Source organism: uncultured Roseobacter sp. (assembly GCF_947501835.1).
Lineage (GTDB): Bacteria > Pseudomonadota > Alphaproteobacteria > Rhodobacterales > Rhodobacteraceae > Roseobacter.
Genome location: NZ_CANMXR010000006.1, coordinates 285,768 through 342,045 on the forward strand (window position 1 = coordinate 285,768; position 56,278 = coordinate 342,045).

At 60.1% G+C, this 56,278-nt stretch carries 53 protein-coding genes and 1 riboswitch (2 of these 54 only partly in view); of the genes, 29 read left to right on the top strand and 24 right to left on the bottom strand.

From position 1 onward, the window contains the following. Positions 1-1,550 carry the 3' portion of a M3 family metallopeptidase gene (locus tag Q1A20_RS14620; protein WP_299402151.1) on the top strand. 466 nt of this gene lie to the left of the window's left edge, so the window shows 1,550 of its 2,016 coding nt (coding positions 467-2,016); its start codon lies off the left edge, out of view; its stop codon occupies positions 1,548-1,550. Between the two features lies 1 nt (position 1,551). On the opposite strand, the gene Q1A20_RS14625 is transcribed toward Q1A20_RS14620, so the two are convergent. The 6 genes from Q1A20_RS14625 to Q1A20_RS14650 form a co-directional block, all read right to left on the bottom strand. Next, positions 1,552-2,484: a glyoxylate/hydroxypyruvate reductase A gene (locus Q1A20_RS14625; protein ID WP_299402153.1), complete on the bottom strand. Its 933-nt coding sequence runs from the start codon at positions 2,482-2,484 to the stop codon at positions 1,552-1,554. Positions 2,485-2,489: 5 nt separating this feature from the next. Then, the gene (rodA, locus tag Q1A20_RS14630; RefSeq protein ID WP_299917286.1) at positions 2,490-3,629 is read right to left on the bottom strand and encodes a rod shape-determining protein RodA; all 1,140 of its coding nucleotides are present in this window, start codon (positions 3,627-3,629) and stop codon (positions 2,490-2,492) included. Then, a complete protein-coding gene (gene mrdA / locus Q1A20_RS14635) occupies positions 3,626-5,569 on the bottom strand; it encodes a penicillin-binding protein 2 (RefSeq protein ID WP_299402155.1) in 1,944 nt (647 codons plus the stop codon). Before mrdA ends, rodA begins: the two co-directional genes overlap by 4 nt. 31 nt (positions 5,570-5,600) lie before the next feature. Further along, positions 5,601-6,107 carry a rod shape-determining protein MreD gene (locus Q1A20_RS14640; RefSeq protein WP_298969586.1) on the bottom strand — a complete coding sequence of 169 codons (507 nt, stop codon included), beginning with the start codon at positions 6,105-6,107 and terminating at the stop codon, positions 5,601-5,603. 29 nt (positions 6,108-6,136) lie between these two features. Continuing rightward, complete coding sequence (mreC, locus tag Q1A20_RS14645) at positions 6,137-7,039, bottom strand: rod shape-determining protein MreC (RefSeq protein WP_298969487.1); 903 nt, start codon at positions 7,037-7,039, stop codon at positions 6,137-6,139. A 71-nt stretch (positions 7,040-7,110) separates the two neighbouring features. Then, positions 7,111-8,157, bottom strand: coding sequence for a rod shape-determining protein (locus tag Q1A20_RS14650; RefSeq protein WP_298969587.1), 1,047 nt, complete (start codon positions 8,155-8,157; stop codon positions 7,111-7,113). 252 nt (positions 8,158-8,409) lie between these two features. On the opposite strand from Q1A20_RS14650, the gene Q1A20_RS14655 reads away from it, so the two are divergent. Next, positions 8,410-8,910, top strand: coding sequence for a hypothetical protein (locus tag Q1A20_RS14655; RefSeq protein WP_299917288.1), 501 nt, complete (start codon positions 8,410-8,412; stop codon positions 8,908-8,910). A 66-nt stretch (positions 8,911-8,976) separates the two neighbouring features. Here the strand turns inward: Q1A20_RS14655 and Q1A20_RS14660 are convergent, their stop codons facing one another. Beyond that, entirely contained in the window at positions 8,977-10,545 is a 1,569-nt protein-coding gene (locus Q1A20_RS14660) for a 2-isopropylmalate synthase (RefSeq protein ID WP_299917290.1), read from the bottom strand. 276 nt (positions 10,546-10,821) lie between these two features. Between Q1A20_RS14660 and Q1A20_RS14665 the strand changes: the two genes are divergently transcribed. After that, positions 10,822-11,487: an SDR family NAD(P)-dependent oxidoreductase gene (locus tag Q1A20_RS14665; RefSeq protein WP_299917293.1), complete on the top strand. Its 666-nt coding sequence runs from the start codon at positions 10,822-10,824 to the stop codon at positions 11,485-11,487. After that, complete coding sequence (locus tag Q1A20_RS14670) at positions 11,484-13,010, top strand: cryptochrome/photolyase family protein (protein WP_299917295.1); 1,527 nt, start codon at positions 11,484-11,486, stop codon at positions 13,008-13,010. Before Q1A20_RS14665 ends, Q1A20_RS14670 begins: the two co-directional genes overlap by 4 nt. 135 nt (positions 13,011-13,145) lie before the next feature. Here Q1A20_RS14670 and Q1A20_RS14675 read toward each other — a convergent pair whose 3' ends face one another. Beyond that, positions 13,146-13,772: a hypothetical protein gene (locus Q1A20_RS14675; RefSeq protein ID WP_299402165.1), complete on the bottom strand. Its 627-nt coding sequence runs from the start codon at positions 13,770-13,772 to the stop codon at positions 13,146-13,148. 4 nt (positions 13,773-13,776) lie between these two features. After that, complete coding sequence (locus tag Q1A20_RS14680; protein ID WP_299402167.1) at positions 13,777-15,165, bottom strand: 2-isopropylmalate synthase; 1,389 nt, start codon at positions 15,163-15,165, stop codon at positions 13,777-13,779. Positions 15,166-15,346: 181 nt separating this feature from the next. On the opposite strand from Q1A20_RS14680, the gene Q1A20_RS14685 reads away from it, so the two are divergent. Both Q1A20_RS14685 and Q1A20_RS14690 read left to right on the top strand, forming a co-directional pair. Continuing rightward, positions 15,347-17,005, top strand: a complete 1,659-nt coding sequence (locus tag Q1A20_RS14685; protein ID WP_299917297.1) for an NAD+ synthase — start codon at positions 15,347-15,349, stop codon at positions 17,003-17,005. A gap of 91 nt (positions 17,006-17,096) precedes the next feature. Then, entirely contained in the window at positions 17,097-17,906 is an 810-nt protein-coding gene (locus Q1A20_RS14690; RefSeq protein ID WP_299917299.1) for a prolyl oligopeptidase family serine peptidase, read from the top strand. Positions 17,907-17,925: 19 nt separating this feature from the next. Here Q1A20_RS14690 and Q1A20_RS14695 read toward each other — a convergent pair whose 3' ends face one another. Then, a complete protein-coding gene (locus tag Q1A20_RS14695) occupies positions 17,926-18,855 on the bottom strand; it encodes an MBL fold metallo-hydrolase (RefSeq protein WP_299917302.1) in 930 nt (309 codons plus the stop codon). Positions 18,856-18,960: 105 nt separating this feature from the next. Between Q1A20_RS14695 and Q1A20_RS14700 the strand changes: the two genes are divergently transcribed. The 3 genes from Q1A20_RS14700 to Q1A20_RS14710 are packed head-to-tail and all read left to right on the top strand — an operon-like array spanning position 18,961 to position 22,188. Continuing rightward, positions 18,961-19,371 (top strand): DUF1801 domain-containing protein, encoded by a 411-nt coding sequence (locus Q1A20_RS14700; RefSeq protein ID WP_299402173.1) that lies wholly within the window; start codon positions 18,961-18,963, stop codon positions 19,369-19,371. Between the two features lie 60 nt (positions 19,372-19,431). Further along, positions 19,432-20,757: a glutamate--tRNA ligase gene (gene gltX, locus Q1A20_RS14705; RefSeq protein ID WP_299917304.1), complete on the top strand. Its 1,326-nt coding sequence runs from the start codon at positions 19,432-19,434 to the stop codon at positions 20,755-20,757. A gap of 30 nt (positions 20,758-20,787) precedes the next feature. After that, positions 20,788-22,188, top strand: a complete 1,401-nt coding sequence (locus tag Q1A20_RS14710) for an MATE family efflux transporter (RefSeq protein WP_299402176.1) — start codon at positions 20,788-20,790, stop codon at positions 22,186-22,188. Here the strand turns inward: Q1A20_RS14710 and Q1A20_RS14715 are convergent. Then, positions 22,135-22,725, bottom strand: a complete 591-nt coding sequence (locus tag Q1A20_RS14715) for a gamma-glutamylcyclotransferase family protein (RefSeq protein WP_299917307.1) — start codon at positions 22,723-22,725, stop codon at positions 22,135-22,137. The two genes, Q1A20_RS14710 and Q1A20_RS14715, sit on opposite strands and share 54 nt — an antisense overlap. A gap of 97 nt (positions 22,726-22,822) precedes the next feature. After that, a riboswitch (glycine riboswitch) is annotated at positions 22,823-22,911 on the top strand. Between the two features lie 151 nt (positions 22,912-23,062). Between Q1A20_RS14715 and gcvT the strand changes: the two genes are divergently transcribed. The 3 genes from gcvT (at position 23,063) to gcvP (ending at position 27,491) form a co-directional block, all read left to right on the top strand. Then, positions 23,063-24,187 carry a glycine cleavage system aminomethyltransferase GcvT gene (gene gcvT, locus Q1A20_RS14720; RefSeq protein WP_299917310.1) on the top strand — a complete coding sequence of 375 codons (1,125 nt, stop codon included), beginning with the start codon at positions 23,063-23,065 and terminating at the stop codon, positions 24,185-24,187. A gap of 18 nt (positions 24,188-24,205) precedes the next feature. Next, positions 24,206-24,565 (top strand): glycine cleavage system protein GcvH, encoded by a 360-nt coding sequence (gene gcvH / locus Q1A20_RS14725; protein WP_298969502.1) that lies wholly within the window; start codon positions 24,206-24,208, stop codon positions 24,563-24,565. A gap of 82 nt (positions 24,566-24,647) precedes the next feature. After that, positions 24,648-27,491, top strand: a complete 2,844-nt coding sequence (gene gcvP / locus Q1A20_RS14730) for an aminomethyl-transferring glycine dehydrogenase (protein ID WP_299917312.1) — start codon at positions 24,648-24,650, stop codon at positions 27,489-27,491. Between the two features lie 214 nt (positions 27,492-27,705). On the opposite strand, the gene Q1A20_RS14735 is transcribed toward gcvP, so the two are convergent. Beyond that, positions 27,706-30,234, bottom strand: coding sequence for an FtsX-like permease family protein (locus Q1A20_RS14735; protein WP_299917313.1), 2,529 nt, complete (start codon positions 30,232-30,234; stop codon positions 27,706-27,708). After that, positions 30,231-30,920, bottom strand: a complete 690-nt coding sequence (locus Q1A20_RS14740; RefSeq protein WP_298969505.1) for an ABC transporter ATP-binding protein — start codon at positions 30,918-30,920, stop codon at positions 30,231-30,233. The genes Q1A20_RS14735 and Q1A20_RS14740 overlap by 4 nt, the downstream gene beginning before the upstream one ends. A 53-nt stretch (positions 30,921-30,973) precedes the next feature. Here Q1A20_RS14740 and Q1A20_RS14745 point away from each other — a divergent pair, with 53 nt between their 5' ends. Together Q1A20_RS14745 and Q1A20_RS14750 are read left to right on the top strand one after the other, a co-directional pair. Further along, the gene (locus Q1A20_RS14745) at positions 30,974-31,609 is read left to right on the top strand and encodes an arylesterase (RefSeq protein ID WP_299917316.1); all 636 of its coding nucleotides are present in this window, start codon (positions 30,974-30,976) and stop codon (positions 31,607-31,609) included. 6 nt (positions 31,610-31,615) lie between these two features. Beyond that, positions 31,616-32,233, top strand: a complete 618-nt coding sequence (locus tag Q1A20_RS14750) for an SOS response-associated peptidase (RefSeq protein WP_299402188.1) — start codon at positions 31,616-31,618, stop codon at positions 32,231-32,233. Positions 32,234-32,288: 55 nt separating this feature from the next. On the opposite strand, the gene Q1A20_RS14755 is transcribed toward Q1A20_RS14750, so the two are convergent. After that, positions 32,289-32,495 carry a cold-shock protein gene (locus Q1A20_RS14755; RefSeq protein WP_159977586.1) on the bottom strand — a complete coding sequence of 69 codons (207 nt, stop codon included), beginning with the start codon at positions 32,493-32,495 and terminating at the stop codon, positions 32,289-32,291. A gap of 324 nt (positions 32,496-32,819) precedes the next feature. Here Q1A20_RS14755 and Q1A20_RS14760 point away from each other — a divergent pair, with 324 nt between their 5' ends. Beyond that, positions 32,820-34,151, top strand: a complete 1,332-nt coding sequence (locus Q1A20_RS14760; RefSeq protein WP_299917319.1) for an NAD(P)-dependent oxidoreductase — start codon at positions 32,820-32,822, stop codon at positions 34,149-34,151. 25 nt (positions 34,152-34,176) lie between these two features. Beyond that, positions 34,177-35,478 carry an NAD-dependent dihydropyrimidine dehydrogenase subunit PreA gene (preA, locus tag Q1A20_RS14765; RefSeq protein WP_299917322.1) on the top strand — a complete coding sequence of 434 codons (1,302 nt, stop codon included), beginning with the start codon at positions 34,177-34,179 and terminating at the stop codon, positions 35,476-35,478. 2 nt (positions 35,479-35,480) lie between these two features. On the opposite strand, the gene Q1A20_RS14770 is transcribed toward preA, so the two are convergent. Together Q1A20_RS14770 and Q1A20_RS14775 are read right to left on the bottom strand one after the other, a co-directional pair. Further along, positions 35,481-35,945, bottom strand: a complete 465-nt coding sequence (locus Q1A20_RS14770) for a hypothetical protein (protein WP_299503386.1) — start codon at positions 35,943-35,945, stop codon at positions 35,481-35,483. Positions 35,946-36,060: 115 nt separating this feature from the next. Further along, positions 36,061-36,678, bottom strand: a complete 618-nt coding sequence (locus Q1A20_RS14775; protein WP_299917324.1) for a TetR family transcriptional regulator C-terminal domain-containing protein — start codon at positions 36,676-36,678, stop codon at positions 36,061-36,063. Between the two features lie 182 nt (positions 36,679-36,860). Between Q1A20_RS14775 and Q1A20_RS14780 the strand changes: the two genes are divergently transcribed. The 8 genes from Q1A20_RS14780 to Q1A20_RS14815 all read left to right on the top strand — a co-directional run bounded on the left by Q1A20_RS14780 (position 36,861) and on the right by Q1A20_RS14815 (position 44,048). After that, positions 36,861-38,111: a Zn-dependent hydrolase gene (locus Q1A20_RS14780; RefSeq protein WP_299402195.1), complete on the top strand. Its 1,251-nt coding sequence runs from the start codon at positions 36,861-36,863 to the stop codon at positions 38,109-38,111. Continuing rightward, a complete protein-coding gene (locus Q1A20_RS14785) occupies positions 38,108-38,431 on the top strand; it encodes a hypothetical protein (RefSeq protein ID WP_299917327.1) in 324 nt (107 codons plus the stop codon). The genes Q1A20_RS14780 and Q1A20_RS14785 overlap by 4 nt, the downstream gene beginning before the upstream one ends. 61 nt (positions 38,432-38,492) lie before the next feature. After that, positions 38,493-39,953 (top strand): dihydropyrimidinase, encoded by a 1,461-nt coding sequence (gene hydA / locus Q1A20_RS14790; RefSeq protein WP_299402198.1) that lies wholly within the window; start codon positions 38,493-38,495, stop codon positions 39,951-39,953. Positions 39,954-39,959: 6 nt separating this feature from the next. Beyond that, positions 39,960-40,775 (top strand): ABC transporter ATP-binding protein, encoded by an 816-nt coding sequence (locus Q1A20_RS14795; protein ID WP_298969515.1) that lies wholly within the window; start codon positions 39,960-39,962, stop codon positions 40,773-40,775. A gap of 69 nt (positions 40,776-40,844) precedes the next feature. Next, positions 40,845-41,708 carry an ABC transporter permease gene (locus Q1A20_RS14800; protein WP_299402199.1) on the top strand — a complete coding sequence of 288 codons (864 nt, stop codon included), beginning with the start codon at positions 40,845-40,847 and terminating at the stop codon, positions 41,706-41,708. Next, positions 41,705-42,547 carry an ABC transporter permease gene (locus Q1A20_RS14805; RefSeq protein WP_299402200.1) on the top strand — a complete coding sequence of 281 codons (843 nt, stop codon included), beginning with the start codon at positions 41,705-41,707 and terminating at the stop codon, positions 42,545-42,547. The genes Q1A20_RS14800 and Q1A20_RS14805 overlap by 4 nt, the downstream gene beginning before the upstream one ends. Positions 42,548-42,579: 32 nt before the next feature. After that, entirely contained in the window at positions 42,580-43,560 is a 981-nt protein-coding gene (locus Q1A20_RS14810) for an ABC transporter substrate-binding protein (RefSeq protein WP_299917373.1), read from the top strand. Positions 43,561-43,784: 224 nt separating this feature from the next. Next, complete coding sequence (locus tag Q1A20_RS14815; protein ID WP_299917330.1) at positions 43,785-44,048, top strand: hypothetical protein; 264 nt, start codon at positions 43,785-43,787, stop codon at positions 44,046-44,048. 87 nt (positions 44,049-44,135) lie between these two features. Here Q1A20_RS14815 and Q1A20_RS14820 read toward each other — a convergent pair whose 3' ends face one another. The 3 genes from Q1A20_RS14820 to Q1A20_RS14830 form a co-directional block, all read right to left on the bottom strand. Next, positions 44,136-44,342: a cold-shock protein gene (locus Q1A20_RS14820; protein ID WP_007117950.1), complete on the bottom strand. Its 207-nt coding sequence runs from the start codon at positions 44,340-44,342 to the stop codon at positions 44,136-44,138. 630 nt (positions 44,343-44,972) lie between these two features. Then, positions 44,973-45,458 (bottom strand): histidine phosphatase family protein, encoded by a 486-nt coding sequence (locus tag Q1A20_RS14825; RefSeq protein WP_299917333.1) that lies wholly within the window; start codon positions 45,456-45,458, stop codon positions 44,973-44,975. Between the two features lie 499 nt (positions 45,459-45,957). Beyond that, a complete protein-coding gene (locus tag Q1A20_RS14830) occupies positions 45,958-46,197 on the bottom strand; it encodes a DUF465 domain-containing protein (RefSeq protein ID WP_299402206.1) in 240 nt (79 codons plus the stop codon). A 255-nt stretch (positions 46,198-46,452) separates the two neighbouring features. Here Q1A20_RS14830 and Q1A20_RS14835 point away from each other — a divergent pair, with 255 nt between their 5' ends. Together Q1A20_RS14835 and Q1A20_RS14840 are read left to right on the top strand one after the other, a co-directional pair. Next, on the top strand, positions 46,453-46,932 hold the full coding sequence (locus Q1A20_RS14835; protein ID WP_299917335.1) for a DUF2938 domain-containing protein: 480 nt from the start codon (positions 46,453-46,455) through the stop codon (positions 46,930-46,932). Between the two features lie 133 nt (positions 46,933-47,065). After that, positions 47,066-47,383 (top strand): YgjV family protein, encoded by a 318-nt coding sequence (locus tag Q1A20_RS14840; protein ID WP_299917337.1) that lies wholly within the window; start codon positions 47,066-47,068, stop codon positions 47,381-47,383. Positions 47,384-47,390: 7 nt separating this feature from the next. Here the strand turns inward: Q1A20_RS14840 and cutA are convergent, their stop codons facing one another. The 3 genes from cutA to ettA form a co-directional block, all read right to left on the bottom strand. Further along, the gene (gene cutA / locus Q1A20_RS14845; RefSeq protein ID WP_299737851.1) at positions 47,391-47,711 is read right to left on the bottom strand and encodes a divalent-cation tolerance protein CutA; all 321 of its coding nucleotides are present in this window, start codon (positions 47,709-47,711) and stop codon (positions 47,391-47,393) included. Between the two features lie 198 nt (positions 47,712-47,909). Next, the gene (locus Q1A20_RS14850) at positions 47,910-48,800 is read right to left on the bottom strand and encodes a hypothetical protein (RefSeq protein WP_299917339.1); all 891 of its coding nucleotides are present in this window, start codon (positions 48,798-48,800) and stop codon (positions 47,910-47,912) included. An 18-nt stretch (positions 48,801-48,818) separates the two neighbouring features. Continuing rightward, positions 48,819-50,474: an energy-dependent translational throttle protein EttA gene (gene ettA / locus Q1A20_RS14855; RefSeq protein ID WP_299402214.1), complete on the bottom strand. Its 1,656-nt coding sequence runs from the start codon at positions 50,472-50,474 to the stop codon at positions 48,819-48,821. Between the two features lie 335 nt (positions 50,475-50,809). Between ettA and Q1A20_RS14860 the strand changes: the two genes are divergently transcribed. Beyond that, a complete protein-coding gene (locus Q1A20_RS14860) occupies positions 50,810-51,412 on the top strand; it encodes a nicotinate-nucleotide adenylyltransferase (protein WP_298969590.1) in 603 nt (200 codons plus the stop codon). 82 nt (positions 51,413-51,494) lie between these two features. Next, positions 51,495-52,991: a D-alanyl-D-alanine carboxypeptidase/D-alanyl-D-alanine-endopeptidase gene (dacB, locus tag Q1A20_RS14865; RefSeq protein ID WP_299917341.1), complete on the top strand. Its 1,497-nt coding sequence runs from the start codon at positions 51,495-51,497 to the stop codon at positions 52,989-52,991. Positions 52,992-53,034: 43 nt separating this feature from the next. On the opposite strand, the gene Q1A20_RS14870 is transcribed toward dacB, so the two are convergent. Next, a complete protein-coding gene (locus Q1A20_RS14870; protein ID WP_299917342.1) occupies positions 53,035-54,102 on the bottom strand; it encodes a hypothetical protein in 1,068 nt (355 codons plus the stop codon). 86 nt (positions 54,103-54,188) lie between these two features. After that, on the bottom strand, positions 54,189-54,557 hold the full coding sequence (locus Q1A20_RS14875) for a tellurite resistance TerB family protein (protein WP_298969591.1): 369 nt from the start codon (positions 54,555-54,557) through the stop codon (positions 54,189-54,191). A 172-nt stretch (positions 54,558-54,729) separates the two neighbouring features. Between Q1A20_RS14875 and Q1A20_RS14880 the strand changes: the two genes are divergently transcribed. After that, positions 54,730-56,278, top strand: the 5' portion of a protein-coding gene (locus Q1A20_RS14880; protein WP_299917344.1) for a lysine--tRNA ligase. 26 nt of this gene lie beyond the right edge of the window; the window shows 1,549 of its 1,575 coding nt (coding positions 1-1,549); the start codon lies at positions 54,730-54,732; its stop codon lies off the right edge, out of view.

Sequence of the window (56,278 nt, forward strand, 5' to 3'; positions counted from 1 at the left end):
TGAAGGAGATCAAGGCGCGATTGGCCGTTTTGGGCACCGAGTTCACCCAGAACCTGCTTGCGGATGAACGTGATTGGTTCATGCCGCTGGGCGAGGATGATCTGGATGGCCTGCCGGAATTTGTTGTCAGCGCGGCGTGTGCTGCCGGTGACGAAAAGGACGCGGACGGGCCGGTTGTGACCCTGTCGCGTTCCTTGATTGTGCCGTTTCTGCAGTTCTCAAATCGGCGCGATCTGCGTGAGAAAGCGTTCAACGCCTGGACCGCACGGGGGGCCAACGGCGGGAAAACCGACAACCGTGAAATTGCAGCGGAGATTTTGGACCTGCGTGAAGAACGCGCCAAGCTCTTGGGGTATGATAGTTTTGCCGCCTACAAGCTGGAACCGGAGATGGCGAAGACCCCGGAGGCTGTGCGTGACCTTTTGATGGCGGTCTGGGAGCCCGCGCGCACCCAAGCTAATGCGGATGCTGAGATCCTGACCCGCATGATGCAGGAAGATGGCGTGAACGGCCCGTTGGCCCCCTGGGATTGGCGCTATTACTCGGAAAAACGCCGCGTTGCGGAGCATGATCTGGATGAGGCGGCGCTCAAGCCATATTTCCAACTCGACCGCATGATTGACGCCTCCTTTGCCTGCGCGACGCGGCTTTTTGGCCTGGCGTTCCGGCCGCTGGATGTGCCGCTTTACCACCCGGATTGCCGGGCTTGGGAGGTCACACGCGACGGTGAACATGTGGCGGTTTTCATTGGCGATTATTTCGCGCGCGGGTCGAAGCGGTCCGGCGCCTGGTGTTCCGCCATGCGGTCTCAGGCGAAGTTTCCACAAAAACAGGCGCCGGTCGTGATCAACGTCTGCAATTTCGCCAAGGGCGCCCCCGCGTTGTTGTCCTATGACGACGCGCGCACGCTCTTTCACGAATTTGGTCACGCCTTGCACCAGATGCTGTCGAATGTGACCTATGAAAGCATCTCCGGAACGTCCGTCGCACGTGATTTCGTGGAATTGCCAAGCCAGCTTTACGAGCACTGGCTCGAAGTGCCGCAGGTTCTGTCTGAATTTGCCACCCATGCGGACACCGGCGCGCCGATGCCGCAGGAGATGCTGGATAAGGTTCTGGCCGCCGCCACCTACGACATGGGGTTCCAAACCGTCGAATACGTGGCCTCTGCGCTGGTTGATCTGGCGTTTCACGATGGCCCCGCGCCCAAGGACCCAATGGCGAAACAGCGCGAGGTGCTGGAGGCGCTGGGGATGCCCGCCGCCATCACGATGCGTCACGCCACACCGCATTTCGCCCATGTCTTTGCGGGTGACGGGTATTCCAGCGGCTACTACAGCTACATGTGGTCCGAGGTGATGGATGCAGATGCATTCGAAGCCTTTGAGGAGGCGGGTGGCCCGTTTGATCCCGAACGCGCAGCAGCGTTGGAAGAACACATTCTCTCCACCGGTGGCAGCAGGGATGCAGCCGAGCTTTACACCGCATTTCGCGGGCGCCTGCCGGGCGTTGAGGCCTTGTTGAAAGGGCGGGGTCTGGCGACAGCGTAACTCAATAGCCGCTGGTGCGGTCTACCAAATGCAGGAATGGCGCCCCGATTTCACCCCGCCGGATATTTTCCGCGATCACCTGAGAGGCGGTATGAGGCCGCGTATCCGCCGCAACATGCGGCGTCACGGTCACACCGGGATGGGCCCAGAACGGGTGATCTGCGGGCAGCGGTTCCGTGCGGAAAACGTCCAGCGTTGCCTGCGCGATCTGTCCGTCGTTCAACGCATCAATCAGCGCCTGATCGTCAATGAGCGGCCCGCGTCCGGGGTTGATGACAAAGGCCCCTTTGGGCAGGTGCGCGATGGCCGCGGCATCAAGGATGTTTTCCGTGGCGGGCGTGTCAGGCAGCAGCAGGATCAGGATTTCGGCCTTTGATAGCGCCAATTCCAGCCCGTCCTCGCCATGATGCATCGCGACGCCGGGAATGGATTTTTCGCGCCTGCTCCACCCACGCACCTTGAAACCAAGCGTCAGCAATACCTCGGCCACAGCGCTGCCAAGCGCGCCCATGCCCAGAATGCAGACCGTTCTTTGCGCGGCGAGCGGTGGTGTACGCGGTGCCCATGCGTGATCGGGATTGACGATGTAGCGGTCCAGCCCGAGGTGGTAGCGCATCACATGGCCCACAACCCATTCCGTCATGGATTTGGTCATGCCAGGATCAACCATACGTGCCAGCGGGATCTTCAGAGTTGGGTTGTTGACGACGGCTTCGACCCCGGCCCAGAGGTTCAATACGGCCTTGGCCCGCGTGTAGGGTGCGAAATCCTGCAGCGGTGAATTTGGGGCATAGACGATGTAATCAACATCCTCGGGCCGGAAATCGGTGGCCAATTGAACATCCAGATCCAGCGCGGCAAAGGCGTCGGTTAAGGGCGCGCGGTATGTTTCCCACCTGTCGACATGGGCCGCGAACAAGACGTTAATCGGCATCTAGGCTACCTCAACCGGTGAACATGGGCGCTTTGCATCAGGCCAAAGGCCAGCATCAGCACCAGCATCGCAGAGCCGCCATAGCTGACCAGCGGCAGCGGGACGCCCACAACCGGGGCCATGCCCATGACCATGGACATATTGACGGCAAAGAACAAAAAGAAGTTCAGCGCGATGCCGAGGGTGAGCAGCGAGGAGAAACGATCCTTGTTCATCAGAGCAGACCAGACGCAGAAAATGATGATTAGCGCATAGAGCCCCAGCAACCAGACGCCGCCCAGAAAACCGAACTCTTCGGCGAGCGTGGTAAAGATGAAATCGGTGTGTTTTTCAGGCAAGAAATTCAAACGGCTTTGTGTGCCCTGCATGAAACCACGCCCGGTCCAGCCGCCCGAGCCCAACGCGATTTTGGATTGTGTGATGTGATAGCCCGCGCCCAGCGGGTCGGAACTGTGGTCCAGAAAGGTGTCGATGCGGCGGAACTGGTAATCCTTGATCAATTGCCATGGCGTGCCGCGCGACTGAAAGACCGTCGCGATCAGCCCGATGACACTGGCCAGGACAGCCGCGAAATAGGCCCAATGCACGCCGGCCAGGAACATCAAACCACCACCCGCGGCCAACAGCAGGATGGACGTGCCAAGATCCGGCTGTCGCAAGACCAGGAATGTGGGGATGATGATGATCAAAACCGGCAGGATGACCCAAAATGGATGGGATGTCTTTTTGACGGGCAACCAATCATAATAGGCCGCCAGAAACATCACCAGCGTGATTTTCATCAATTCGGACGGTTGCAGGCGCATGAACCCCAGATCGATCCACCGCTGCGCGCCCATACCAACGGTGCCGAAAAGCTCGACCGCCACCAGCAGGGCCACTGTGCCGAGATAGGCGATGCCCGCAAGCGACCGCCAGAACCAGATTGGCACCATGGCGACACCGATCATCAGCACAAACCCCATCACGAAACGCTTCATCTGCGGTTCGGCCCACGGGCTGAAAGATCCGCCCGCAACGGAGTAGAGCATCAGGAAACCAGCGCCCGAAATTGACGCCAGCAAAATCGCCACGGGCCAGTTCAGATAGAGTATCTTGCGCAACCCGGTTGGTGCGGTTTTGACGGCATACTCAAGATAGCTCATGCCTGATCCTGCCCCGAAAAGACGGCCTGCGGCTGGATCTGGCGCAGTTTTTCCTGTTGTGCTTCAATGCGTTCGCGATCTTTGGCGGGATAGGCTTCGAGTGGCGGTGGCCCGCCGGCCAACGCCTGAAGCGTGATGTCACGCGCGATGGGGGCTGCCGCTTTTGACCCGCCGCCGCCGTGTTCCACAACTACCGCGACCGCATATTTAGGGGTCTCCACCGGTGCGAAATTCACGAAAAGCGCGTGGTCGCGGCGTTCCCATGGCAAGTCCTCGTTGCGGATCACACCCGCACGGCGTTCTGCTGCGGTGATGTTGCGCACTTGGCTGGTGCCGGTCTTGCCCGCCATGCGCATTGTGTCGTCAATGATGCGCGACCCGTAGGCTGTGCCCCGCCGGTCATTGACCACCGCATTCATCGCGCGCCGCATCTTGCGCAGGTTGTTTTCGTTCATCCCGAGGCTTTCGCCACCGCGTTCGGGGGTTTCGACGCCGTCAACGGATTTGATCAGCCGCGGTTCGACTGACCGACCCGTGGCCAGTCGCGCGCTCATCACGGCCAATTGCAGCGGCGAGGCCAGCATGAAGCCCTGTCCGATCGAGACATTGACCGTGTCGCCGACGCGCCAGCTTTGTCCATAGGTCGAGGATTTCCACTCCATCGTCGGGGCCAGACCCTGCGCCACCGCAGACATGGGCACATCGTGCTTGATGCCCAGCCCAAACCGTTTCGCCATGGCGGAAATCTTTTCGATCCCGATTTTGACCGCAAGATCATAGTAATAGACGTCGCAGGACCGCTTCAGCGAGGTTTGCAAGTCAACCCACCCGTGGCCTGCGCGTTTCCAACAGTGGAACCTGCGGCCAGATACCGTGAGGTGCCCCGGGCAGTACACGGTTTCATCCGGGCCGATCAGCCCGGCCTCAAGGGCCGCCATCGCCGTCATCATCTTGAAGGTAGATCCGGGCGGGTAGAGGCCTTGCACCGTTTTGCTGGCCAGGGGGCGGTATTTATTACCGGTCAGCGTGTTGTAATCCTTGACGGAAATGCCGCGCACAAAAAGGTTGGGATCAAACGTCGGCGCCGAGGCGCAGGCGACCACATCGCCGTTGTCGCAGTCGATCACCACGGCGCTGGCGCTCTCTTCGCTCAGCCGTGCCTGCACATACCCCTGCAGATTGGCATCGATGGTCAGCTGCAAGTCCGATCCGGGCGTGCCTTCGCGGCGGTCGAGCTCGCGCATGACGCGCCCCGCTGCGTTGACCTCGACGCGTTTCGCACCTGCCTTTCCACGCAGCAAAGGTTCCAGCTTGGTCTCGACCCCCACTTTTCCGATCTGGAAACGCGGAATGCGCAGCACCGGTTCGGGGTCTTCGATCTTCTCCAGGTCATAGTCGGATACCGGGCCAACATACCCTAAGACATGCGCAAAATCAGAGCCTTGCGGGTAAACACGGCTCAACCCGACCTCAGGCGTGACGCCGGGCAGGGCGGGTGCATTGACCGAAACGCGGCTGATGTCGTCCCAGCTGACATCCTCCGCAATGGTGACCGGCAGGAAAGATGGGGAGCGTTTCAGCTCCAGCTTGGTGCGTTCGAGTGTCTCTGCGTCCAAGGGGACAATGGTGGAGAGCTTTTCCAGAACGGCATCGGTATCGCCAGCGTCCTCCCGCACGATAACGATGCGGTAAGAGGGGGCGTTCTGGGCCAGCCGCACGCCGTTGCGGTCGAACACCTCCCCACGCGAGGGCGGGATCAGACGGACGTTGATGCGGTTTTCTTCGGCCAGCAGGCGGAATTGATCGGCCTGATCTACCTGCAAAAAGCGCATGCGCGCCGCCAAGCCACCAATAAACAGCAATTGCGCGCCACCCAAGAGGGCCGCGCGCCGCGAAATGCGACGGTGGCTGTAATCTGTTTCTGCGCGGGTCTTTTTCATTTCCAGCCTCCGGCAGGGGTATCAGGATGGGTCACGCGCGCCCTCCCGATGCATCAAGGTCACCCGGTGTCGTTTTGCGCACCCCCATCAGGCCATGGGTGATTGCGACAACCAGCGGGTAAAACAACATTGTCATCACCGTCTCGAAGACCGTCAAGCCAAAGGGTGGCAATTCCACCAGAGTGATGATCAAACCCGCGCGATAGCCGACCGTTATGCCTGCGATCAGGATGCAAACGCTCAGCCATTCGCTGGCAAACCCGGTGTCGCGCAGCCCGCGGGCGCGCCCTTTCAGGCTTTCGCAGGCCAAAAGGGCCAGAACGGCCCAGAGCCCGGGGGGGCGTTGCAACAACAGGTCCGCCAGCAGAAACATGAGGGCAAGCAAGACGGATGGCACATATTCCGGGCGCCGCAGTGACCAGGCGAAGGCGAAGGCCAGCAGCAGATCCGGCCCCACCCATCTACGGGGGGTGGTCTCCAGCGGCAGCAGGTGGAAAAACAGAATGATACAGACCAGCATGGCAAAGCCCAACCGCATGGTCCACAAACGTGTCAGGGGCAACCCGGTCACTGGCTCACCTCGTCCTGCGCGATTTGAGGTTGTGGCGGGAGTTGTGGCCCGATGATCCGCGCTGTGTCAGAAACGGGGTCGGTGCCGTGATGGCGCAAGACGCGGAGGAATTCGAGGCGTTGATAGTCTGCTGCGAGCCTGACGCGCAATTTCCCGCTGGGGTCTGCTGCCACCTGGCCGATGAGCAACCCAGCCGGAAAGACGCCGCCGTCCCCGGAGCTGATAACCCGGTGCCCCGGGCGCACCACATCGCTGTCTTCCAGAAACTCAATCGGGGGCGCTGCGGAGTTGTCACCCGAGACGATGACACGCTGGCCTGAGGGTTGGATCACCGCCGGAATGCGGCTGGAGGCGTCGGTGAGCAGGATCACCCGGGCGGTGTTCTGACCCACGCCGGAAATGCGGCCCACGACCCCGATCCCGTCCATAGTCGCCCAGCCGTCAACAATGCCATCGCGGGCGCCGACGTTCAGCAGGACGGACTGGCGGAAGGGCGAGCCGCTATCGGCCAGGACCACGCCGGTGATATAGGTCAGGCGCGGGTCGAGCCGGACATTGTTGAGATCCAGCAGCCGAGCGTTTTCCTGTTCCAGCTGCAGCGCTGCCTCTTTCCACGCTTGCATCCGGCGCAGCTCTGACCGCAATTCGCTGTTTTGCTCGGCAAGCCTCTGATAACTCTGGAAATCCTTCAGCAGATTGATGGTGCCGGTCACCGGGGCCATTGCCCAATCGAGGCCTGGCACAAAGCGATCGGTTACCTGCGCCCGAAACCGCTCCACCCGGGGGCTGTCAATGCGCCAGACCAGAAATATACCGAGCAGACACAGCACCAGAACACCCAGCAGCAACCGGCGGACGGGGCCGGTATAGTCGCTGCTGTTAGATCGGTCCTTTGCCATTCTGGCTGTCTCCTGCCCTCGAACAGGCAGGGCAAACCTGCCGCTGATGAGGGTGCTATCCCGTGCCGCGTTCAGCTATCGTAATCAATGGCGTGCCGTAGTTGTTTTTCAAACTCAAGCGCTTTGCCCGTTCCCAGAGCCACACAATTGAGCGACTCGTCCGCAATCGATACCGCAAGACCCGTCTGTTCGCGCAGCGCCAGATCCAGATCGCCTAGCAGTGCGCCGCCGCCCGTGAGCATCACACCGCGGTCCACGATATCAGCGGCCAGATCGGGCGGCGTTGTTTCCAGTGCGGTCATCACCGCTTCGCAGATTTGTTGCACCGGTTCGGCCAGCGCTTCGGCAATTTGCGCCTGCGTGACTTCGATCTCTTTCGGCACACCGTTCAGCAAGTCACGTCCCCGGATTTGCATCGAGGTGCCGCGCCCGTCGTCGGGCATCCGTGCCGTGCCGATGGATGTTTTCACGCGTTCAGCGGTGGTTTCGCCGACCAGAAGGTTCTGCTGACGGCGCAGGTAGCTGATGATGGCTTCGTCCATCCGGTCCCCGCCGACGCGCACGGAGCGCGCGTAGACGATGTCGCCGAGGCTCAGCACCGCCACCTCGGTCGTACCACCGCCGATGTCGACCACCATGTTGCCCGTGGGATCGGTGATCGGCATGCCCGCGCCAATGGCCGCCGCGATGGGTTCGGCGATCAGGCCCGCGCGGCGCGCCCCGGCGCTGAGCACCGATTGCCGGATCGCACGTTTCTCAACCGGGGTGGCGCCGTGCGGCACACAGACGATGATCTTGGGCTTGGAGAAGGTCGAGCGCTTGTGCACTTTGCGGATGAAGTGCTTGATCATCTCTTCGGCGGTGTCGAAATCGGCGATCACACCTTCGCGCATGGGCCGAATGGCTTCGATGCTGCCGGGCGTACGCCCCAACATCAGCTTGGCGTCTTCGCCCACCGCCAGCACCTTTTTCACGCCGTCCTTGACATGATAGGCGACCACAGAAGGTTCCGACAGGATCACCCCGCGGCCTTTTACATAGACCAGCGTATTGGCCGTTCCGAGGTCGATGGCCATGTCCGATGAAAACAGCCCACGAATTTTATCAAACATTGCGATTAACCTTGCCCGAATTTCTCTTGGCCCGCGCTTTTCCAAGGCAGGCTTTCCTGTCTTATAGGCTTAGGCGCTAAAGGGTGAAAGGGGCGTTAACGTTGATCGTGGCGACATGTTGCTTTTTCGAATCTTTTATGATTCCGGTCTGATCGTCACATCTCTCATAAACCTGAAGCGATGCAGTCAATGCGGTTCAGTGACAACCGTCCCGATTGCATCGCAAAACGTGGATTACCTCCAATGATAAGACGAAAAATGACTCTGCTCGCTGTTTTGGCTGGGTTGACTGCTTGCGCGCCTGTTGACGCTCCGCCAAAGGCGCCCGCGTCGACGCCTCCCGGACCTGATGCGCGACCTACCCTGCCAGCCGAATTGCCTGCCGCAAGGGTCACAAACCTGCCGTCCTATACTTATATGTCGCGGAAATTCCGAAATACTGGCGTTCCCAAGAGTGAACGGGATGCGGCGAACCTGGCTCCGGAAGTGGGGGATAAGACATTCAAGCCAGCGGAGATGAAAATCATTCAGATTGATGACTACCGCATCGGCCTTAAACACGTGCGGTCCGACATATACGACTTCATTGTTGTTCAGCATCGCGGTGCAGATACCTTTGGTGCCGGGAACCGCGGCAATCCATGGCACTATGTCGCGCCGCCCTATGTTGAAGCGGCGACTGATTGCGACATATCTGATTCCTATTTCAGGCGCGGCGGCGGTCTGCCCGCTTCAAGAATCTTTGTTCTGGATTGCTAGAGTTTCCTTGAGCCCGTCCGACGGACCGTTAGGGCAATGCCCAGCGGTCCGTCGTCTAAATGAGCCTCAGCTTACGTCTTTATAGCTGATCTCGCGTTTGTCCTTGCCGCCCTTTTCGCGACGGACGAGCAGCCGATTGAGCGCGTGGATATAGGCCAGCGCTGAGGCGACAACGGTATCGGTATTGGCCGACTGGCCGGTCACGATGCGCCCGTCTTCTTCCATGCGTACGGATACTGTCGCCTGCGCGTCAGTTCCTTCAGTGACGGCGTGCACCTGGTAAAGCTGCAGGCGCGCGGTATGCGGCACCAGAGCCTTGATGGCATTGAACGACGCATCGACGGGGCCATCGCCGGTTTGCGTGGTCGAATGCGCGTCGCCGTCGATCTCCATCACCAGATCGGCCTGTTGCGGCCCGTCCGTGCCACAGATTACCTTCAGCGACTTGAGCTTCAACCGGTCGTTTTCCGGATCTGAGGAGGTGCGCATCAGCGCGATCAGGTCATCGTCGTAGATTTCCTTCTTGCGGTCCGCCAACTCCTTAAACCGCACAAACACGTCCTTGAGCTGGTTGTCGCCCAATTCAAATCCGAGGTCTTCAAGCTTTGACCGCAACGCGGCGCGCCCCGAATGTTTGCCCATCACCAGATTGGTCTCAGACAGCCCCACGTCCTCGGGGCGCATGATCTCAAAGGTCTCGGCGTTCTTCAGCATGCCGTCCTGATGGATGCCGGATTCATGGGCAAAGGCGTTCTTGCCGACAATCGCCTTGTTGAACTGCACCGGGAACCCGGAGACGGTCGCCACGCGGCGGGAGATGTTCATGATCTTGGTGCTGTCGATGCCGGTCTGATAGGGCATGATGTCGTTGCGCACCTTCATCGCCATTACGACCTCTTCAAGCGCTGTGTTGCCCGCGCGTTCCCCCAGGCCATTGATCGTGCACTCAATCTGGCGCGCCCCCGCTTCGACGGCGGCGAGGCTGTTGGCCGTGGCCATGCCAAGATCGTTGTGGCAATGCGTGGCGAATGTGATCTCATCCGCGCCCGGCACACGCCGCAGCAACATGGCGATCAGTTCCGCGGATTCGCGCGGCGCCGTATAGCCGACCGTATCAGGGATATTGATTGTCGTGGCGCCGGCCTTGATGGCAATTTCGACCACGCGGCAAAGGTAATCCTCTTCCGTACGTGTCGCATCCATCGGCGACCACTGCACATTGTCGCAGAGATTGCGCGCATGGGTCACCGTTTCATGAATGCGATCCGCCATCTGATCCATATCGAGGTTGGGAATGGCGCGGTGCAGGGGCGAGGTGCCGATGAACGTATGAATACGGGGACGGCGCGCGTGTTTCACCGCTTCCCAACACCGATCGATATCACCGAATTGCGCGCGGGCAAGCCCGCAGATCACCGACGTCTGTGCCATCTTGGCGATCTCGGAGACAGCGGCGAAATCGCCTTCGGAGGCAATGGGGAAACCGGCTTCGATGATGTCGACGCCCATCTCGTCCAGGAGCCCGGCGATTTCGAGCTTTTCGGCATGGGTCATGGTCGCACCCGGGGATTGTTCGCCATCGCGCAACGTGGTGTCAAAAATCAGGACGCGGTCCTGTTTGGATTTATCTGTCATGTCTGGTTCTTTCGATTTTCTGCTGTTTTTCCCTGGCGCGCTGCACATCCCTCTGAGCGGGCGCGCCGAAGGGCACGCTCAGAGGCGGGTTAGCAGCAGCAGAGCGGCGGCAGGGCGCAAAAAGGCGCGCGGGCAGGATGCGATATGTAAAATCGGTGCCATGCGCCCGTTTATACCGCCCCTTGCGTAAATGGGAAGGTGGTTTTTTTGGCATTTGCAATCCGCGGCACTCCGCTCGGACTTGAAGCAGGGCCGCCCTCTTCTAAGTCGCTCAGGATGAATAGAGTTTTGATTATCGGGGCCTCCGGTGGCATTGGCAGTGCGGTGGCAGCTACCTGCCGCCTGCGCGGTGATGAGGTGGTGGCATTATCGCGCTCGGAAGATGGGTTCGACATCACGGATGAGCCGTCGGTTTCCGCGCATCTTGAGGCGGTTCAGGGGGTATTCGACCTTGTGCTGGTTGCGACCGGTGCCCTTGAAATTGGGGGTGCGGCCCCCGAGAAATCCATTAAGTCAGTCACTCCAAAGGCGATGATGGATCAGTTCGCGCTCAATGCGCTGGGGCCTGCATTGGTGCTGCGCCATGCGGCGGCTTTGTTGCCGCGCGACAGGCCTGCCGTGATGGCCGTGCTGTCGGCGCGGGTGGGGTCTATCGGGGACAATCGGATCGGTGGTTGGGTCAGCTACCGCAGCGCCAAGGCGGCGGTGAACCAGATCGTCCATACCACCGCCATTGAGCTGACACGCACGCATAAACACTCGATTTGCGTGGCCCTGCATCCGGGCACGGTCGCCACGCCTTTCACCGAGAAATATCTGGGACGGCACCCTTCCGTGCCTGCTAAGGACGCGGCCGAAAACCTGCTGAAGGTTGTTGGCGGCCTCTCCCCCGATCAGACCGGTGGGTTCTACGATTGGGCTGGCAAAGAGGTGCCGTGGTGAGCCGTCTGGTGCTGGTGTTGGGTGACCAGTTGAGCATAGGGTTGAGCGCGCTACGTCAGGCGGACCGGGGCAGCGACATTGTGGTCATGGCTGAGGTCGCGGAAGAGACCGCATATGTGAAGCATCACCCCAAGAAGATTGCCCTGATTTTCGCTGCGATGCGCAAGTTCGCCGCGCGGCTGCGCGAGGACGGTTGGGACGTCCGCTATGCGCAGTTGGACGACACGCAGAATGCAGGCTCCATCGTTGGCGAATTGCTGCGGCGGGCCGAGGAGACCGGCGCATCGGAAGTGCTGGTCACGGAACCCGGCGAGTGGCGGTTGATCGATAAGCTCAAACACGCACCGATCAAGACCCATATCCTCCCGGATGACCGGTTCATTGCCTCACATCAGGAGTTTGAGGACTGGGCGCAGGGACGCAAGCAGCTGCGGATGGAGTATTTCTATCGCGAGATGCGGCGCAAGACGGGGCTTTTGATGGAGGGAAGTGACCCCGCCTGCAGCAAGTGGAATTTCGATCATGACAACCGCAAACCCGCGCCGGACGATGTCGATTTCAACGGGCCGATGCAGTTCACGCCGGATGAGACGGTGGAGGAGGTGCTGGCGCTGGTCGAGGCGCGGTTTGACGGGCATTTTGGCCAGCTGCGACCCTTCTGGTTTGCGACGACAGAAGGCGAAGCGCGCCGGGCGCTGGCGCATTTTATTGCCAACGCCTTGCCGAAATTCGGTGATTATCAGGATGCGATGCTGGCGGAGAACCGGTTCCTCTATCACGCGGTAATCTCGGCCTATATCAACATCGGTCTGCTGGACCCGCTGGAGGTCTGTGAGAAGGTCGCAGCGGCCTACGATGCAGGCGATGTGCCGATCAATGCCGCCGAAGGGTTCATCCGGCAGATCATCGGGTGGCGTGAATATATGCGCGGCATCTATTTCCTGGAAGGGCCCGACTATCCGGCGCGCAATGAATTGGGGCACGACCGCGATCTGCCGGATCTGTTCTGGGGGGCGGAGACGCAGATGCGATGCCTGTCGAAAGCGGTGGTGCAGACACGCGATGAAGCCTACGCACACCACATCCAGCGCCTGATGGTCACCGGGAATTTTGCCCTGCTGGCCGGTATTGATCCGGGGCAGGTGCATGAATGGTATCTGGCGGTTTATATGGACGCGTTTGAGTGGGTGGAAGCGCCCAATACCGTTGGCATGAGCCAGTTTGCCGATGGTGGGATCATCGCGTCGAAACCCTATGTGAGCAGCGGCGCCTACATCAACCGGATGTCGGACTACTGCAAAGGCTGCGCCTATAGCGTATCGAAGAAAACGGGGGAGGGCGCGTGCCCGTTCAACCTGCTCTACTGGCACTTTCTGGATCGTCACCGGGACCGTTTCAAGAGCAATGCGCGCATGGGTAACATGTACCGCACCTGGGACCGGATGGACGCGGATCGGCGCAAGACTGTGCTCGCGGAGGCGGAAGGTTTTCTGAAACGCCTGGAGGCGGGCGAAACCGTCTGAACGGTGGGCGAGAAGTTCCCGGCGCTCAGGGTGTCACCAGTGTCGATACGCCCGTCTGCGAAACCAGGTGCGTTGCTTGTCAGGTCCAGTGTGGTCGTGGCGGCCCGTGCGGTTGGGCGCATGGCCCCTGTTCGATTATTGCAAGAGCAGCGTAAAATGCAGGTTGAAAAGGGTTGCGCCGAGGATCGTCAGGTTCAGCGCCGCCTTGAGGCGGGGCGAACTGAGGATCCAGGAGGCGGGATTCAGAAAGAGGTAGAGGGCATGGAAGGCTGCGGCAGCCGCAGCGAAAATCGCCAGGACGCCGGCGGCAAAGGCCAGAATGGTTGAGAAAAGCCGCACCGCCGCGACAAAAACCGCGTGGAGGAAGCCACTGTTGTCGACGAAGGCCATTTTGGCAAAGGGCCAGATCAGCCCGAACACCCAAGCCGCGCCCCAGGCCATGACGGCGTAGAGCAGGCAGGCGAAGATACTGAAACCGATTTTAGACGACAGGGCCACGGTTTGAGGCGTCTTGGCGGCATCGGAGGCGCCGTCCGCCATTTCTCTGTCCAATATGTTGAAGAAACTGGACTGGCGCAGGGCGGCGGCGGTTGCGTTGATCCGTTCGAAGCCCGCGATTTCAAAGACGAGACCGATAACGGCAAAGACCTGAACGAAGGTGCCCATTCGGTTCCACCACCAGAGCGGTGTCCCCCAGAGCAGCGCGTTTGGGTCGATCGGTCCGTGCGACCATGCCGCCCAGAGCCCGCTGAGCGTGTCCACCTGACTAGCCGCCGTCGGTCAGCGCACCGTTTTCCCAGTCGCCCGTGGCTTCTTCGCCGGTGGCATAGCGCATGGTGCCGGTGCCCTGGCGTTTGCCCGCCTTGAACGTCCCCTCGTAGACGTCGCCATTGGCATAGGTGGCGATGCCCTGGCCCTCGATCTCGCCGTTTTGCCACGCACCCTCATAGACGAAACCGCTGGGCATGGTGATCTTGCCGATGCCGTGGCGCTGCCCGTTCTCAAAAGACCCGACATAGATCGTGCCATCGGGGTAGGTCGCCGTGCCCTCGCCCTGGCGCTGACCGTCGACCCAGTTGCCGTCGTATTTGTACCCATCCGCGTAGGTCATGATGCCCTGACCATGGTTGCGGGCGTTGCGAAATTCACCCTCATAGACCACGCCATTGGTATAGGTCGCCTTGCCGACCCCATCGATCACGCCGGTTTTCCACGCCCCTTCATAGGTCGAGCCATCCGGGTAGGTGATCAGACCTTCGCCATCGGCCAGCCCATCGGAAAACGCACCGACATAGACCGAGCCATCGGGATAGATCACGCGGCCCTGTCCCTCGATCTCGCCCGCGACCCAGGAGCCAGTGTAGGTGTATCCGTCCTGTGCCGTAAAGGTACCCTGACCTTCGCGCAGGTCATTGGTAAACTCGCCCTCATAGGTGTCACCATTGGCGTATATAACCTTGCCGACGCCTTCGCGCCGGCCACTGGACAGCTGGCCTTCGTAAACATCGCCATTGGCCTGCGTCAGCTTGCCGGTGCCGTCGATCTGCCCGTCCCGCCAAAGCCCTACATAGATCAGCCCGTCCGGCATCGTCAGCGTGCCCTCACCCGCGCGTTTGCCTGCACGGATTGCCCCTTCATAGACCGCGCCATCAGGATAGGTGATGGTCCCGATGCCCTCTTTGACACCATCTACCCAGTCGCCTTTGTATTCATAGCCGCCGGGGCTCTGCATCGTGCCCTTGCCATGATGCTTGGCATTGCGGAACTGACCTTCGTAACGCACACCATTGGCATAAAGCGCGATGCCCGATCCCATGATCGCACCCGACTGCCATTCACCCTCGTAGGTACCACCGTCAGCAAAAGTGATCTTGCCGAACCCGTCCGGTTTGCCCTTGGCAAAAATCCCCTCGTAGACCGATCCGTTGGGAAAGCGCGCGATGCCTTCGCCCTTGATCTCACCATCCATCCACTGGCCGGTGTATTCATATCCATTCGGCAGCTTGTAGGTGCCGGTGCCGTGCTGGACCCCGCCGCGGAACGTACCTTCGTACACACCACCATCGTCATATTGTTTGGTGAGCACCTGCCCGTCCTGTGCCAGAAGTGGTGCAGGAAGGAAGGCAAGGCAAAAGATCAGGCGTCGAATGAACATGAGTACCCTTGGGTTTGTCTTTGCGAATAAACACATGGCCGAACCCCCGAACGGCCCTTTCCGGAACTTAGGCAAAGGGCGCTCCGGGGGCAACGCTCTTTTGTCGCAATAGGTGGGGATGGGCTTTCCACCAACGCCCAATCTGCTACATCACAGCTATTCAGGCAAAAGGGCCGGGCACATGTCGGATCGTTTTCGTATCACTTTGGGGCAGTTGAACCCGACGGTTGGGGACCTGAAAGGCAACGCGGTTCTGGCGCGCGAAGCCTGGGAAGCAGGGCGCGACGCAGGGGCGCAGCTGGTGGCGCTGCCGGAGATGTTCATCACCGGTTATAACGCGCAGGATCTGGTGATGCGGCGCGCGTTTCAGCTGGATGCCGCACGGGTGATCGAAGAACTGGCGGCAGAATGTGCCGACGGCCCCGCCCTGGCAATTGGCGCGCCCTGGGTGGAGGGCACGAAGCTTTACAACGGCTATCTGATCCTCAAGGGCGGCAAGATCTCAAGCCAGGTGCTGAAACATCATTTGCCGAATGAGACGGTTTTCGACGAGGTGCGTATCTTTGATGCGGGTCCATTGGGCGGCCCTTATTCCGTGGGCAATTCGCGCGTGGGATCGCCGATCTGCGAGGATGCCTGGCATGAGGACGTTGCGGAGACGCTGGCCGAAACGGGCGCGGAATTCCTTTTGGTTCCAAATGGTTCGCCCTATTACAGGGGCAAGTTCGAGACCCGGTTGAACCACATGGTTGCGCGAGTCGTCGAGACGGGTTTGCCGGTCATTTACCTCAATATGGTGGGGGGGCAGGATGATCAGGTGTTTGACGGTGCCTCATTTGCGCTCAACCCCGGCGGGGTGTTGGCGGTGCAGCTCCCAGTGCTGGAAGAAACGCTTTCGCACATCGATCTGGAACGCACAGGCGAAGGCTGGCGCGTGGTTGCCGGAGAAAAAGCGGCACATCCCGACGCCTGGGAGCAGGACTACCGCGTGATGGTGACATCGCTGCGGGATTATTGCCGCAAGACCGGGTTCGGCAAGGTGTTGCTGGGGTTGTCAGGTGGGGTGGATTCTGCGCTTGTGGCGGCCATCGCGGTGGACGCATTGGGCGCGGATAACGTGCGCTGCGTGATGCTGCCTTCTGAATATACTTCCAAAACCTCGCTTGAGGATGCCGAGGCCGTGGCAAAGGCACTGGGCTGCCGGTACGATTATGTTCCGATCTCGGAAGGGCGTGCAGCCATCACCCAAACGTTGGCCCCGCTTTTCGAGGGGCTTGAGCCGGATTTGGCCGAGGAAAACATCCAATCGCGCCTGCGCGGGCTGTTGTTGATGGCGCTGTCGAACAAATTTGGCGAAATGCTGCTGACGACCGGCAATAAATCCGAGGTCGCGGTGGGCTATGCCACCATCTACGGCGATATGGCAGGCGGCTATAACCCGATCAAGGACCTCTATAAGACGCGTGTGTTCGAGACCTGTCGCTGGCGCAATGCCAACCATCGCGACTGGATGATGGGGCCTGCGGGTGAGGTGATCCCGCCGCGGGTCATCGAAAAACCGCCCTCTGCGGAATTGCGTGCCGATCAAAAAGACAGCGACAGCCTGCCTGATTACCCCGATCTGGATGCCATGCTGGAGATTCTGGTGGATCAGGCCGGGTCGATCGAAGATTGCGTGGCCGCGGGCTTCGACCGGGATGTCGCCAAGAAGGTCGAGCATCTGATCTATATCTCCGAATACAAACGCTTCCAATCCGCGCCGGGTGCTCGGCTGACCAAAGGGGCGTTCTGGCTGGATCGGCGGTACCCGATTGTGAACCGCTGGCGTGATCCATCCTGACGCACCAGGCGCCCTCGATGCTTACGCGGATGTGATTTGTCTGGCGTGGCGCGACGCGCCACAGTCCGCTTGACTTTTGAGAGGACAGTTCATGCGATTATTGCCAGTGCTTAGCGTAACCCTTGGCCTTTTTGGCGCGCCTGCTCTGGCATGTGGCCCGGATACGGATTGCCAGTTGGGCGACCGCCACTACCGCATTGCCATGCCAGAGGGCCACGATGGTGCGACACCCGTCCCGGCGCTGGTTTTCTCCCATGGGTACCGCGGATCGGCTCAGGGCGTGATGCGCAATGGCTCGCTGCGGCGCATGGCCTCAGAGATGGGGGTCGCCTTGATCGCCGTGAAGTCCCAGGACGATGATTGGGTGATCCCCAACGCGCCACGGCATCTGGACACCGATGGTGCGGTCGAATTCAACTATTTCGACGCGGTGCTCAAGGATGCTACCAATCGTTTTGCCATCGACGAGGCGCGGATCGTGGCCACGGGGTTCAGCGCGGGCGGCATGATGACCTGGAACCTGGCCTGTTCGATGAGCGACCGCTTTGCGGGCTTCATCCCGATCTCGGGCACTTTCTGGCTGGAGCCGCCCGAGACCTGCGCCGGGCCTGTCGCCAGCATCATCCACATTCACGGCACGAGCGACCGGACGGTGCCGCTGAAAGGGCGGGTGATCGGCCCTACGAAACAGGGCGAGGTCAGTGCGGCGCTGGAGATGTACCGCGACTACGGCAAGTTCGAACCGCTTGGGCAGGCGACCTATGGCGATCTGGCGTGCACCGAGGAGGACAACCTGGCGGGCGATACGCTGAAGTTCTGCCTCTTTGACGGCGGGCATTCCTTTCGGACTGAATTCGTCCGTTTTGCCTGGGAACAGTTTGAGAAAGTGGGGCGGCTCTAAGCCACCGCCCCAACAGAAATCACAGCATCAGTTGGTAGCTGTGCGGCGCATAGGCAAACCCGTCGCCGCGTTTTTCGACATAGCCGATCCCGGGCCAGGGCATGTGATAGCCGATAAAGGCGGTCTTGTCGGTCGCCATCATGTCGAGGATCCGGCGCCGGGTTGCGGCGGCTGCCGCTTTGTCCATGTCGAATTTCACTTCCCAATCGGGATGCGCGAGCGACCACACATAGTGGTTGGCAAAGTCCGCACCGATGACCAGCTGGGTGCCGCCGTCTTCGACCATATAGGTCATGTGCCCGGGCGTGTGCCCAAAGGCCGCCATGGCGGTAAGTCCCGATGCCACATCGCCGCCATCCTCAAGGAAGGTGAACTGATCCGCGAAAGGCTCGATCTTGGCCTTGAAGTTGTCGTTATCCGCCGTGGCCCAGGCGTCAAATTCCGCGCGGCCGGTCACGAGACGTGCGTTGTTGTAGGTCGCGGCGCCATCTTCTGTGGTCATACCGCCAATGTGGTCACCGTGCATGTGGGTGATGACCACCGCATCCACCTGATCGGCGGTGTAGCCTGCGGCCTCCAGCGCCGAAGTTGTGCCCGCAGCGGAGAGCCCGGTGTCAAAAAGCACCAGCTCGGACCCGGTGTTCACGACCGTGGGCGTGAAGAAGAACTGCGACACATCGGTGGGCAGATTGGCCTCTGCCGACACTTCGGCGAATGTATCGGCATCCACGTTGAGACCAAAGATGTTGTGCGGACCTTCGACAGCACGGGTGCCCGCAAGCAGCGTGGTGACTTCGAAGCCGCCGACCTTGACCCGATTGAACGGGCTCATGCCCACGCCCTGCATCGGCGCTTCGGCGCGGGCGGTCCCGGTTGTTGCAGCCGCAAGGGGCAGGGCAGCCGCACCCGCGAGTGCCGCGCGACGGGAGAGGTTGATCTGATCTGACATGATCACTTTCCTTTTGTGTTGGACTCTTCGCAAGATAGTGTGCCGTTGTATCCTGCCCATGTAAAACAGGGACAACCCGATCATTTTTTCGCGAGGAGGACTGATATGACAGACGCGCAAGACGTCCCGCGTTTCCTGAACGACGTGACACCGGAGCGGCGTCATCGCGAAGCGGCGGTCCTGAACACGTTGTTTCAGGAGGTCACCGGCTGGCAGCCGAGGCTCTGGTCGGGCAGCATTCTGGGCTATGGCACCTATGATTACACCTATGCATCCGGTCGCTCGGGGACCTTTCTTGCGACGGGCTTTTCACCGCGCAAAGCCAGGCTTTCGGTCTACATCATGCCCGGCTACGCCGATTTCGGGCATATTCTGGCCGATCTGGGCAAACATAAAACCGGAAAATCCTGCCTCTACATCAACAAGCTGGAGGATGTGGATACGCAGGTTCTGAAAACGCTGATCCGGGCCGGTCTCGACGATCTGGCCACCCGCTGGCCGGTGGTGCCGACATGAGGGGATCGCTGGACAATTGCACGCCCCTGTGACACCACGCGCCCCAACAGGAGACACCAGATGACCACCACCCGTTTTGCCCCGTCGCCCACCGGCTACATCCATATCGGCAACCTGCGCACGGCACTGATGAATTACCTCATCGCGCGCAAGGCGGAGGGGACGTTCATCCTGCGCATCGACGACACCGATCCGGAACGCTCCAAGGAAGAATATGTTGACGGGATCAAGCAGGATCTGGAATGGCTGGGCCTGCATTGGGACCGGGTCGAGCGGCAATCCGAACGGCTTGACCGCTATGCGGCGGCGGCGGACGAACTGCGCGACAAGGCCCGGTTTTACGAGGCTTTCGAGACGCCCACCGAGCTGGACCTGAAACGCAAAAAGCAACTGAACATGGGCAAGCCGCCGGTTTATGATCGCGCAGCCTTGGCCCTTTCTGATGCCGAAAAGGAAACGTTGCGGGCAGACCGCGGCAATGGCGTGTGGCGGTTCAAGCTGGATCACGAACGGATCGAATGGCACGACGGTATCCTGGGCGATATCTCCATCGATGCGGCCTCTGTTTCTGACCCGGTGCTCATTCGTGGGGACGGTCAGGTGCTCTATACGCTGGCCTCCGTGGTGGACGACACCGAAATGGGCGTGACCCATGTGGTGCGGGGATCCGACCACGTCACCAACACCGCCACGCAAATTCAGATCATCGAAGCGCTTGGCAGCACGGTGCCATCTTTTGCGCATCACTCGCTGCTGACTGGACCGCAGGGCGAGGCGCTTTCCAAACGTCTTGGCACGCTCGCGTTGCGCGACCTGCGCGAACAAGGCATCCAGCCCATGGCGCTGCTGAGCCTGATGGCGCGGCTGGGGTCGAGCGACCCGGTAGAGCTGCGCGCGGAGATGGCCGAGCTGATCGACGGATTTGACATTGGCCGTTTTGGCTCGGCGCCGACAAAATTCGATGTGGAAGATCTCTTCCCGCTGACGGCCCGTCACCTTGCAGGCCTGCCATTGGAAGCTGTGCAGGGCACGCTCACCGACGCAGGTGTGCCGGCCGAGAAAGCCGCGCAATTCTGGGAGGTCACCCGCGAAAACATCACAACGCTGAAAGACCTCGCTCCCTGGTGGGTGATGATGCGTGATGGGGCGGAGCCGGAGATTGATGCCGAAGATGCGGAGTTTGTGGCCGAAGCGATGAAACTCCTGCCAGAAGGCCCCTTTGACGACCAAACCTGGGGCAGCTGGACGGCGGAGGTCAAAGCGGCCACCGGGCGCAAGGGGCGTGGTCTTTTCATGCCGCTGCGCAAAGCGCTCACCGGGCAGGCGCAGGGGCCGGATATGTCTGCGCTGATGCCGCTCTTGCAAGTGGTCAAGGCACGGGGATGAGCACACGGCCCGCACGACAGGCTGCGGGCCATGGCTGACGCTCAGGCAAAGTTCCTGACTGGAAATCTTTTTCGCCACATCACCGTGATGGCGATGACCTCCTCCCTGGGGCTCATGGCGATCTTCGCCGTTGATTTCATCGACATGATTTTCATCGCGATGCTGGGTAAGGCCGAATTGGCCGCTGCTGTTGGTTATGCGGCGGCAATTTTGTTTTTCAACACGTCCTTTGGCATTGGCATGGCCATTGCCGCGGGGGCTTTGGTGGCGCGCGCGCTTGGGGCCGGAACCCCGGAGCTGGCCGAAGAGCGCAAGACCCATGCGCTGATCTACGGCGCGGCGTTCGGGATCATGTTCGCCGGTGCGGTCTGGATGAACCTTCCCGCGCTCGTCGCGTTGATCGGCGCGCGCGGCGAGACCGCCGCGCTGGCGCTGTCTTATCTGCAAATCACTGTGCCGGGCCTGCCATTTTTGATGGTCGGAATTATGGGGGGCGCAATCCTGCGCGCGCATGGAGATGCGCGTCGCGCGATGATGGCGACCATCTGGGGTGGGCTGGTCAATGCCATTCTGGACCCGATCCTGATTTTCGGACTGGGCCTGGAATTGACCGGGGCGGCCCTTGCATCGGTGTCTGCGCATATTGTGATCGCGGTCACGGCCCTTGTGCCCATCATCAAACACTATGGTGGTGTCGGGCGTCCGAAACCCGCTGGCATGGCGCGTGACCTTGTGCCGATTGTGGCGATCGCCTTTCCGGCCATTCTGACCCAACTGGCAACCCCGGTGGGCCAGGCCATCGTCACCCGCACGATGGCCCAATTCGGCGAGGCTGCCGTGGCTGGCATGGCCATTGTCGGGCGGCTGACCCCGCTGTCTTTCGGGATCATATTTGCCCTGTCAGGCGCGGTGGGCCCCATCCTGGGCCAGAATTTCGGCGCCAAGGACCACCAGCGTGTGCGCAAGGGGTTCAACAACGCCGTCCTGTTTACCGGCATCGTGATTGCGCTGGTCTCCGCAATCCTCTTTGCGCTGCGGTCGCAGATTGCAGACCTCTTTGATGCGACAGGTGTGACACGCGATCTGGTATTTCTCTTTTGCGGGCCGCTGTCGCTGCTCTTTTTCTTCAACGGCGTGCTGTTTGTCGGCAATGCCGCTTTCAACAACATGGGCCGCCCGTTCTATTCCACCTTCCTGAATTGGGGGCGCAACACCGTTGGGTTGGTGCCTCTGGTGTTGCTGGGCGCGGGGCTTTTGGGGCCTGCCGGTGTGCTGATCGGCCAGGCCGTGGCAGGGGTGATCTTTGGGGTGATCGCCTGGGCGCTTGCACGGCGGGTCATTGCGCAGGCCATGGCGCGTCCGGAGCCTGTCGAAAAATCAGAATTCGGGCGGCAGGGGCGCCTCATGTCGCTGCTTCACCTGCGCCGATAACCGATCCAGATGATCGTCCACCAAGGCAGTTTGTGCATTGGTCAGGACCTGATGGCGCGGGTAGATCGGATCTGCACGGTCGTTGACGATGGGGGTATCCCATCCGTCCGTCGTGTCAAAGAAAGCTTTCACGCCGGTTTCGCCAAAGACCTCGTGGAACCCCTGCACCACCACGTCGAGATAGCTGAGCAGGATCATGTGGCTGTCGCGTTCAAGCTGATGTTCGGGCGCCACCGAATAGACCGCAATATCGGGCTGAAGCGGGTGGTCATGATCCACCGCATGGCTCGCCGCAACGCGGGCGTATCCGCTTTCCCGTGCGTCGAGCGCGGCCCAGTCCGCGCCCGGTACCGCCGCGATCAGCCCCTGAATGCTGTGTTCGGGGGCGCGCACGCCGGTCAGCAGCACCACACCGAATCGCGGCGTGGCCACCCAGGCCCTGCGCCAGCCGTTCAATGTGGCGGGGCGCGGGTCCGGGTAATCGTGGCTCTTGGTGTTAACAAGGCTGCCGTAGCCAAAGAAATAAGGGTCTTTCATCAGAGTCTCATACCGGATTTTCGCGCAGTCAAACATTATGGTGAGGGCGGCACAAGAGACCTTGACCGATCCGCATACTTGCGCATACCGTCTGCGCACATCCCGCCCGGGAGAACCGGCTGCAAAGCCGGTGCCGAAGGAGCAACCGCCCCGGAAACTCTCAGGCCACCGGACCGTGCGGGACTGCAAAACTCTGGAGAGAGGTGCCCGATGAGGTGCCCGCCGAAGGGATAACGATCTCAGGCGAAAAGACAGAGGGGGCATCGAAGCGTGCAGATCGCACGTGTCAGATGCCGGTGTTTTAATCACACAATGACCGGCGCAAGGGAGAGGCCGGATGAGTGAGTTGCTAAAGACGCCGCTGTTTTCGCTGCATGAAAGCCTGGGCGCGAAAATGGTGCCCTTTGCGGGCTATGCGATGCCGGTGCAATACCCGATGGGCGTGATGCAGGAACACCTGCACACCCGCAGCGGGGCGGGGCTCTTTGATGTGAGCCACATGGGGCAAGTGATCCTGTCCGGTCCGTCCTGGGAGGCGGTGGCCCTGGCGTTTGAGGCGCTGGTGCCAATGGATGTGCTGGGGCTGGCCGATGGGCGTCAGCGCTACGGTCTTTTCACCAATGAGGCCGGGGGCATTGAGGATGACCTGATGTTCGCGCGTCGGGGCGACACGCTTTTTGTGGTGGTGAATGCGGCCTGCAAGGGCGCGGATATGGCGCGGATGCGCGCGGGTCTGCCGGATGAGATTACCGTTGAGGAATTGACGGATCGGGCGCTAATCGCGCTTCAGGGTCCGGGTGCCGCCGACGCGCTGGCCGGTCTGGATGCGCGTGCGGCGGACATGCGTTTCATGGATGTCACCGACCTCACGCTGGGCGGTCATGAGGTCTGGGCGTCACGCTCCGGATATACCGGTGAAGATGGGTATGAGATCTCTGTCGCGGCGCAGGATGCCGACGCCCTGGCGCGAACCCTGCTGGCGCTGGAGGGCGTTGCGCCCATTGGTCTGGGCGCGCGGGATTCTCTGCGGTTGGAAGCGGGCCTGTGCCTTTATGGAAATGACATTGATACCCGTACCGACCCGGTTGCCGCCGGTCTCAGCTGGGCCATTCAGAAGGTGCGGCGGCGCGGCGGGCAGCGTGAGGGCGGCTTTCCGGGCGCCGCGCAGGTTTTGGAGGTGTTCGCAAACGGACCCGACCAGCGCCGTGTCGGGCTGAAACCAGAAGGCCGCGCGCCGATGCGGGCAGGCGTCGAAATTTTCGAAACGGCGGAAGGTGGCGCACCGATTGGTGCCGTGACCTCAGGCGGGTTTGGACCGACCGTAGAGGGCCCGGTTGCCATGGGTTATGTGATGGCCAACCATGCAGCGCACGGCACGCAGCTCTTCGGCGAGGTGCGGGGCAAGCGTTTGCCGGTCGAGGTGGTCAAACTGCCGTTTGTTCCGGCCAATTTCAAACGATGATCAACAGGAGATGAAGCAATGAAATTCACCGAAGAGCACGAGTGGCTGCGCGAAGAAGACGGGGTCATGGTTGTGGGCATCACCATCCACGCAGCCGAGCAGCTGGGTGATGTCGTGTTTGTGGAGCTGCCTGAAGAAGGCACCACGGTCAGCAAGGATGATGAGGTCGTGGTGATCGAATCCGTCAAGGCGGCCAGTGATATTCTGGCGCCCGTGGATGGCGAAATTGTCGAGGTGAATGCGGCGTTGACGGATAACCCGGCCATGGTGAATGACGATCCGCAGGGCGAGGCGTGGTTTTTCAAGATGTCGGTGAGTGATGCCAGCCAGATGGACGAATTCATGGATGAAGCGGGCTATCAGAAGTTCATCGCGTAGGCGCGCGGTGAGAGGGCCGGAGCCTCCGGCGGGGATATTTTAGGCCAGAAGAAACCTGCGTGTCAGGGAAGGGAGCCAAGCCATGGTGTATAAGCCGACCGAATACTTGCCATATGATTTTGCCAACAGGCGGCACATCGGGCCGTCGCCCTCCGAGATGGCGGAGATGCTGGGGGTTGTGGGCGCCGAGACGCTGGATGCGCTAATGGATGATACCTTGCCGCCCGCGATCCGGCAGAAGGAGCCGCTGGATTTTGGCAAGGCGATGTCGGAGCGCGAGGTGCTGGAGCACATGCGCAAGACAGGTGCGCAGAACAAGGTGCTCACCTCGCTGATTGGTCAGGGCTACCACGGGACGGTCACACCTCCCGCGATCCAGCGGAATATCCTGGAGAACCCGGCGTGGTACACCGCTTATACGCCGTACCAGCCTGAGATTTCACAGGGGCGACTGGAGGCGCTGTTGAATTTCCAGACCATGGTCACGGATCTGACCGGGCTGGAGATCGCCAACGCGTCCTTGCTGGATGAGGCAACAGCCTGTGCCGAGGCGATGACCATGGCGCAGCGCGTGGCGAAGTCCAAAGCGAAGGCGTTTTTCGTGGATCGCGATTGCCACCCGCAAAACATCGCGGTGATGAAAACGCGGGCAGCCCCCTTGGGGATCGAGGTGATTGTCGGAAAGCCCTCCCGGATGGACGCCACGGCGGTCTTTGGTGCGATCTTCCAGTATCCGGGCACCTACGGCCATGTACATGACTTCACGGATCACATGGTGGCATTGCATGCAGCGGGGGCGATCGGGATCGTTTCTGCGGACCCGCTGGCGTTGACGCTGCTGAAAGAGCCCGGCGCGATGGGCGCGGATATCGCTGTGGGCTCGACGCAACGGTTTGGTGTGCCGGAAGGCTATGGCGGCCCGCACGCGGCCTATATGGCCTGTCGGGATGCTTATAAACGCGCCATGCCCGGTCGGATTGTGGGCGTTTCCGTGGATAGCAAAGGGAACCGCGCGTATCGGCTGTCGCTGCAGACACGGGAGCAACATATTCGGCGGGAGAAGGCGACCTCGAATGTCTGTACCGCGCAGGCTTTGCTGGCGGTTATGGCGTCGATGTATGCCGTTTTCCATGGGCCCGAGGGGCTGAAAGCGATTGCGCAGCGGATCCACCGCAAAACCGTGCGGTTGGCTAAAGGGTTGGAGGCTGCGGGCTTTAAGGTTGATCCGCGCGCTTGTTTCGACACGATCACCGTGGATGTGGGGCCCTTGCAGTCGGCGGTTCTGAAATCGGCAGTGGATGAGGGGATCAACCTGCGCCGTGTTGGCGAAACCCGCGTTGGGATCACACTGGATGAGCGCTGCAAGCCGGCGACGGTGGAGGCCGTCTGGCGGGCCTTTGGGGTGGTGCGCGAGGACAAGGATTTCAAGCCGGATTACCGGTTTCCTGAGGAAATGCTGCGCAGCTCGGGTTTCCTGACCCATCCGATCTTTCACATGAACCGGGCAGAGACTGAGATGATGCGCTATATGCGGCGGCTGGCGGATCGTGATCTGGCGCTGGACCGGGCGATGATCCCGCTGGGGTCTTGTACGATGAAGCTGAATTCTGCCGCCGAGATGATGCCCGTGAGCTGGCGCGAGTTTTCCCTTATCCATCCCTACGCACCCGCTGATCAGGCCGAGGGATACAAGATCATGATCGACGATCTGAGTGCCAAGCTCTGTGACATCACCGGGTATGATGCGATCTCCATGCAACCGAATTCCGGGGCTCAGGGGGAATATGCGGGGCTGCTGACAATCGCCGGATATCATCGCAGTCAGGGCGAGGCGCACCGCAACATCTGCCTCATTCCAATGAGTGCACATGGGACAAATCCGGCCTCGGCACAGATGGTCGGGTGGAAAGTGGTTGTGGTGAAATCTGCTGACAATGGCGACATTGACCTAGAAGATTTCCGCAGCAAGGCGGCGCAGCATAGTGAGAACCTTGCTGCCTGCATGATCACCTATCCTTCCACCCATGGCGTTTTCGAAGAGACGGTCACCAAAGTTACCAAGATCACCCATGATCATGGCGGTCAGGTATATATCGACGGCGCCAATATGAACGCGATGGTCGGTCTTAGCCGACCAGGCGATCTGGGTGGGGATGTAAGCCACCTGAACCTGCACAAGACCTTCTGCATCCCGCATGGCGGCGGTGGTCCCGGGATGGGGCCGATCGGGGTGAAATCGCATCTTGTCCCGCATTTGCCCGGCTCTCCAACAGAGGGCGATGGCGCTGTTTCGGCGGCACCCTTCGGGTCGCCCTCCTTGCTGCCCATCAGCTGGGCATACTGTCTGATGATGGGCGGGGATGGTCTGACGCAAGCCACCCGGGTTGCGATCCTGAATGCCAATTATATCGCCAAGCGGCTCGAAGGTGCATTCGACGTTCTCTACAAGGGGCCGTCGGGTCGTGTGGCGCATGAATGCATCATCGATGTGCGCCCGTTTGAGGCCAGTGCCCATGTGACCGTCGAAGATATCGCCAAACGCCTGATCGATTGCGGTTTTCACGCGCCAACAATGAGTTGGCCGGTGGCGGGCACGCTGATGGTCGAACCGACAGAAAGCGAGACCAAGGCAGAGCTGGACCGGTTCTGCGATGCAATGCTGGCTATTCGTGCCGAAATCGCTGCGGTTGAGGCGGGTCAGATCGATGCGGAAAACAATCCGCTTAAGAATGCGCCGCATACGGTCGAAGATCTTGTCGGGGATTGGGAGCGACCCTACAGCCGTGAGCAGGGATGCTTTCCGCCGGGCGCGTTTCGGGTAGACAAGTACTGGCCTCCGGTAAATCGGGTCGACAATGTCTATGGCGACAGGCATCTGGTATGTACTTGCCCGCCCATGGAAGATTACGCGGAAGCGGCGGAATAGGGGCGCTGCCCCCGACCCTTTGGGTCTCCCCCGGGATATTTTGGCCAGAAGAAACGGCTTTTTAACCATCCTCGGGCAGCATCAAGATGCGGAACAGGCGGGGACGCCGATGGCCGTGCCAGGAGAAGCAACATGTTTCTCGAACAGGGAGCGGTTCGCGCCACTCCCTGTTTCTTCTGGCTCTAAATATCCCCGCCGGAGGCATTAATTCTCTTTATTCCTTTGCCCTCAGAACGCGAGCCGGTTTGCTGTTTACCGGCCCCCATGCAAAGGCGAGGCTTGCGAGCAGGGTGCTGAGAATGCCGCCGCAGATGATCGCCAGGGCGTAGGACCAAATGATGGTGAAATCCGTATCCATGATGTAGGTGCTGACGGCCCATCCCCCCGCAATACCCGCGGCCAATGCCACAAGTCCCGCCAAGAGACCCAGAAGCGCGGAACGCAAAGCAAAACTCACCAGGATATTGCGGCGTGTGGTTCCCAGTGTTTTCAGCACTGCGGCCTCATAAACGCGCGCGCTTGTGCCCGCGGAGGCTGCGCCGATCAGCACGAGGAACCCGGTCAAAAGGGTAGCTGCGGCGCCATAAGATGTGGCAGCGGCCAGCCCGCTGAGCACATCGGCAACGCGGTCGATGGCGTCGCGTACACGTACGGCGGTGATGTTGGGATAGCGGCTGCTGAGATCGCGCAGGATCTGAGCTTCGGCCTCTTCTTCGGCGTAGACGGTTGAAATGAAGCTGTGGGGTGCGCCGGACAGGGCTGAGGGGTTCATCGCCAGGATGAAGCCGATCCCGGCGGTGGAGAAATCCACTTCGCGAAAGCTGGAAATCGTGCCGGTGATGTCGCGCCCGAGAATGTTGATGGTCAGCGTATCGCCGATGTTCAGGCCCATTTCTTCGGCTTCTTCTGCGGCAAAGCTGATCAGCGGGGGACCTGTGTAGTTCTCGTCCCACCACGTTCCTGCGGTCAGGCGCGTGTTTTCCGGCATCGGGCCAGCGTATGTGACCCCCCGATCGCCCTGAAGCACCCAATGATCGCCCGCAACATCGCGAGCCGGTTTATCGTTGATGCGGGTGATGATGCCGCGCAGCATCGGCGCGGATTGTATGCGCTTGACCGCCGGGTCGTTGGCCAAACGGTCGGTATAGCCATCGATCTGGTCTTTCTGGATGTCGACAAAGAAGTAGGAAGGGGCCACGGCAGGCAGGTTCCCTGTGATGGCATTGCGCAGGTTGCCGTCGATCTGACCCACCGCGGCCAGCACCGACAGGCCGAGACCAAGGGACAGAACAACGGAAGCCGCCCCTTCACGCGGATCGGCGATGGCGGCCAGAGCCCATCGTAGCTGGGGCTTGCCGCGGGCGACCCGTCCGCCCCGCCGCGATAGCATCCGGATCAGAAAGGCGGCCCCGGTCAGCAATAGCAGCGCACCCGCAATGCCGCCGGCGGTCCAGAGTGTCAGCCACCACGATCCCGAAAACCAGCCGGCAAAGCCCAGCAGCAAGGCAAGTGCTGCCGCCGTCATGATCAGATATCGAAAGGCTGGTAGTTTGCGCCCGGCGCTCAGCGCGTCCCGAAACAGCGTCGCGGCCCGGATGTCTTCCGCACGGGCCAGTGGCCAGAGGGTGAAAAGGAACGCTGTCAGCAGGCCGTAGAGAACAGCTTCCAGTAGCGGCGCCGGATAGAGCGCAAATGCGGCGGGAATGGGGAGGCGGGCCTCGATCAATGGCGCCAGCACAAGCGGTGCGACTCCGCCCAAGAGCACGCCGATGCCGACACCCAGCACCGACAGCAGCCCGATTTGCAGGAAATAGGTCTGAAAGATCGTCGCGCGGTCGGCACCAAGTGTCCTGAGTGTGGCGATCACATTGGTTTTGCTGGCTATATAGGCGCGCACGGCCGAAGATACGCCCACGCCCCCGACGGCGAGACCGGAGAGGCCGACAAGTACCAGAAAGGCCCCCAGACGGTCCACAAACTCAGAGATCCCCGGCGCGCCATTGCGGGCATCAGTCCAGCGCATCCCGGTGTCTTCAAACCGGGTCCGGGCCTCTCTTTTGAGCGCGGCCAGATCGGCGTTTTCGGGCAATTTCAGCCGGTATTTGGTTGAAAACAACGTGCCGGGTGCAAGGAGTGTCGAGTTCTCGAGGCTGGGGGTGCGCACGATGGTGCGGGGGCCAAGGGCAAACCCACCCGCTGCGCTGTCAGGTTCGCGCGCCAGCAGCGCCGTCAATCGGAAGGTCTGTGTGCCAAGGCGGAAAGTGTCGCCGACGCTGATGCCCAGACGGTCCACCAGAACCTGCTCCATCACCGCGCCGGGCAGGCCACCTTGATCGGCGAGCGCTGCTTCCAGCGGGATGTCGGGCTCCAGTGCAACGGTTCCAACCAGGGGGTAGGCGTCGTCCACGGCTTTGATCTGCGTCAGGCCGCGCTCTGCTGTGTCCCCGTCGCCCACCACCGCCATAGAGCGAAAGTCCACGATTTCGGACAGGCGCACGGCAGTTTGCGCCATCCAGTCTCGCTCCTCCTCCGTGGCAAAACGATAGGTGAAATCCATCTCGGCGTCCCCGCCCAGGAGGGCTGCCCCTTCCCGTTCAAGACCAGCCTCGATGCTGGAACGGACTGATCCGACGGCGGCAATGGCCGCGACCCCGAGGGCAAGACAGGCCAGGAAAATGCGAAAGCCCCGCAAGCCCCCGCGCAATTCGCGCCGGGCGAATTTCGACGCGATGCGCAGGCTCATTCGGCGGCCCGCTCCAGAGGGGCGATCCGGCCATCGGTGAGGCGGATGACACGATCACAGCGCGCCGCAAGGCTTTGGCTATGGGTGACCAGCACCAGCGTGGCGCCATGCCTGTCCCGCAGCCCGAAAAGCAGATCGATGATCGCCGTGCCATTCGCGCCATCGAGATTGCCCGTGGGCTCATCCGCCAGCAGGATATCGGGGCGCGGGGCGGAGGCGCGGGCCAGAGCGACACGCTGTTGTTCGCCGCCGGACATTTGCGACGGGTAATGATCGGCGCGGTGTGCCAGACCGACCTCGGCCAGCTCCGCCTGGGCCTTGGCAAAGGCATCCGCGTCACCCGCCAGTTCGAGCGGGGTCGCCACGTTTTCCAACGCGGTCATGGTCGGGATCAGATGGAAGGATTGGAACACCACGCCCATGTGATCGCGGCGAAACCGCGCCAGCGCATCCTCGCTCATATCGGTCAGGTCGTGGCCCAGAGCAGTGACCGTGCCGCCGGTGGCACGTTCCAGCCCGCCCATCAGCATCAGCAGTGATGACTTGCCGGAGCCTGAAGGGCCAATCAACCCCAGGCTCTCGCCCTTGTGAACCTCCAGCGAAATGCCATGCAGAATATCCACCCGCCCGGCATTGCCATCGAGCGATAATGCCGCATCATTGAGAGAGAACACTGGATCGGTCATAAAACAAGTCACCTTTGGTCGGTATACGTGTGGCATATGGAGGCTGGATCAAGATGCACAAGGTTGTGATGGGGATCGCGCTGGCATGGCCTGTGGCGGCGCAAGCGGATGAGGTGGTGATTGCAGCGCTTGGCGATAGCCTGACGCAGGGCTACGGGCTGGTTGCCGAGCAGGGGTTCGTGCCGCAACTGCAGGCCTGGCTCGACGGGCAGGGGGCCGAGGTGCGCCTGATCAACGCGGGCGTCTCTGGTGATACCACTGCGGGCGGGCTGAGCCGGGTGGCCTGGACGCTGACGCCGGAGGTGGACGCAATGATCGTGGCGCTGGGGGCGAATGATCTGCTGCGCGGGATCGATCCTGCGGTCAGCCGCGCCAATCTCGATGGTATTTTACAGGCTGCGGATGCAGCACAGGTCGATGTGTTGCTTTTGGGTATGGAAGCACCGGGGAATTTCGGGCCGGAATACAAGGCGGAATTTGACGCTATGTATCCGGACCTCGCGCGCGATTACGATACGCTTTTCGCGGCGCGTTTCTTTGACGGATTGGCGGCAGAGGGAAGCGACCTGGCCTCCGTGCGCGATGATATGCAGCCCGACGGTATTCATCCGAATGCGGAGGGCGTCGCCAAGATCGTTGCAGCCCTTGGGCCGGAAGTACTGAAATTGATTGCAAGGGCAGAGGAGTAAGCCGCGATGCCGGGACGCTTCTTTCTTACGTCGCCGATCGCGGATGTGGCCCGCGCCCTGGATCAGGATGTGCGCCCGGTTGCGGATGAACCTGTCCGGCATAACGTGTCCCCGGGTCAGGACATTGTGACCCTGACGCAGAAGGGATTGCGACGCATGCGCTGGGGCATTGTCCCGGTGGGTCGGGTCGATGCACGCGGGCGTCCGGTGATGCAGACCCTGATCAACGCCCGCAGCGAAACGGTATTTGAAAAAGTCACTTTTCGCGGCACGGGCCGGGCGGTGGTCCCTCTGGACGGATGGTACGAATGGACCGGCGAGAAGCGCCGCAAAACCCCATGGGCCATCACGCCAAAGTCGGGTGGGTTCCTGTTTTTCGCCGCGATCACCGACCGCTGGCAGGGACCGGGCGGCGTTGAGGTGGATCAGGTGGCGACCCTGACCTGCGCGCCCTCTGCGGATGTAGTGGACATTCATCACCGCATGGGCGTGATTTTGGAAAAAGAAGACATCGGGACCTGGCTGACCGGGTCACAGGATGCGGTGAAGCCCCTGTTCAGACCCTGGCCTGCCGGTCGTCTGCGGGTCGATGAAGCTGTCGGTGTGGATTGGAGTGGAGCCTGAGCCCACAAAAAACGGGCACCAGAGCGCCCGTTTGCATAAGTCATGAGGGGTGTGATCAGGCCAGAGCGAGGTTTCCCGCACTCTCGCGACCATCCCGGCCGGCTTCAACGTCGAATGTGACTTTCTGGTTGTCGGCGAGACCTGTCAGGCCTGCGCGTTCCACCGCAGAGATATGCACAAAGATGTCTTTGCCGCCACCGTCAGGGGCGATAAAGCCGTAGCCTTTGGTTGTGTTAAACCATTTCACGGTGCCTGTGGCCATTCCCGTGTCTCCTATAAAATGCTGCCCGCGGAATGCGGCAACCTGGCTCGGTCGAAAGCAGATCGAATGACTGGCCGGAAGGAGCTAGTGGTCGATAGTTCGTCGCGTCGCGGTATCGATATTGAAGCAGGTGCCCCCAAAATCAAGTCAATTTCTGATGACAGCGGCGCACACGATTGCATCGGCAACTTCCCGCCAGCCGTGTATTGCCCGGCTTTTGTGCAGGGCAGTATTTTGTGCGGGCGGAATTAAATTTTACCAGTTGATAAAAAAATGATTCCGTGAGAGCGTTTTATCAAATGACAAGCCAGAATGGGGAAAACCATGTCCAGCGATACATTTACACCCGGAATTGTGCCCGGACGACTGGATGACGCGGCCTATGCCGAGCAGTTTTCCGATCTGCACCCGCCCCTTGATCCGCATGAGGCGCTGGTGGCCGCGGACCGCTGCTATTTCTGCCACGACGCGCCTTGTATCACGGCCTGTCCCACGGACATCGATATCCCACTGTTCATCCGTCAGATTGCGACAGGCACCCCGGATGCGGCGGCCAAGACGATTCTGAGCCAGAACATCATGGGCGGGATGTGCGCCCGGGTCTGCCCGACCGAACAGCTCTGCGAAGAGGCCTGTGTGCGCGAGCTTGCCGAGGGCAAACCGGTGTTGATCGGACAGTTGCAGCGCTATGCGACCGATCATTTGCAGGATCAGGGCATTCACCCTTTCTCCCGAGCCGCGGCGACCGGTAAAACGGTTGCCGTGGTGGGGGCGGGGCCCGCAGGGCTCAGCTGCGCACACCGCTTGGCGATGTTGGGCCATGATGTCGTAGTCTATGACGCCCGGCCCAAGGCCGGCGGGCTCAACGAATACGGGATCGCGACCTACAAAACGGTTGAGGGCTTTGCGCAGGCTGAGGTGGACTGGCTGTTGCAGATCGGCGGTATTCGCATCGAATATGGCAAGGCACTGGGCCGCGAAGAGACGCTCGAGAGCCTGCGCAGCGGGTATGACGCGGTGTTCCTCGGCATGGGCCTAGGCGGCGTGAATGCATTGGGGGCCGAGGGGGCGGAAAAAGAGGGCGTGGTGAACGCCGTCGATTTCATCGCCGAATTGCGTCAGGCCGAGGATGTTGCACGGGTGCCCGTGGGGCGCGACGTGGTGGTCATCGGCGGCGGTATGACGGCGATTGATGCCGCCGTGCAGGCCAAGCTGCTGGGCGCGCTGAATGTGACGCTGGTCTATCGGCGCGCGCGTGACCGGATGAATGCCAGCGTGTTTGAACAGGATCTGGCCGCCAGTAAAGGGGTGCGGATCGTCACCCATGCGGTGCCCACGGCGGTCATCGGCAATGGTGCGGTGCGGGAGATTGAATTTGACTACGTGGACGACGCGATGATGCCGACGGGGCAGTCATTGAGGCTGGCTGCGGATCAGGTGTTTCGGGCCATTGGCCAGACGCTGGTGGGTGACGGATTGCCAGCGCTGGACGGGCGCAAGATCCAGGTGGATGCGGCTGGTCGGACATCGGTTGAAGGCGTTTGGGCGGGGGGTGATTGTGCCGCTGGAGGCGATGATCTGACGGTCATAGCGGTCGCCGAAGGACGTGATGCGGCGATGGACATTCACGCGACACTGACAGGAGCGGCGGGCTGAACCCCGCTCTACGAAAGGAAGGCATATGGCTGATCTGACAAGCGAATTCGTAGGCATCAAGAGCCCAAATCCGTTCTGGTTGGCCTCCGCGCCGCCGACGGACAAGGAATACAACGTGCGCCGCGCCTTCGAGGCGGGGTGGGGCGGTGTGGTCTGGAAGACGCTCGGGCTGGACCCGCATGTGGTCAATGTGAACGGGCCGCGATACGGCGCGATTTACGGCGCCGACCGGCGGCTTTTGGGGCTCAACAACATTGAGCTGATCACCGACCGACCGCTGCAGACCAACCTTGATGAGATCAAGGTTGTGAAGCGCGACTATCCGGATCGGGCGATGATTGTGTCACTCATGGTGCCTTGCGAAGAGGAGCCTTGGAAATTCATCCTGCCGCTCGTGGAAGACACTGGCGCGGATGGGGTGGAGCTGAACTTCGGCTGCCCGCATGGGATGTCGGAGCGCGGCATGGGGTCTGCTGTTGGGCAAGTGCCGGAATACATCGAGATGGTAACGCGGTGGGTCAAGGCCAACACGCGGATGCCAGTGATCGTGAAGCTGACACCCAACATCACCGATATACGCAAACCCGCCGAGGCGGCGATGAAGGGTGGGGCCGATGCGGTCTCGCTGATCAACACGATCAACTCGATCACGTCGGTTGATCTGGACCTCTTTGCGCCGGAGCCGACGATTGACGGCAAGGGCGCGCATGGTGGCTATTGTGGGCCTGCGGTGAAACCCATTGCGCTGAACATGGTGGCAGAAATCGCACGTGACCCCGCGCTGGGACAGATCCCAATCTCAGGTATCGGCGGGATCACCACCTGGCGCGATGCGGCGGAGTTCATGGCGCTTGGGGCTGGCAATGTGCAGGTCTGCACCGCGGCCATGACCTATGGGTTCAAGATCGTGCAGGAGATGATCAGCGGATTGTCCGATTACATGGACAGCAAGGGTCTGAGTTCAGTCGATGAGATCGTCGGCCGCGCCGTGCCTAATGTCACGGACTGGCAGCATCTAAACCTGAATTACATCGCCAAGGCGAAGATCAATCAGGACCTTTGTATTTCCTGCGGGCGTTGTTTTGCGGCCTGCGAGGACACCTCGCATCAGGCAATCGCAATGTCCGAAGACCGGACATTTACCGTTATCGACGAGGAATGCGTCGCCTGTAACCTCTGCGTTAACGTTTGCCCGGTCGAGGCGTGCATCACGATGGAGGCCATGGCGCCTGGGCTGGTCGACCCACGCACCGGCAAGGTGGTGGAGCCTGACTATGCAAACTGGACCACGCATCCCAACAATCCCGCGGCCAAAGCCGCGGAATAGGCTCAGCCATCATCGCGTTTGAGAATGGGCGCGGTGGGCAGCGGATCAGGCATGGCCTGAGCGCGTTCTTCGGCGCGTCGCATCGCTGCCTCGGCGGCACGTTCTGCCATGCGGTCGGCCTCACGGGCGGCTTGCAACTCCTTGGATTCCGCTTTTAGTTCAGCCTGTTGGGCCAAGTATTCAGCGGTTGGTCCTGACTGGGCCTGCGCGTCGACAACCGATTTTGGCGCTGCCTCTACAGGCAGCATGGCGACGCGACCACGCTTGAGGAGGGCTGCAATCTGCGCGCCCCCTGTGCCGGTTCCATTGCCCGCGCCCTGACCGGAATGATCAGATGTCATATTGGTGGATCCGCCGGATTTTGCGTCAGAAACGGGTTTGCTGACGGCGAGGCCGGCGTCTTGCCCCTCTTGCGTGGCCGGCACGGGCTGGGGCGCATAGGGGCTGATCAGGGATATTGCACTCATGGTTCGCTCCGATCTTTAACGTCATCTGAAGCCGCCACCCGTAACTATTAATGCGAAATGAATATTAACGAGGCTTTAACACCCGCGCCAAATTTTGTTTTTGGTTAATAAGTGTTTAAGGGCGCAGCAATCTGGTGAACATCGCCTCAAGATATTGCGCGGCACCCTCGTGACCATTGGGGTCATCCCGCAGCAAAACCTGCACCTGTGCTGCAAAATCGGCGTAGTGCTGGGTTGTTGCCCAGATCGAGAAGATCAGGTGGCGCGGGTCCACGGTGGTTAAGAATCCCTGATCCATCCAGGATTGGATGACAGCGCATTTTTCTTCGAACAGCGGCTGCAAACCGGATTGCAGATGCGGGGCCATACGCGGCGCACCCTGCAGGATTTCCCCGGCAAAAAGACGGCTCTCACGCGGCAGATCGCGCGCCATGTCGAGCTTGCGCTGCACATAGCTGAGGATTTCCTGCAAAGGGTCGCCATCGGGGTCGAGCGTCACCAAGGGTTCCAGCCAGGTTTCCATCAGTTGATTGAGCAGGGTGACATGGATCTCTTCCTTGCCATCGAAATAGTAGAGAATATTCGGCTTGCTCAGCCCCGCAGCCTCGGCAATCTGGTCCAGCGTCGCGCCGCGATAGCCATGCATGGAGAAGACATCGAGTGCGGCATCAAGGATCCGCCGCCGATTGCGTTGCTGGATGCGGCTGGGTTTCTTGTCGGCGCCGTCAGGCAAGGGCGGTATCTCCGGAAAGGGGCTGCTGCAAAAACTGGCATTTTGGAATGTGAAGATACACTCCCACGGGAAACCCGCAAAAGGAAGTCTTGACTTGGCATACCCTAATCGCAATCGTGTCTTTACCAAATGGTAAAAATTACCATCGGTCAAAAAAAGCACCGCCAGGAAGGACCCCAGCCATGCCCGCGCCCGGACAGAACCTGAAGATCAATCCAGACAGGCTCTGGGACAGCCTGATGGAGATGGCAAAGATCGGGCCCGGTGTGGCAGGTGGCAACAACCGCCAGACGCTGACGGATGAGGATGGCGAAGGGCGCGCGCTGTTTCAAAGCTGGTGCGAGGCGGCGGGCTGTGCGATGGGGCTCGACCAGATGGGCAACATGTTTGCGTGGCGTGACGGTGCAGACCCCAATGCGCTCCCCGTTTACGTGGGCAGCCATCTCGATACACAGCCCACGGGCGGCAAATATGATGGCGTTCTGGGGGTGCTTGGCGGGCTGGAGATCATCCGTACGCTGAACGATCTGAACGTGCAGACCAAGCATCCGATTGTGGTCACGAATTTCACCAATGAGGAGGGCACGCGCTATGCCCCCGCGATGCTGTCGTCGGGTGTTTTTGCGGGCATTCACACGCAGGACTGGGCCTATGACCGCGTCGACGCGGAAGGCAAAAAATTCGGCGATGAGCTCAAGCGCATCGGATGGCGCGGTGAAGAAGAAGTGGGTGCCCGCAAGATGCACGCATTCTTCGAGCTGCACATCGAGCAGGGGCCTATTCTGGAAGCGGAAGGCAAGGATATCGGTGTGGTCACCCACGGGCAGGGGCTGTCCTGGACTGAAGTGACGATCACCGGCAAAGACAGTCACACTGGCTCGACCCCGATGCCGATGCGCAAGAATGCGGGCCTTGGCATGGCGCGGGTCTTGGAAAAGGTGGACGAGATTGCCTGGTCGCATAAACCCCACGCGGTGGGGGCTGCGGGGCATATCGATGTCTACCCGAATTCGCGCAACGTGATCCCGGGCAAGGTGGTTTTTACCGTCGATTTCCGGTCCCCCGATCTGAGCGTGATCGAGGATATGGAGGCGCGGCTGCGGGTCGAGGGTCAGAAGATCGCGGACGACATGGGTCTGGAGATTGGCTTCGAAAAAGTAGGTGGCTTTGATCCGGTCGCCTTTGACGAGGGTTGCGTCGTAGCGGTACGCTCGGCGGCGGAGCGCTTGGGCTACACCCATAGGGACCTGATCTCCGGCGCCGGACATGATGCCTGCTGGATCAACCGCGTGGCGCCCACGGCGATGGTGATGTGTCCCTGCGTGGACGGACTGAGCCACAATGAAGCGGAGGAAATCTCCAAGGATTGGGCCATGGCGGGAACCGATGTGCTACTGCATGCGGTGGTCGAAACGGCGGAGATCGTGGGGTGATTGCGCCTGATATGACAGTGCGGGATCGCATTTCCGCGCTGATTGACGCAGAGCTGCAAGAGGCTGAAGCTGGCAGTAACGAGATGTTGCGCAAGACTGCGCATGCCATGCGTGCCGTCCTTTGTACCCCGCGAGAGACACAAGTGAATTTCTCCGGCGGGCTTGTGCAGCGGTGTTGGAGTGTGACGCGGGGCGATGGGGATTATAGGGTGATCTACATGCCGGTTGCGGGATATTTCGCGCTCTGCGTGGAGAGTGATTTCGGACCGTTGGACATTGGGGTGCATGGGTCTGCTTTGGGATGTTTCGGGTCTGTCTGAGAGCCGAACACTGGCGTATTCAGGGCCAAGAGAACTGGTCCGCTGATATGGGAGAGACAAGATGAGCAAGGTGATCAAGGGCGGCATGGTTTGCACGGCGGATCGCACGTGGAAAGCGGATGTGCTGATCGAAGGCGAGACCATCAGCCAGATCGGAGAGGATCTGAAGGGCGATGACTACATTGATGCGGAAGGGGCCTATGTCATCCCCGGCGGGATCGACCCGCACACGCATCTGGAAATGCCCTTCATGGGCACCACGGCAGCGGAGACCTTCGAGAGCGGCACTTGGGCCGCAGCGGCGGGGGGCACCACGATGGTGGTGGATTTCTGCCTGCCGGGCGAGGATGGCTCGATCAAGAATGCGATCAACGAGTGGCACCGCAAATCAGCCCCACAGATCTGCTCGGACGTGGGCTATCACATGGCGATCACCGGTTGGGATGAGAACGTCTTTAACGAGATGAAAGACGCGGTCGACATGGGGGTGAACTCCTTCAAGCACTTCATGGCCTACAAGGGCGCGCTGATGATCGAGGATGATGAGATGTTCGCCTCTTTCAAGCGCTGTGCAGAGCTGGGCGCGCTGCCGATGGTACATGCGGAGAACGGCGATCTGGTGGCCGAGATGCAGCAAAAATATTTCGAGCAGGGGATCACCGGGCCGGAAGGCCATGCCTATTCGCGCCCGCCGGAGTTTGAGGGTGAAGCGGCCAATCGGGCGATCACCATTGCCGACGCGGCTGGCGTGCCTTTGTACATCGTGCACGTCTCCTGCGAGCAGGCGCATGAAGCGATCCGGCGCGCGCGGCAGAAGGGCATGCGGGTGTACGGCGAGCCGCTCATTCAGTTCCTGACGCTCGATGAATCCGAGTATTTCAACAAGGATTGGGACCACGCGGCGCGGCGGGTGATGTCGCCACCGTTCCGCTCGAAGGATCATCAGGACAGTCTTTGGGCGGGCTTGCAGGCGGGATCATTGCAAGTGGTGGCCACCGATCACGCGGCGTTCAATACCGAACAAAAACGTGCCGGTCGCGATGATTTCCGGATCATTCCCAACGGCTCGAACGGGCTGGAGGAGCGGCTCGCCGTGCTCTGGACCGAAGGGGTCGAGACGGGGCGGTTGACGCCAAACGAGTTTGTCGCAACGACCTCGACCAATGTGGCGAAGATCCTGAACATCTATCCGCGCAAGGGGGCAATCGTTGAAGGGGCGGATGCGGATATCGTGGTGTGGGATCCGAAAATCACCAAAACCATTTCGACTTCGAACCACCATTCTGTTTTGGATTACAACGTCTTCGAAGGTTTCGAAGTGAAGGCACAGAGCCGGTATACGCTGAACCGGGGTGAGGTGATCTGGGCCTGGGGGCAGAATTCGCAGCCCAATCCGGGCCGGGGGCGTTTCATCCCGCGGCCCGCATTTTCCTCCGCATCGCAGGCGTTGAGCAAGTGGAAAGCGCTGACTGCGCCGAAGATGATAAAGCGCGACCCGATGAATATTCCGGCGGGGATCTGAGTTTTGATGCAGGACGCCGCATTGCGACTGCCGGATGAGGGTGAAAGGCGCAGCGTGATTTCTGCCCGCCATCTGGATTTGACATTTCAGACCAATGACGGGCCGGTGCATGCGCTGAAAGACGTGTCGCTGGAGATCGAAAAAGGCGAATTTGTCAGCTTCATCGGGCCGTCTGGCTGTGGGAAAACAACGTTCTTGCGCTGCATGGCTGATCTGGAACATCCAACGGGCGGGGAGATCACCGTCAATGGGATCAGCCCGGCAGAGGCGCGGGCCTCGCGGGCCTATGGCTATGTATTCCAGGCGGCGGGGCTTTATCCCTGGCGGACGATTGCGGGCAACATCCGGTTGCCGCTGGAGATCATGGGGTATTCCAAAACCGATCAGAACGCGCGGGTGTCCCGTGTTCTTGATCTGGTGGAATTATCGGGGTTTGAGAATAAATTCCCCTGGCAACTCTCCGGCGGGATGCAGCAGCGCGCCTCGATTGCCCGCGCGCTGGCCTTTGATGCGGATATTCTGCTGATGGATGAACCCTTCGGCGCGCTGGATGAGATCGTGCGGGATCACCTGAATGAACAGCTCTTGAAGCTCTGGGAACGGACCGAGAAGACCATCGCCTTTGTCACCCATTCGATCCCGGAGGCGGTCTATCTGAGCACCAAGATCGTGGTGATGTCGCCGCGGCCCGGGCGGATCACAGATGTGATCGATAGCCCGCTGCCGAAAGAACGCCCCTTGGATATCCGCGACACACCTGAATTTCTGGAGGTGGCGCATCGGGTCAGGGAAGGTCTGCGGGCCGGGCATCTGGATGAGTGAACGGCAGGCATTTTGTGAGCGGCCCTCCGGGGGGGATATTTTGGGCCAGAAGAAGCGGGAGAGGTGCGCATGAGGCAGAGTGTCGTGCCGGTCCTGACGGTTGTCTGTGGCATTTTCCTGGTGTGGTATGTGGCTGCGATCTGGCTGAATGCGCCCTGGGCTTATGACAAGGCGACGCGCACCGGTGATGTGCTGACGACGCAGACCCTGATTGCCGATACCTGGTCCCAGGAGAAGCCGAAGTTGCCCGCGCCGCATCAGGTGGGCGCCGAGATCTGGGAGACGACGGTCGAGAAGAAGATCACCTCAAAGCGGTCGCTGATTTATCATTCCTGGGTGACGCTCTCGGCAACCTTGCTGGGCTTTGGGCTGGGCACCGGGCTTGGGATCGCGCTGGCGGTTGGGATCGTCTACAACCGCACGATGGATATGTCGGTGATGCCCTGGGTCATTGCAAGTCAGACCATTCCCATCCTCGCGATTGCGCCGATGATCATCGTGGTGCTGAATGCGGTTGGGATTTCCGGGCTGCTGCCGAAAGCGATGATTTCGATGTATCTGTCGTTCTTTCCGGTGGTCGTGGGCATGGTGAAAGGGCTGCGCAGCCCGGATGCGATGCAACTGGACCAGATGCGCACGTGGAATGCCAGCGCCAGCCAGATGTTCTGGCGGCTGCGCTTGCCCTCGTCGATGCCCTATCTCTTTACCTCACTGAAGATTGCGATGGCGGCGTCGCTGGTGGGGGCCATTGTTGGTGAATTGCCCACGGGTGCTGTTGCCGGTCTTGGCGCGCGCTTGTTGGCAGGCAGTTACTACGGTCAAACGATACAGATCTGGTCTGCGCTGATCATGGCGGCGGTGCTGGCGGCGGCCTTGGTGGCCTTGATCGGGCTGGCGCAGCGCGTGACCCTGAAACGGATGGGCATGGCATGATCTGGCTGGTCTTTGCATTTGGCATTTGGGCGCTGGGCTGGTGGGTCAACACGCGATTGGCAGCATTGCCGCGGACGCGCGCCACGGGGCTTGCGATCCCCGTGATCTTTGGTCTGACGCTGATCGCGATTTGGGAAGGGGTCGTGCGCGGGTTGGAGATCAGCCCGGTGCTGTTGCCCGCACCCTCGATGATCGCTGCTCGGTTTGCGGCCTCGACTGGCATCCTCTGGGAAGATTTTGTGCAAACGGTGATCAAGGGAGCGCTCAGCGGCTATGTATTGGGCTGCGGCGCGGCCTTTCTGATCGCCATTCTGGTGGACCGCTTCGATTTCCTGCGCCGGGGGCTTTTGCCGGTGGGCAATTTTGTCGCGGCGCTGCCGGTGATCGGGATGGCGCCCATTCTGGTCATGTGGTTCGGCTTTGACTGGCAATCCAAGGCCGCCGTGGTTGTGGTGATGGTATTTTTTCCGATGCTGGTGAACACGGTGCAGGGGCTATCGGACAGCTCGGCCATGCAACGCGACCTGATGCGCACCTATGCCGCGGGCTACTGGGCGACGCTCCTGAAGCTGCGCTTGCCTGCGGCGATGCCCTTCATCTTCAACGGGCTGAAAATCGCGAGCACATTGGCGCTGATCGGTGCCATCGTTGCTGAGTTTTTCGGCTCTCCCATCCGCGGGATGGGCTTTCGGATTTCCACATCGGTGGGACAGCTTGCGCTTGATCTGGTCTGGGCGGAAATTGTTGTTGCAGCGGTGGTGGGATCGGCGTTCTACGGGCTCGTGGCGCTGATCGAACGGACGGTGACTTTCTGGCACCCGTCCCAACGAAACCAATAAAATGACCAAACAAGGAGAGTATCATGGAAACGATGAAAACACTGGCGGCCGGTGTCGCCGTTGGGATGTGGGGGATGGCTGCGCAAGCGGCAGATGAGGTGACGTTGCAGCTCAAATGGGTCACGCAGGCGCAGTTTGCGGGCTACTATGTCGCCTTGGACAAAGGGTTTTACGAGGAAGAAGACCTGGACGTCACCATCAAACCCGGCGGGCCGGACATCGCGCCGACACAGGTGCTTGCCGGGGGCGGTGCCGATGTGACCGTGGAGTGGATGCCCGCGGCGCTGGCCGCGCGCGAGAAGGGGCTGGGCATGGTCAATATCGCGCAGCCGTTCAAGTCCTCGGGCATGATGCTGACCTGCCGCAAGGATGCAGGCGTGACCAGCACGGATGATTTCGCCGGCAAAACGCTGGGCGTGTGGTTCTTTGGCAATGAGTTCCCGTTCCTCAGCTGGATGAGCAAGCTGGACATCCCCACCGATGGGTCCGACAGTGGCGTGACCGTTCTGAAACAGGGGTTCAATGTGGATCCGCTGTTGCAGGGGCAGGCGGCCTGTGTGTCGACCATGACCTACAACGAATACTGGCAGGTGATTGATGCGGGCCTGAGCCCGGATGACCTGACTGTCTTCAAATATGAAGAGCAGGGTGTGGCGACGCTGGAAGACGGGCTCTATGCGCTGGAAGAAAACCTGGCGGATCCGGGGTTTGAGGACAAGATGGTGCGTTTCGTGCGGGCCTCGATGAAAGGCTGGAAATATGCTGAGGAAAACCCGGATGAGGCGGCGGAGATCGTGCTGGAAAACGATGCCAGCGGCGCACAAACCGAAGAGCATCAAAAGCGTATGATGGGCGAGATCGCCAAATTGACGGCGGGCAGCAATGGCGCTCTGGATCCGGCGGACTATGAACGCACCGTCGCATCGCTGCTGTCGGGCGGGTCGGATCCGGTGATCACAAAGGCACCGGAAGGGGCATGGACACATGCGGTTACCGACAAAGCTTTGAACTAAAGCGTTTCGGGAAACCCTGAGACACCACTCCTATTTTCGCGCTTGAGAAGAAAGCGAAAGGGGAGGCACAGGTGATCCGTGTATCTCCCGAAACGCGATAGGCGGGCTGTCAGCCAATTGTTGCTAAAGGCCGGTGGTTGCATCGGCCTTTTTCAGCGCGTGTCTCTGGACTTTCCACGCATCGGCCCCATGTCTTGACCGTAGCCTAGGGAGTAGTTGGAACGATGAGCAATATGGAAAGTCTGGAAAGCCAGTTGACAGAAAAAGAGCGTCAGGCGCGCGTGAACGCTCAGGCGCTGTCATCGATAGAAGCGGAGAACACCAAACGCGAAGCGGGTGGCTATGCCGTGATGGCGGCGGCGCTCGGCTATGGCGAGGGTGCGTTGGGCGACGGCCGTTTTGGCAAGTTGAGCCACGCGGCTAAGCTGTTCTGCATCCTCTTTGCCATGCTGGTCCCAAGTCTGCTGGTCTGGCACGTTCTGCTCTGACCGGAACAACCACGTTTCACGAGCGCGTGGCGCAGAAAAAAACCGGCCCACTTGGAGCCGGTTTTTCTATGTATTTTTGAAAGTCGCTTATGCGAGGGCGATGTTGGTCGCACTTTCACGGCCGTCGCGGCCTGCTTCGATGTCGAAGGTCACTTTCTGGTTGTCGGCCAGACCTGTCAGGCCTGCGCGCTCAACAGCGGAAATGTGAACGAAAACGTCCTTGCTGCCGCCGTCTGGTGCGATGAAGCCGAAGCCTTTTGTGGTGTTGAACCATTTCACGGTGCCTGTGGCCATATCCGTGGTCTCCTATATAGATGCTATCCGCGTCGTTGCGATAGCCTGGCGTGGTCGGTCTGGATCGAAGACTGACCGTCCGTAAGAGACAGCAGGTCGAAAAAGAAAAACGTATGCGAAGCGGCATATGACAGATGACCGCCCTTCTGACAAGGAAAAGCTTCAACCGGAACGAGCGGTTTTCCGCAGATTTCGCTGTGGGTTCCGGTGCTTCCATGCGGCCGGACATGTCTCGGACGGCCTCGGGTCTATGCGCAATGCGTCCGGGAATACTGCTGCGCCGGGTGTGATATCTGGCGCCAGATTGCAGCCGATGCGATGATGCAGGCGGATATGCTAATGCCGGTCAGCGCGTAGAGATTTAACGCGGTGAGAATGCCGACATCAAAGACAATTGTCGCGCAAATAAACGCAACAAATCCGCAAATTCCGCCGAACAAGGTCGAAACGATAGCCATTTCACTTTCCTCCTCAGCCCCATTGGAACGTGTTTCCAGTACCGTTCGAACGGAAGGTAGAATTATGGCGGCTGCGGGGTCATTATGTGTGTTCAAACGCAGGTGGCAGGGCGGCCAAAGCGCAGGGGTAGCAGCGATATATTGAGCGCCAACAAGCGGTCGGTTGGTGAGATCAGGGGGTCACCGTGAGGCGGATAACCGTCCGCGGGTCCGGGCCGTTCAGCTTGATCACACCAATCTCGCCATATTCCTGCGGCGCCTCCCCGGGTGCCGTTAACTCCGCCCAGATGGTGCGCAGATTGCCCTTGTTGCCTACCCATACCACGGTGCCGTTCGGGTGGTCCCGGGTCATCCTGCTGCCAGCGTATTCCTTGGGAATGATGTTGACAGGCAGACCTGTGGCTGTGGAAAGTGGCTCCGCAGTTTCAAGATTGCGCGCAATGTCAGGGCTGTAGATCGCATCGATCTGATAGTCTGCAAGGGCGGCGGGCAGGTTTTGCGCCCGTGCGCGCCCCCGATCATTGAGCGCATCCCCAATGCGGTCCGCGTGGCGCAGCATGATCACGGTTGTCTGCGCGGAAGGGGCGATTCCCCTGGCAACGCAACCGGCAAGCGGCGCGGCGATCAACAGCGGCAAGATGGCGCGACGGGTGAACATAACATCTTTGTCTCGCTGCCGACGTTTAAAATCAAGCAAATCCATGCTTGTCGAAGCGTTTGCTCTCATCGGGGAAGATCAAAAAACAGCAAAAAACGCGAAAAAGTTAAACAAGTGTGAACCGCTTCACATACCGGACCCCGCTATTGGTGTTGAATGAGGTTGTGAGCCGGGGTGATTTTACCTCCTCGGAAGTGGAGTAACGATTATGACTTATGTAACAGATTTTTATGAAGACCGCCGGGATATTGCCCCGGAAATCTCCCCGGTTCCGCGCACCTCTTCCTGGCGCGCAATCGGGCGCAGCCCAGTCAGCCGTCGTCCAGGCCCGAAATGTCCCTCCAAGTGGCGTTTCACCGACTGGGCTGCCCTTTAGCTCCGGCAACGCGGTTTTCTCCCCCCGCGTTGCCTCTTCCCTCTTCGGGCCGGTCTAGTACCGGCCCGTTTTTTTTCGGCATGCTGGTGCAGACAGCTGTGGGGGCTGGCAGCCTGCCTGAGGTCAAGCGCTATTCAGAATCGATGCGATTTCATCCTTGATCCGCATCCGTTGCTTGCGCAGCTCAGCCTCATTCAGGGAATCTGTCGGTTCCAGATTGGTCTCCGCGCGATGCACGGCGCGGTTGGCCTCGTGATAGGCGTCTGCCAGCTTTCGGAAGTGCGCATCGCTCTCGCGCAGGGCGTGGATGCGATCAGCATGCTCCGGAAAATCTGCGCTGAGCTCATGGGGGGTGTGGGACATTTCAGGCTCCTTACGTGATGTCGAACAGACGGTGGCATGGCCCCTTTGCAGCGGCATTGATGTGGGTCAAAACGGGCAATCGGATTGATAATTTCACCAGTTTTCCGGGCACGTTCCGGTAGGCGCACCTTCGACGATCCAGTCCGCACCACGGCGCGGGATGTTGCAAGAAAACGCATCGGTCCATGCATAACCGCTCTGGCGTCGACTGCGCGGAGGTGTCAGGACTGCGGTGGTCAGGCGAAGGAGTGACATGTGGCAGAGAGTGTCGTGATGACCGGGGTGGTGATGGGGCTGATTGCAACGGTGGCGATGGACCTGTGGGCGCTTGTGTTGAAGCATCTCGCAGGGCAGCCGACGCCCAATTGGAGCATGGTTGGGCGCTGGGTGGCGCATATGCGGAACGGCCACTTTGCCCATAACGATATCGCAGCGGCACCCCCTGTGGCGGGCGAATTGGCCCTCGGCTGGGTCTTTCACTACGCCGTTGGGCTGGTTTACGGCGTGGCGCTGGCGGTGATCATGGGTGCGGGCTGGCTTGCGGCGCCTACGTTTCTGCCAGCTTGGATTTTCGCGGTGCTGACCGTGGGGTTCGGCTGGTTCGTGCTGCACCCGGGGCTGGGTCTGGGCTGGGCGGCATCGAAAACACCGAACCCTTGGAAAGCGCGGGCGCTGAGCCTGATCGCGCATTCCGTCTTTGGGATCGGCCTCTGGGCGGGCGCATTCATTTATTAGTTGCCCGGCACGCGCAGGGGGCTTTGCGTCGCGATGCGTGCTTCCCTGTATTAAGCTTTGGGAAAATGCTAGGCTGGAAAGGTCAGCCAAACAGGCGTCGCAGGCAAACGGCGCCCGACCAAAAGGTGCAGAGATGAGTTTGCAGGACGGCCTCGGCGTATTGGCCGCGCTGGTTTTGATCGCCGCGTTTTATTGCCAGTCACAGAGACGACTGCGCCTTATGGCGTTGCTCTCCAGCGGGCTGTTTCTAGGGTACGCGGCGCTGCTGGGGTCCGTGCCGTTGCTGATCCTCGGCGGTCTTTTAGCCGGGATCAACCTGGTGCGCCTGAGAGGGATGCGCGTCGGTCGTGCCCCGACCCGCGCGACGTGGCAAATGGACCATGACGTGCAGGACCGCGTGCGCGATATTCAGGCCGTGTCCCGGTACAGCTCCGCCGGGATCGAGTTCTAACGCGGCCTCAGGCGTCGCGCGTGACCTCGTAGACCCAGGCGATGTAGTCGGCGTTGGCCCCGTCGATGTTCACGCGGAGGATCGGCGGCACGTCATAGGGATGCAGCGCGCGGATGGCGTCTTCGACCTGTTGGGCCAGCGCGGCGCGGGTTTTCAGCAGGAGTGGGTGTTCTTCTTCGTGTTCCAGTTTGCCCTGCCAGGTGTAGCTGCTCTGCACGGGGGCATAGCGGTTGGAGCAGGCGACGAGGCGCTGCTCGATCAGTGCGGCGCTGATGGTGTCGGCGGTTGCGATATCGGGGCAGTTCACGAGGATGTCTATGATTTGCATGGCTTACGTTAAGCAGCAGCACCATATGTCTTCAACGGCGTTTCGGTCATCCTGCGGAAACGCCCCGCGTTTTCGCCGCCCCCGACCGCCCCCCTGGGCGGGGGCGACTGCGTCTCCCCCGGGGCTGCCGCCCTCTCCGGCCTCAAACTGTCCACTGGACAGTTTGCAAGACGGCCTCCGACCCGCGGCCGGTTCATTTTAATCTCCGTCTGAAGGATTTTCAGTTAGCCAGTCGATGTATTCTTGTGCTGCTTCTTTTTGATCGCTTGAACCTGCGATCGCTGAAATCATGAATGCTTGGCGTAGTGAGTGGTAATCCCTGAACGTAATTTGTGCATGCTCTGGCTCTTTTAGATACACGTTTCTCTTTTCTTTGAAGAGATAAAACAATTCATCATTTATTTGAGGGGAGGCAAGCTTGGTGGCGAAAGCCTTTCGTCGATCTCCGCTACTTTTACCAGGAAAAGAGCCTAGTTGAGCTTCAAACGCGGTCCATAACAATATGAAACGCAAATCAATTTGTTGGTTCTCTGCGACAGCCAAGTCAAACAAGCGAATTGCAGTTGTTGTAACGGCCAATCCTGAGTGGGCAAAAGTGTCACCAGATAGCTTTGAAAACTGGAAAACGCTCGTTTCGGGAAAAGAGCCGTAGACAGGGCTCGTCTGCGTAATAGCCCAGCTACCTTTTTCTAGGGTATAAAGCGACTTATTGTGGCGCTGTTCGCAAAAGGACTCGCCAAAAAACAATCGGAGCATATTTACGCTGAACATGATAGTTTCGCTTGCCCTCTGCTCATCAAAATCGACATCGATTGGGCAAGCTAAAGCCAAGTAGTGCCCCTTCATTGGTGCCTGGGTATCAAAAGAGTGTAGCCTCCTTTCCTTCTTCACACTGACAATCCTGCAATCGAACTCAGATACAGGTGTAGCGTCTTCCACAATTTCCAATGTAAAAATGGGAGTTGGTTGTATGTGTCGCAGAACCCAGTGAATGACATTCACAGGCTCCTCAAAAACCGTAGTGGTGTACCGCTCAACCAAAACCGATTTACAGTTTTTTGGAAGTTGCTCCATTATCGGTTGGGGCATGTTCATTCGCACAGTTGGCTAACGAACAAATTTTTTGTGCTTCAGCCGCTTCGGCTCCAGTGCGTCCGCGCCCAACCGCCGCTTTTTATCCTCTTCGTAATCCTCGAAATTGCCTTCGAACCATTCCACATGGGCCTCGCCCTCAAACGCGAGGATGTGCGTGCAGATCCTATCGAGGAAAAACCGGTCGTGCGAAATGACCACGGCGCAGCCGGCGAAATCGACCAACGCGTCTTCCAGCGCGCGGAGGGTTTCGACGTCCAGGTCGTTGGTGGGCTCGTCAAGGAGCAGCACGTTGCCGCCCGATTTCAGCAGGCGCGCCATGTGTACGCGGTTGCGTTCGCCGCCTGAGAGCAGGCCTACCTTCTTCTGCTGGTCGCCGCCCTTGAAGTTGAAGGACGAACAATAGGCGCGGGAATTGACCTCCGCGTCGCCCAATTGGATCAGTTCGGCTCCGCCGGTGATCGCCTCCCAGACATTATCGTCTGCGTTCAGATCATCGCGCGACTGGTCCACATAAGACAGATCCACCGTGTCGCCGTATTCGATGGTGCCTGCATCGGGGTCCAGCTGGCCGGTGAGCATTTTGAAGAGCGTCGATTTACCCGCCCCGTTGGGGCCGATCACGCCGACGATGCCGCCGGGGGGCAGGGAGAAGTCCAGCCCTTCGACCAGTTGCTTGTCGCCCATGTGTTTGGCGAGCCCCGTGACCTCGATGACCTTGGAGCCCAGACGCGGGCCGTTGGGGATGACGATCTGGGCGCGGGAGAGTTTTTCACGCTCGGAGGTCTCCGCCATCTCGTTGTAGGCGTTGATCCGGGCCTTGGATTTGGCCTGGCGGGCCTTGGCACCCTGCCGCATCCATTCCAACTCCCTTTCAAGGGTCTTCTGGCGGGACTTGTCCTCGCGGGCTTCCTGCTCCAGCCGTTTGGCTTTCTGTTCCAGCCAGCTGGAATAATTGCCTTCGTAGGGGATGCCCTTGCCGCGGTCCAATTCAAGGATCCAGCCGGTGATGTCATCGAGGAAATAACGGTCGTGGGTGACGATCAGGATCGTGCCCTTGTAGTCAATGAGGTGCTGTTGCAGCCAGGCGATGGTTTCCGCGTCAAGGTGGTTGGTCGGCTCGTCGAGCAGCAACATATCGGGCGCTTCGAGCAGCAGTTTGCACAAGGCAACGCGGCGGGCCTCCCCACCGGAGAGGGTCTTGATGTCGGCGTCGTCGGGCGGGCAGCGCAGCGCCTCCATAGAGACGTCGATCTGGCTGTCGAGATCCCAGAGGTTGTCCGCGTCGATCTCATCCTGCAGCTTGGCCATCTCATCCGCGGTCTCGTCGGAATAGTTCATCGCCAGCTCGTTGTAGCGATCCAGAATGGCCTTTTTATCCGCCACGGCGAGCATCACGTTTTCGCGCACGGTCAGGTTTTCGTCGAGCTTGGGCTCCTGCGGCAGATAGCCGACGGTCGCGCCTTCGGCATGCCAGGCCTCGCCCTGAAATTCCGTGTCGAGCCCGGCCATGATTTTCATCAGCGTGGATTTACCCGCGCCGTTCACCCCCACAACGCCGATCTTCACGCCCGGCAAGAAGTTCAGGTGGATGTTTTCGAAGCACTTCTTACCGCCGGGGTAGGTCTTGGAAACACCGGACATGTGGTAGACGTATTGATAGGCGGCCATTTGGAGCTCCGAAGTTTGCTGTGCAGGTTGTTGCGAGGAGTGATAGCGAAGCGGGTTCGGCGGGGCAATGCGCGATGCGCAGCGCGGAATGTCTTACGGGCCTTTTGAGGGTGCTGCGCAACCGCAGCAAGAGATGGATCATATGAAAGAGTCGCGCCCGAAGATCGAGGGCGCGCAAGTTTCGCCGTGCCTTCCAGTTTCGGACTTGAGCGAGGCAGACCGCTTGCTCACCGCTTTCGGGCAATGAGTTCGAAGTGACTTCGCTCCGCCCTTGACATTTGGCCGGGTGCGCCCGTTTCTGGGCAGCCAGTGACATCAGGACGAAAGGGCGCATGGTGCGCAACGGTTTTCCCATAGCGCGCCCGGGCGAGGTCATCGGCCTTTTGGGCGGATCTTTTGATCCGGCGCATGGTGGCCATGTGCATATCTCTCGCGAAGCGCTGAAACGCTTTGGGCTCACGCGGTTGTGGTGGCTGGTCAGCCCCGGCAATCCCATCAAGAAACACGGGCCTGCGCCTCTCGCACAACGCATGGCGCGCGCACGCGCGATCATGCAGGACCCACGCGTCCGGGTGACAGACATCGAGGCGCATCTCGGAACCCGATACACAGCTCAGACGCTGGCTGCACTGCAGGCCCTATATCCCGGAGTGCGGTTTGTCTGGTTGATGGGCGCGGACAATCTGGCGCAGCTGCATCATTGGCAGAATTGGCGGCAGATCATGCGATCGGTGCCCGTCGGTGTCCTGGCACGTCCGGGTGACCGGATCTCCGCGCGGATGAGCCCGGCGGCGAAACTCTTTGCGTCTTCCCGGATTGCCGGACGCGCATCCACCTTGCTGGGTCGTGCGGAGGCCCCGGCATGGTGTTTCGTCAATGTCCCGATGGTGTCGCATTCGTCTTCGGCGATCCGGGCTGCGGGGGGATGGCAGGCGTAAGCCTGCCACTACACGAGATTTTCAGAATTCGGCGCTATGCTTTCGGTTGTTTCGTTTTCCGGGCTGAGGTTTACTTTCCGTTATGACGCGTTTTTCTTCTTCCAAATCCTCTCGCCGCGCTTTTCTTGGGGGGGTGCTGGCAACCGTTGCAACGCCGCTTCTGGCGGGGGCGCCGGCGGTTTCATTGCGCCCGAAAATGCGCGCGGCAACTCTCGGCCAACCCACTGCCGTCAATACGCTGCTGCGCGACTCCCGCGTCACCGGCGACATTGTATTTGCCGTGGCGGATGCCACGACCGGCGATCTACTGGAGGCGCGCAATGAGGCCATGGGCATCGCCCCGGCCAGTGTGACCAAGGCGATCACGGCGCTTTATGCGCTGGACACGTTTGGCCCAACGCATCGATTTACAACAATCGTCGTCGCGGTCGGTGAAATCACCGATGGTGTGTTGAACGGTGATCTGGTTTTGGTGGGGGGATGCGATCCGACCCTCGATACCAAGGCTCTGGCGGAACTGGCAAAGCAGCTGAAAGAAGCGGGCCTGCGCGAAGTGCACGGCAAATTCATGGTTTTCGAAAATGCGCTGAAACCTTTGCGGACCATCGATCCGGACCAGCCGGACCACCTGGGGTATAGTCCCGCGGTTTCTGGCATCGCGTTGAACTACAACCGGGTGCATTTTGAGTGGAAGCGCGGCGCGGGCGATTACACGGTCACAATGGATGCGCGCGCTGCCCCCTACCGGCCCGATGTGACCATGGCGCGCATACAGATCGTTGAACGATCGACGCCTGTTTATACTTATGAGGACACCGGTGCCGTGGATAAATGGACCGTGGCCAAGGGGGCCTTGGGCAAAGAGGGGTCGCGCTGGCTGCCGGTGCGTCATCCGGGCCTTTATGCGGGCGATGTCTTTGCCACGCTGGTGCGATCGCATGGCATCGTGCTGAAAGCGCCGGAGCTTGTGGAGGAGATGCCTGATGGCACCACGGTTGCTTCGGTCAAAAGTCCGCCGCTGCGGGATATTCTGAGGGGCATGCTGAAATACTCCAACAATCTGACGGCAGAGATGGTCGGCCTGGCCGCCACCCGGCAGCGTGCGACCCGTGCGCCGCGGCTGGCAGCCTCCGCGCGGCAGATGAACCTTTGGGCGATGGAGGTTTTGGGCATGTCGAACCCGGCTTTCGTGGATCATTCCGGGCTCGGTGGGGCCAGCCGGGTCAGCGCGCAGGACATGGTGCGCGCCCTGTCCGCCGTACACCGGAACGCCGTGCTGCGCCCGCTGCTGAAACCGGTACACCTTCTGGACAAAGATGGCCGGTTGACCAATGACCATCCGGTAAAGGCGGATGCCAAAACCGGCACGCTGAATTTTGTGTCGGGTCTGGCGGGATACATCACCACGCCCGAAGGTCGGGATTTGGTTTTTGCGATTTTTTGTGCGGACGAGGACATTCGGGCAACGATCACCCGCGCCAATCGCGAAAGGCCCAAGGGTGCGCGGCCTTGGGCTACGCGCGCTCGGCGCCTGCAGCGGCAATTGCTGGCAAGATGGGGAAGCGCCTACGGGGTGTGACGGCAGCATGTCGCCCCGACCCGCGTTGCGCGTTCAAAAGGTCTCAGCCGATGGGGTCGGGCTCGGTAGGGCGTTTGCCTTTTGACTTCGGCGAGCCGCCCTTTGGTGTGACATGCACGTTGCTTTTGTGTTTGCCCACGAAGGCGATGAAATTCCGTGTGCATTCCCATTGCGGGCCGCGCTCTTTCCAGTAAATCACGTTGGCCTGATTTCCCGGGTTTTCGAATTTGCCAAAGACGATCGTCTGATCTTTGGTGTCGTTGTACATCGTCCACCATTTGCGATGCGCCAGGACAATATCGGCAGCATCGAATTTCTTGATCACGGATGCGTCAAAGCCGCTGCCGAGGGTATGCTCCGCTAAAACGGCGCGCAGGACCTCGGCTGTGCCGCCGCCGGCATTGTTGCCCACCCATTGTTCGAGGATTTGCTTGTCCTGATCGAAGGCTTGCTGCAATTGCTGGGCTGCGCGCTGCTGTTTTTCCAGCTCTGCCTCCTGAGCGATCCGTGATTTGATCGCTTTGAGTTCAAGGTCATAGCTGGAGAGCGCTGTGTTTTTGTTTTTGGTCTGCACCCCTTTTTGGGTTTTGCTGATGTCGGGTTTGGCGAGTTGATTTTCGGCCTGATCGACGGTTTTCAGCAACTGGACCAACCGCTTGATCTCATCATCGAGAACGGCTTCTTCGCGGATGCCGCTTTTCAGCAGATCGTCGCGCAATTGACTCATGAACGCCGCGTTGCTCAGCGCTTTTTCGATCTCATTGGGCAGGCGCAGCATCGCATTTACCCAGTCGTCCAGCCAGGCTTTGCATTCCCCCAGATCGCCAATGTCTTGCGCGGTATCGAGGATGTCGCTGCGTTCGTCCTCTGTCATGTTCAGTTTTTTCGCGATTTCTTTCAGGTAAGCCGCAAGCGCGGGGCGATCTGAGGCAAACCGCTGAACGATCGGGTTGCCCATCGCATTGGCGGCATGTTGCAGATGCCACAAATGTGCAACCGCAGGGCTGTTTGTCGCGATTTCCGACCGCTGGACAGACCCGATGCGGTTCAGGGTTCCTTGGGAGGGTCGGGTTTGACGCTGTTGCGTCTGTTGCCTGAGCACACGGGGCACGAAGACATCTCCTGATGGCGATGCCCTTCAGAGTGCACACCAGCCATGCTTTGCGCAATGAAAAGCTGCGGCCTGCCGCTTGGCGATCAGGTCAGGTGTCGCGCCCGCGCGCCGCGCTCAATCGCCGCTGCGTGTAACCGGTCGAGGTTCAACTCATACCGGATTTCTTCGAGCAGGCGCAGTTCCGCTTCATCCAGCGTGCCGTCCGCGGCAGCAACGTCACAGGCGAGCGCATAGGCCGTTTCGAACAGCCGCTCGGGCAGGCTTTCGCGGATGAGGCCAAAGAGCGCATCCAGCCCGTCTTCCTGTTCAAAAAGATCAAAAACGGTCTGGCTGATCACGCCAAGCCGGTCCTCGTCATAGCCGCCAAAGATGGGCAACATCTGTACAGCGGCCTGAATCTTCACAAGTTCGGCCGTGCGGATGTCCTCGTCCGAGGCGGAAACCGCGATCATCAGGGCCACAAGGCAGTCTTGTGCGGAAAAAGCTTGGGCGGGATCATCGGGCACGGGGTTGGTTCTTTCGCTATGTTCAATCGGGCCAGATTATTGACGGCAATGCTGCAACGCAATAGGGACGGGCGAAACCCGGCGCATGGGGCGCGGGTATCCCAGTTTCAGGTGAGACATGTCTCAGATACGCGACGCCGCAATGACCAGCAAAGCATGGCCCTTTGAAGAAGCGCGCCGCATCCTCAAACGGTACGAAAAAGCGCCACCCGAGAAGGGGCATGTGCTATTTGAGACCGGATATGGCCCCTCTGGCTTGCCGCATATCGGGACCTTTGGCGAGGTTTTGCGCACCACAATGGTGCGTCGTGCGTTCGAGCAGATATCTGACATTCCCACGCGCCTGATCTGTTTTTCGGATGATCTGGACGGGATGCGCAAAGTGCCCGGCAACGTGCCGCAGCAGGAAATGCTGGCCGAGCATATGCATAAGCCGCTGACATCGGTGCCGGATCCTTTTGGCACACATGAGAGCTTTGGCCACCATAACAACGCCATGTTGCGCCGGTTCCTGGACACCTTCGGGTTCGACTATGAATTCTATTCGGCGCGCGAATTCTACCAGACCGGGCAGTTTGACGAAATCCTGAAGCGTGCTGTCGAACGCTATGACGATGTGATGAAGGTGATGCTGAAGAGCTTGCGCGAAGAGCGCCAGCAAACTTATTCGATTTTCCTGCCGATCCACCCGGAAACCGGGCGGGTACTTTACGTACCGATGAAGAATGTGGACCCCACGAACCACACGATCACCTTCGATGATGAGGCGGGCCGTGAGTGGACGCTGCCGGTTACAGGTGGCAACGTGAAATTGCAATGGAAGCCCGATTTCGGTGCGCGTTGGGCGGCACTCGACGTTGATTTTGAGATGTACGGCAAAGAACACGCCACCAACACGGCGATCTATGATCGGATTTGCGAGATTCTGGGTGGCAAAAAACCCGAACATTTCAGTTATGAGCTGTTTCTGGATGAGAACGGGCAGAAAATTTCCAAGTCTTCGGGCAATGGGATTTCCATTGACCAATGGCTGTCCTACGCCAGCACCGAAAGCCTGTCGTATTTCATGTATCAAAAGCCCAAAACCGCCAAGCGGATGTACTTTGATGTCATTCCCAAAGCGGTGGATGAGTACCATCAACAGCTGCGGGCCTATGAGACGCAGGATATAGTTCAACGATTGAACAATCCTGTTTGGCACATCCATTCCGGCGAGGTGCCAAAGTCGAATATGCTGGTGCCGTTCTCGATGCTGCTCAACCTCGCGAGTGTATCGGCGGCAGAGGATAAATCGCAGCTTTGGGGTTTCATTCAACGCTATGCGCCTGAAACCAATGCCGAAAACAATCCTGACATGGATGCGGCGGCTGGCTTTGCCGTGCGGTACTACAATGATTTCGTGAAGCCGAAAAAGACGTATCGTCTGGCCTCCGAGCAGGAGCGCGCAGCGCTTATCGATCTGCGTGATCAGCTCAAGGCCTATGAGGGTCCGGTAGAGGACGAAGCGTTGCAGTCCATCGTTTACGCGTGCGGACGTGAGCGGTTCGACCCCCTGCGTGGTTGGTTCACGGCGCTCTACGAAGTGCTGCTGGGCGCCAGTCAAGGGCCGCGTTTTGGTGGGTTCATCGCGCTCTACGGCGTGCAGGAAACCGTCGCACTCATCGATC

What these genes read in the sequence shown, in the direction of transcription:
- Q1A20_RS14625 (WP_299402153.1), bottom strand. Translation starts at nt 2,484, where the DNA reads ATGCCGATTAACGTCTTGTTCGCGGCCCATGTCGACAGGTGGGAAACA.
- rodA (WP_299917286.1), bottom strand. Translation starts at nt 3,629, where the DNA reads ATGAGCTATCTTGAGTATGCCGTCAAAACCGCACCAACCGGGTTGCGC.
- mrdA (WP_299402155.1), bottom strand. Translation starts at nt 5,569, where the DNA reads ATGAAAAAGACCCGCGCAGAAACAGATTACAGCCACCGTCGCATTTCG.
- Q1A20_RS14640 (WP_298969586.1), bottom strand. Translation starts at nt 6,107, where the DNA reads ATGCGGTTGGGCTTTGCCATGCTGGTCTGTATCATTCTGTTTTTCCAC.
- mreC (WP_298969487.1), bottom strand. Translation starts at nt 7,039, where the DNA reads ATGGCAAAGGACCGATCTAACAGCAGCGACTATACCGGCCCCGTCCGC.
- Q1A20_RS14655 (WP_299917288.1), top strand. Translation starts at nt 8,410, where the DNA reads ATGACTCTGCTCGCTGTTTTGGCTGGGTTGACTGCTTGCGCGCCTGTT.
- Q1A20_RS14660 (WP_299917290.1), bottom strand. Translation starts at nt 10,545, where the DNA reads ATGACAGATAAATCCAAACAGGACCGCGTCCTGATTTTTGACACCACG.
- Q1A20_RS14665 (WP_299917293.1), top strand. Translation starts at nt 10,822, where the DNA reads ATGAATAGAGTTTTGATTATCGGGGCCTCCGGTGGCATTGGCAGTGCG.
- Q1A20_RS14680 (WP_299402167.1), bottom strand. Translation starts at nt 15,165, where the DNA reads ATGTTCATTCGACGCCTGATCTTTTGCCTTGCCTTCCTTCCTGCACCA.
- Q1A20_RS14685 (WP_299917297.1), top strand. Translation starts at nt 15,347, where the DNA reads ATGTCGGATCGTTTTCGTATCACTTTGGGGCAGTTGAACCCGACGGTT.
- Q1A20_RS14690 (WP_299917299.1), top strand. Translation starts at nt 17,097, where the DNA reads ATGCGATTATTGCCAGTGCTTAGCGTAACCCTTGGCCTTTTTGGCGCG.
- Q1A20_RS14695 (WP_299917302.1), bottom strand. Translation starts at nt 18,855, where the DNA reads ATGTCAGATCAGATCAACCTCTCCCGTCGCGCGGCACTCGCGGGTGCG.
- Q1A20_RS14700 (WP_299402173.1), top strand. Translation starts at nt 18,961, where the DNA reads ATGACAGACGCGCAAGACGTCCCGCGTTTCCTGAACGACGTGACACCG.
- gltX (WP_299917304.1), top strand. Translation starts at nt 19,432, where the DNA reads ATGACCACCACCCGTTTTGCCCCGTCGCCCACCGGCTACATCCATATC.
- Q1A20_RS14710 (WP_299402176.1), top strand. Translation starts at nt 20,788, where the DNA reads ATGGCTGACGCTCAGGCAAAGTTCCTGACTGGAAATCTTTTTCGCCAC.
- Q1A20_RS14715 (WP_299917307.1), bottom strand. Translation starts at nt 22,725, where the DNA reads ATGAAAGACCCTTATTTCTTTGGCTACGGCAGCCTTGTTAACACCAAG.
- gcvT (WP_299917310.1), top strand. Translation starts at nt 23,063, where the DNA reads ATGAGTGAGTTGCTAAAGACGCCGCTGTTTTCGCTGCATGAAAGCCTG.
- gcvH (WP_298969502.1), top strand. Translation starts at nt 24,206, where the DNA reads ATGAAATTCACCGAAGAGCACGAGTGGCTGCGCGAAGAAGACGGGGTC.
- gcvP (WP_299917312.1), top strand. Translation starts at nt 24,648, where the DNA reads ATGGTGTATAAGCCGACCGAATACTTGCCATATGATTTTGCCAACAGG.
- Q1A20_RS14735 (WP_299917313.1), bottom strand. Translation starts at nt 30,234, where the DNA reads ATGAGCCTGCGCATCGCGTCGAAATTCGCCCGGCGCGAATTGCGCGGG.
- Q1A20_RS14740 (WP_298969505.1), bottom strand. Translation starts at nt 30,920, where the DNA reads ATGACCGATCCAGTGTTCTCTCTCAATGATGCGGCATTATCGCTCGAT.
- Q1A20_RS14745 (WP_299917316.1), top strand. Translation starts at nt 30,974, where the DNA reads ATGCACAAGGTTGTGATGGGGATCGCGCTGGCATGGCCTGTGGCGGCG.
- Q1A20_RS14750 (WP_299402188.1), top strand. Translation starts at nt 31,616, where the DNA reads ATGCCGGGACGCTTCTTTCTTACGTCGCCGATCGCGGATGTGGCCCGC.
- Q1A20_RS14755 (WP_159977586.1), bottom strand. Translation starts at nt 32,495, where the DNA reads ATGGCCACAGGCACCGTGAAATGGTTTAACACAACCAAAGGCTACGGC.
- Q1A20_RS14760 (WP_299917319.1), top strand. Translation starts at nt 32,820, where the DNA reads ATGTCCAGCGATACATTTACACCCGGAATTGTGCCCGGACGACTGGAT.
- preA (WP_299917322.1), top strand. Translation starts at nt 34,177, where the DNA reads ATGGCTGATCTGACAAGCGAATTCGTAGGCATCAAGAGCCCAAATCCG.
- Q1A20_RS14770 (WP_299503386.1), bottom strand. Translation starts at nt 35,945, where the DNA reads ATGAGTGCAATATCCCTGATCAGCCCCTATGCGCCCCAGCCCGTGCCG.
- Q1A20_RS14780 (WP_299402195.1), top strand. Translation starts at nt 36,861, where the DNA reads ATGCCCGCGCCCGGACAGAACCTGAAGATCAATCCAGACAGGCTCTGG.
- hydA (WP_299402198.1), top strand. Translation starts at nt 38,493, where the DNA reads ATGAGCAAGGTGATCAAGGGCGGCATGGTTTGCACGGCGGATCGCACG.
- Q1A20_RS14795 (WP_298969515.1), top strand. Translation starts at nt 39,960, where the DNA reads ATGCAGGACGCCGCATTGCGACTGCCGGATGAGGGTGAAAGGCGCAGC.
- Q1A20_RS14800 (WP_299402199.1), top strand. Translation starts at nt 40,845, where the DNA reads ATGAGGCAGAGTGTCGTGCCGGTCCTGACGGTTGTCTGTGGCATTTTC.
- Q1A20_RS14805 (WP_299402200.1), top strand. Translation starts at nt 41,705, where the DNA reads ATGATCTGGCTGGTCTTTGCATTTGGCATTTGGGCGCTGGGCTGGTGG.
- Q1A20_RS14810 (WP_299917373.1), top strand. Translation starts at nt 42,580, where the DNA reads ATGAAAACACTGGCGGCCGGTGTCGCCGTTGGGATGTGGGGGATGGCT.
- Q1A20_RS14815 (WP_299917330.1), top strand. Translation starts at nt 43,785, where the DNA reads ATGAGCAATATGGAAAGTCTGGAAAGCCAGTTGACAGAAAAAGAGCGT.
- Q1A20_RS14820 (WP_007117950.1), bottom strand. Translation starts at nt 44,342, where the DNA reads ATGGCCACAGGCACCGTGAAATGGTTCAACACCACAAAAGGCTTCGGC.
- Q1A20_RS14825 (WP_299917333.1), bottom strand. Translation starts at nt 45,458, where the DNA reads ATGTTCACCCGTCGCGCCATCTTGCCGCTGTTGATCGCCGCGCCGCTT.
- Q1A20_RS14830 (WP_299402206.1), bottom strand. Translation starts at nt 46,197, where the DNA reads ATGTCCCACACCCCCCATGAGCTCAGCGCAGATTTTCCGGAGCATGCT.
- Q1A20_RS14840 (WP_299917337.1), top strand. Translation starts at nt 47,066, where the DNA reads ATGAGTTTGCAGGACGGCCTCGGCGTATTGGCCGCGCTGGTTTTGATC.
- cutA (WP_299737851.1), bottom strand. Translation starts at nt 47,711, where the DNA reads ATGCAAATCATAGACATCCTCGTGAACTGCCCCGATATCGCAACCGCC.
- Q1A20_RS14850 (WP_299917339.1), bottom strand. Translation starts at nt 48,800, where the DNA reads ATGCCCCAACCGATAATGGAGCAACTTCCAAAAAACTGTAAATCGGTT.
- ettA (WP_299402214.1), bottom strand. Translation starts at nt 50,474, where the DNA reads ATGGCCGCCTATCAATACGTCTACCACATGTCCGGTGTTTCCAAGACC.
- dacB (WP_299917341.1), top strand. Translation starts at nt 51,495, where the DNA reads ATGACGCGTTTTTCTTCTTCCAAATCCTCTCGCCGCGCTTTTCTTGGG.
- Q1A20_RS14875 (WP_298969591.1), bottom strand. Translation starts at nt 54,557, where the DNA reads ATGATCGCGGTTTCCGCCTCGGACGAGGACATCCGCACGGCCGAACTT.